The 56504-nt window shown below is 61.8% G+C and carries 53 protein-coding genes, 1 tRNA gene and 1 pseudogene (2 of these 55 only partly in view); 22 read left to right on the top strand and 33 right to left on the bottom strand.

Translation table 11 applies throughout. The features are described 5' to 3' along the window. From C6V82_RS07305 to C6V82_RS07285, 5 genes are all read right to left on the bottom strand, one after another. Nucleotides 1–1060: the 5' portion of an acyl-CoA dehydrogenase family protein gene (locus C6V82_RS07305; RefSeq protein WP_102588945.1), read on the bottom strand. Its footprint begins 137 nt before the window's first position; only the first 1060 of its 1197 coding nucleotides appear in the window; it begins with the start codon at nt 1058–1060; the stop codon falls past the left edge of the window. Beyond that, nucleotides 1057–2496: an enoyl-CoA hydratase/isomerase family protein gene (locus C6V82_RS07300; RefSeq protein WP_102588946.1), complete on the bottom strand. Its 1440-nt coding sequence runs from the start codon at nt 2494–2496 to the stop codon at nt 1057–1059. Before C6V82_RS07300 ends, C6V82_RS07305 begins: the two co-directional genes overlap by 4 nt. Nucleotides 2497–2530: 34 nt before the next feature. After that, complete coding sequence (locus tag C6V82_RS07295) at nt 2531–4543, bottom strand: TRAP transporter permease (protein ID WP_102588947.1); 2013 nt, start codon at nt 4541–4543, stop codon at nt 2531–2533. A 73-nt stretch (nt 4544–4616) separates the two neighbouring features. Next, nucleotides 4617–5777: a TAXI family TRAP transporter solute-binding subunit gene (locus C6V82_RS07290; RefSeq protein WP_102588948.1), complete on the bottom strand. Its 1161-nt coding sequence runs from the start codon at nt 5775–5777 to the stop codon at nt 4617–4619. Nucleotides 5778–6140: 363 nt separating this feature from the next. Then, nucleotides 6141–7856 (bottom strand): SulP family inorganic anion transporter, encoded by a 1716-nt coding sequence (locus C6V82_RS07285; RefSeq protein ID WP_102588949.1) that lies wholly within the window; start codon nt 7854–7856, stop codon nt 6141–6143. 175 nt (nt 7857–8031) lie between these two features. On the opposite strand from C6V82_RS07285, the gene C6V82_RS07280 reads away from it, so the two are divergent. Continuing rightward, a complete protein-coding gene (locus C6V82_RS07280; RefSeq protein WP_102588950.1) occupies nt 8032–9306 on the top strand; it encodes an O-acetylhomoserine aminocarboxypropyltransferase/cysteine synthase family protein in 1275 nt (424 codons plus the stop codon). Nucleotides 9307–9326: 20 nt separating this feature from the next. Here the strand turns inward: C6V82_RS07280 and C6V82_RS07275 are convergent, their stop codons facing one another. Together C6V82_RS07275 and rarD are read right to left on the bottom strand one after the other, a co-directional pair. Continuing rightward, a complete protein-coding gene (locus tag C6V82_RS07275; protein WP_102588951.1) occupies nt 9327–10481 on the bottom strand; it encodes an NAD(P)/FAD-dependent oxidoreductase in 1155 nt (384 codons plus the stop codon). A 77-nt stretch (nt 10482–10558) separates the two neighbouring features. Continuing rightward, a complete protein-coding gene (gene rarD / locus C6V82_RS07270) occupies nt 10559–11485 on the bottom strand; it encodes an EamA family transporter RarD (protein WP_102588952.1) in 927 nt (308 codons plus the stop codon). 192 nt (nt 11486–11677) lie between these two features. Here rarD and C6V82_RS07265 point away from each other — a divergent pair, with 192 nt between their 5' ends. Then, on the top strand, nt 11678–12493 hold the full coding sequence (locus tag C6V82_RS07265; RefSeq protein WP_102588953.1) for an amidohydrolase: 816 nt from the start codon (nt 11678–11680) through the stop codon (nt 12491–12493). Further along, nucleotides 12493–13194, top strand: a complete 702-nt coding sequence (locus tag C6V82_RS07260) for a pseudouridine synthase (protein WP_102588954.1) — start codon at nt 12493–12495, stop codon at nt 13192–13194. Before C6V82_RS07265 ends, C6V82_RS07260 begins: the two co-directional genes overlap by 1 nt. A 55-nt stretch (nt 13195–13249) precedes the next feature. Here the strand turns inward: C6V82_RS07260 and C6V82_RS07255 are convergent, their stop codons facing one another. The 7 genes from C6V82_RS07255 to gloB form a co-directional block, all read right to left on the bottom strand. Next, nucleotides 13250–15052, bottom strand: coding sequence for a sensor domain-containing diguanylate cyclase (locus C6V82_RS07255; RefSeq protein ID WP_102588955.1), 1803 nt, complete (start codon nt 15050–15052; stop codon nt 13250–13252). Nucleotides 15053–15270: 218 nt separating this feature from the next. Further along, nucleotides 15271–16872 (bottom strand): ABC transporter ATP-binding protein, encoded by a 1602-nt coding sequence (locus tag C6V82_RS07250; RefSeq protein ID WP_102588956.1) that lies wholly within the window; start codon nt 16870–16872, stop codon nt 15271–15273. Further along, complete coding sequence (locus C6V82_RS07245) at nt 16865–17950, bottom strand: ABC transporter permease (RefSeq protein WP_102588957.1); 1086 nt, start codon at nt 17948–17950, stop codon at nt 16865–16867. The genes C6V82_RS07250 and C6V82_RS07245 overlap by 8 nt, the downstream gene beginning before the upstream one ends. 4 nt (nt 17951–17954) lie before the next feature. Further along, the gene (locus C6V82_RS07240) at nt 17955–19028 is read right to left on the bottom strand and encodes a microcin C ABC transporter permease YejB (RefSeq protein WP_102588958.1); all 1074 of its coding nucleotides are present in this window, start codon (nt 19026–19028) and stop codon (nt 17955–17957) included. Nucleotides 19029–19057: 29 nt separating this feature from the next. Continuing rightward, nucleotides 19058–20905, bottom strand: coding sequence for an extracellular solute-binding protein (locus tag C6V82_RS07235; protein WP_102588959.1), 1848 nt, complete (start codon nt 20903–20905; stop codon nt 19058–19060). A 211-nt stretch (nt 20906–21116) separates the two neighbouring features. Then, nucleotides 21117–22337 carry a transglycosylase SLT domain-containing protein gene (locus C6V82_RS07230; protein WP_102588960.1) on the bottom strand — a complete coding sequence of 407 codons (1221 nt, stop codon included), beginning with the start codon at nt 22335–22337 and terminating at the stop codon, nt 21117–21119. A 76-nt stretch (nt 22338–22413) separates the two neighbouring features. Beyond that, nucleotides 22414–23181 carry a hydroxyacylglutathione hydrolase gene (gene gloB / locus C6V82_RS07225; RefSeq protein ID WP_102588961.1) on the bottom strand — a complete coding sequence of 256 codons (768 nt, stop codon included), beginning with the start codon at nt 23179–23181 and terminating at the stop codon, nt 22414–22416. Nucleotides 23182–23249: 68 nt separating this feature from the next. Between gloB and C6V82_RS07220 the strand changes: the two genes are divergently transcribed. From C6V82_RS07220 to nudC, 4 genes are all read left to right on the top strand, one after another. Then, complete coding sequence (locus C6V82_RS07220; RefSeq protein WP_102588962.1) at nt 23250–24026, top strand: class I SAM-dependent methyltransferase; 777 nt, start codon at nt 23250–23252, stop codon at nt 24024–24026. Further along, a complete protein-coding gene (rnhA, locus tag C6V82_RS07215) occupies nt 24019–24489 on the top strand; it encodes a ribonuclease HI (protein WP_102588963.1) in 471 nt (156 codons plus the stop codon). The genes C6V82_RS07220 and rnhA overlap by 8 nt, the downstream gene beginning before the upstream one ends. A gap of 62 nt (nt 24490–24551) precedes the next feature. Next, nucleotides 24552–25304 carry a DNA polymerase III subunit epsilon gene (dnaQ, locus tag C6V82_RS07210; protein ID WP_102588964.1) on the top strand — a complete coding sequence of 251 codons (753 nt, stop codon included), beginning with the start codon at nt 24552–24554 and terminating at the stop codon, nt 25302–25304. Next, nucleotides 25304–26077, top strand: a complete 774-nt coding sequence (nudC, locus tag C6V82_RS07205) for an NAD(+) diphosphatase (RefSeq protein WP_102588965.1) — start codon at nt 25304–25306, stop codon at nt 26075–26077. The genes dnaQ and nudC overlap by 1 nt, the downstream gene beginning before the upstream one ends. 9 nt (nt 26078–26086) lie before the next feature. Here nudC and C6V82_RS07200 read toward each other — a convergent pair whose 3' ends face one another. Further along, nucleotides 26087–26398: an SCP2 sterol-binding domain-containing protein gene (locus C6V82_RS07200; protein ID WP_102588966.1), complete on the bottom strand. Its 312-nt coding sequence runs from the start codon at nt 26396–26398 to the stop codon at nt 26087–26089. A gap of 207 nt (nt 26399–26605) precedes the next feature. On the opposite strand from C6V82_RS07200, the gene sohB reads away from it, so the two are divergent. Beyond that, a complete protein-coding gene (gene sohB / locus C6V82_RS07195) occupies nt 26606–27646 on the top strand; it encodes a protease SohB (protein ID WP_102588967.1) in 1041 nt (346 codons plus the stop codon). Here sohB and C6V82_RS07190 read toward each other — a convergent pair. Further along, a complete protein-coding gene (locus C6V82_RS07190; protein ID WP_102588968.1) occupies nt 27643–27960 on the bottom strand; it encodes an ArsR/SmtB family transcription factor in 318 nt (105 codons plus the stop codon). The two genes, sohB and C6V82_RS07190, sit on opposite strands and share 4 nt — an antisense overlap. 273 nt (nt 27961–28233) lie before the next feature. Between C6V82_RS07190 and C6V82_RS07185 the strand changes: the two are divergent. The 3 genes and pseudogenes from C6V82_RS07185 to C6V82_RS07175 all read left to right on the top strand — a co-directional run. Beyond that, nucleotides 28234–30153: pseudogene (locus C6V82_RS07185) on the top strand (propionyl-CoA synthetase); the annotation flags it as partial. 179 nt (nt 30154–30332) lie between these two features. After that, entirely contained in the window at nt 30333–31016 is a 684-nt protein-coding gene (locus C6V82_RS07180) for a 7-cyano-7-deazaguanine/7-aminomethyl-7-deazaguanine transporter (RefSeq protein ID WP_102588970.1), read from the top strand. Nucleotides 31017–31051: 35 nt separating this feature from the next. Next, nucleotides 31052–31831, top strand: coding sequence for an alpha/beta fold hydrolase (locus C6V82_RS07175; RefSeq protein ID WP_102588971.1), 780 nt, complete (start codon nt 31052–31054; stop codon nt 31829–31831). 25 nt (nt 31832–31856) lie between these two features. Here the strand turns inward: C6V82_RS07175 and C6V82_RS07170 are convergent, their stop codons facing one another. Continuing rightward, nucleotides 31857–33095, bottom strand: coding sequence for an ABC transporter substrate-binding protein (locus C6V82_RS07170; RefSeq protein ID WP_180978318.1), 1239 nt, complete (start codon nt 33093–33095; stop codon nt 31857–31859). A gap of 166 nt (nt 33096–33261) precedes the next feature. Here C6V82_RS07170 and C6V82_RS07165 point away from each other — a divergent pair, with 166 nt between their 5' ends. Then, a complete protein-coding gene (locus C6V82_RS07165) occupies nt 33262–34968 on the top strand; it encodes a potassium/proton antiporter (RefSeq protein ID WP_102588973.1) in 1707 nt (568 codons plus the stop codon). 78 nt (nt 34969–35046) lie between these two features. On the opposite strand, the gene C6V82_RS07160 is transcribed toward C6V82_RS07165, so the two are convergent. The 3 genes from C6V82_RS07160 to C6V82_RS07150 form a co-directional block, all read right to left on the bottom strand. Next, a complete protein-coding gene (locus C6V82_RS07160; RefSeq protein ID WP_102588974.1) occupies nt 35047–35298 on the bottom strand; it encodes a GlsB/YeaQ/YmgE family stress response membrane protein in 252 nt (83 codons plus the stop codon). 128 nt (nt 35299–35426) lie between these two features. Next, nucleotides 35427–35969, bottom strand: coding sequence for a YaeQ family protein (locus tag C6V82_RS07155; RefSeq protein ID WP_102588975.1), 543 nt, complete (start codon nt 35967–35969; stop codon nt 35427–35429). Nucleotides 35970–36095: 126 nt separating this feature from the next. Continuing rightward, nucleotides 36096–36185: transfer RNA gene (locus C6V82_RS07150), tRNA-Ser, on the bottom strand. A gap of 98 nt (nt 36186–36283) precedes the next feature. Here C6V82_RS07150 and C6V82_RS07145 point away from each other — a divergent pair. The 7 genes from C6V82_RS07145 to C6V82_RS07115 all read left to right on the top strand — a co-directional run bounded on the left by C6V82_RS07145 (nt 36284) and on the right by C6V82_RS07115 (nt 39749). After that, entirely contained in the window at nt 36284–36736 is a 453-nt protein-coding gene (locus C6V82_RS07145) for an NUDIX hydrolase (RefSeq protein WP_102588976.1), read from the top strand. 96 nt (nt 36737–36832) lie between these two features. Then, a complete protein-coding gene (locus tag C6V82_RS07140) occupies nt 36833–37501 on the top strand; it encodes a Bax inhibitor-1/YccA family protein (RefSeq protein ID WP_102588977.1) in 669 nt (222 codons plus the stop codon). A 67-nt stretch (nt 37502–37568) separates the two neighbouring features. Beyond that, nucleotides 37569–37961: a sulfurtransferase complex subunit TusD gene (gene tusD, locus C6V82_RS07135; RefSeq protein ID WP_102588978.1), complete on the top strand. Its 393-nt coding sequence runs from the start codon at nt 37569–37571 to the stop codon at nt 37959–37961. Between the two features lie 34 nt (nt 37962–37995). Then, the gene (tusC, locus tag C6V82_RS07130; RefSeq protein WP_102588979.1) at nt 37996–38373 is read left to right on the top strand and encodes a sulfurtransferase complex subunit TusC; all 378 of its coding nucleotides are present in this window, start codon (nt 37996–37998) and stop codon (nt 38371–38373) included. Between the two features lie 98 nt (nt 38374–38471). Continuing rightward, nucleotides 38472–38762: a sulfurtransferase complex subunit TusB gene (tusB, locus tag C6V82_RS07125; protein WP_102588980.1), complete on the top strand. Its 291-nt coding sequence runs from the start codon at nt 38472–38474 to the stop codon at nt 38760–38762. Next, on the top strand, nt 38762–39115 hold the full coding sequence (locus C6V82_RS07120; RefSeq protein ID WP_102588981.1) for a TusE/DsrC/DsvC family sulfur relay protein: 354 nt from the start codon (nt 38762–38764) through the stop codon (nt 39113–39115). The genes tusB and C6V82_RS07120 overlap by 1 nt, the downstream gene beginning before the upstream one ends. A 58-nt stretch (nt 39116–39173) precedes the next feature. Continuing rightward, on the top strand, nt 39174–39749 hold the full coding sequence (locus C6V82_RS07115) for an acyl carrier protein phosphodiesterase (RefSeq protein WP_102588982.1): 576 nt from the start codon (nt 39174–39176) through the stop codon (nt 39747–39749). A gap of 16 nt (nt 39750–39765) precedes the next feature. Here C6V82_RS07115 and C6V82_RS07110 read toward each other — a convergent pair whose 3' ends face one another. The 11 genes from C6V82_RS07110 to C6V82_RS07060 form a co-directional block, all read right to left on the bottom strand. Beyond that, nucleotides 39766–40974: a molybdopterin molybdotransferase MoeA gene (locus C6V82_RS07110; protein WP_102588983.1), complete on the bottom strand. Its 1209-nt coding sequence runs from the start codon at nt 40972–40974 to the stop codon at nt 39766–39768. Next, nucleotides 40967–41500 (bottom strand): molybdenum cofactor biosynthesis protein B, encoded by a 534-nt coding sequence (gene moaB / locus C6V82_RS07105; RefSeq protein WP_102588984.1) that lies wholly within the window; start codon nt 41498–41500, stop codon nt 40967–40969. The genes C6V82_RS07110 and moaB overlap by 8 nt, the downstream gene beginning before the upstream one ends. A gap of 1 nt (nt 41501) precedes the next feature. Further along, complete coding sequence (locus C6V82_RS07100) at nt 41502–41831, bottom strand: DUF1244 domain-containing protein (RefSeq protein WP_102588985.1); 330 nt, start codon at nt 41829–41831, stop codon at nt 41502–41504. Between the two features lie 131 nt (nt 41832–41962). Beyond that, nucleotides 41963–43024: a formate dehydrogenase subunit gamma gene (locus C6V82_RS07095; protein ID WP_229842990.1), complete on the bottom strand. Its 1062-nt coding sequence runs from the start codon at nt 43022–43024 to the stop codon at nt 41963–41965. 10 nt (nt 43025–43034) lie between these two features. Further along, complete coding sequence (gene fdh3B / locus C6V82_RS07090; protein ID WP_102589034.1) at nt 43035–43649, bottom strand: formate dehydrogenase FDH3 subunit beta; 615 nt, start codon at nt 43647–43649, stop codon at nt 43035–43037. A 26-nt stretch (nt 43650–43675) separates the two neighbouring features. After that, nucleotides 43676–46531, bottom strand: coding sequence for a formate dehydrogenase subunit alpha (locus C6V82_RS07085; protein WP_102588987.1), 2856 nt, complete (start codon nt 46529–46531; stop codon nt 43676–43678). 26 nt (nt 46532–46557) lie between these two features. Next, complete coding sequence (locus C6V82_RS07080) at nt 46558–46812, bottom strand: twin-arginine translocation signal domain-containing protein (RefSeq protein WP_229842992.1); 255 nt, start codon at nt 46810–46812, stop codon at nt 46558–46560. An 18-nt stretch (nt 46813–46830) separates the two neighbouring features. After that, complete coding sequence (locus C6V82_RS07075; protein WP_102588989.1) at nt 46831–47460, bottom strand: TorD/DmsD family molecular chaperone; 630 nt, start codon at nt 47458–47460, stop codon at nt 46831–46833. A gap of 4 nt (nt 47461–47464) precedes the next feature. Then, nucleotides 47465–49174 (bottom strand): 4Fe-4S binding protein, encoded by a 1710-nt coding sequence (locus C6V82_RS07070; RefSeq protein WP_102588990.1) that lies wholly within the window; start codon nt 49172–49174, stop codon nt 47465–47467. 94 nt (nt 49175–49268) lie between these two features. Beyond that, a complete protein-coding gene (locus C6V82_RS07065; RefSeq protein ID WP_102588991.1) occupies nt 49269–49892 on the bottom strand; it encodes a DUF3306 domain-containing protein in 624 nt (207 codons plus the stop codon). Next, the gene (locus tag C6V82_RS07060; RefSeq protein ID WP_102589035.1) at nt 49889–50320 is read right to left on the bottom strand and encodes a DUF3305 domain-containing protein; all 432 of its coding nucleotides are present in this window, start codon (nt 50318–50320) and stop codon (nt 49889–49891) included. Before C6V82_RS07060 ends, C6V82_RS07065 begins: the two co-directional genes overlap by 4 nt. A 153-nt stretch (nt 50321–50473) precedes the next feature. Here C6V82_RS07060 and C6V82_RS07055 point away from each other — a divergent pair, with 153 nt between their 5' ends. Together C6V82_RS07055 and C6V82_RS07050 are read left to right on the top strand one after the other, a co-directional pair. After that, a complete protein-coding gene (locus tag C6V82_RS07055) occupies nt 50474–51331 on the top strand; it encodes a formate dehydrogenase accessory sulfurtransferase FdhD (RefSeq protein ID WP_102588992.1) in 858 nt (285 codons plus the stop codon). A gap of 370 nt (nt 51332–51701) precedes the next feature. Continuing rightward, a complete protein-coding gene (locus tag C6V82_RS07050; protein ID WP_102588993.1) occupies nt 51702–53126 on the top strand; it encodes an APC family permease in 1425 nt (474 codons plus the stop codon). A gap of 84 nt (nt 53127–53210) precedes the next feature. Here C6V82_RS07050 and C6V82_RS07045 read toward each other — a convergent pair whose 3' ends face one another. After that, nucleotides 53211–53846 (bottom strand): helix-turn-helix domain-containing protein, encoded by a 636-nt coding sequence (locus C6V82_RS07045; RefSeq protein ID WP_102588994.1) that lies wholly within the window; start codon nt 53844–53846, stop codon nt 53211–53213. Between the two features lie 169 nt (nt 53847–54015). Continuing rightward, nucleotides 54016–54951, bottom strand: a complete 936-nt coding sequence (locus C6V82_RS07040; RefSeq protein WP_102588995.1) for a histone deacetylase family protein — start codon at nt 54949–54951, stop codon at nt 54016–54018. Nucleotides 54952–55073: 122 nt separating this feature from the next. Here C6V82_RS07040 and C6V82_RS07035 point away from each other — a divergent pair, with 122 nt between their 5' ends. Further along, nucleotides 55074–56504: the 5' portion of a bifunctional acetate--CoA ligase family protein/GNAT family N-acetyltransferase gene (locus C6V82_RS07035; RefSeq protein ID WP_102588996.1), read on the top strand. Its footprint extends 1317 nt past the window's final position; the window shows 1431 of its 2748 coding nt (coding positions 1–1431); its start codon is at nt 55074–55076; its stop codon lies off the right edge, out of view.

Genomic DNA, 56504 nt, shown 5'->3' with positions numbered 1-56504 from the left:
CGTCGCCGTGGAGGAAGTCGGGGAAGAAGGGCAATGCGGCCGGGCCCAGGGCGCGGCGGGTCAGCTCACTTAGCTCCTGGCGCAGTTCCGAGCCGCGCACCTTGAGCAGTGAACTCTCCGCACCTGGAACGCTGCCATCACGGGCCGCCGCGATGACCCGCAGGTTGGTGACCTCCAGTGCCATCAGCTCGAGTTCGGCTTTCACCACCCGCTGGCGGAAACTGGCCAGCTCGAGCAGTGGGCGACCACGATGCTGCACCCGAGTGGCCAGTGACTTTAGGTGGCTCAGGGCCTGCTTGGCATGGCCGAGTCCGGCAATGCCGGTGCGTTCGTGGGTCAGCAGAAACTTGGCGCACGTCCAGCCCTGACCCTCTTCTCCGATGCGGTTGGCCACCGGCACGCGGACCTCGTCGAGGAACACCTCGTTGACCTCGTGGGCGCCATCCAGGGTGATGATCGGCCGTACCGTGATGCCCGGGCTCGCCATGTCGATCAGCAGGAAACTGATGCCGGCCTGCTTCTTGGCGTCGGGGTCGGTACGCACCAGGCAGAACATCATGTTGGCGTGCTGGCCAAGGGTGGTCCAGGTCTTCTGGCCGGTGACGATATAGTGGTCACCATCACGCACGGCGCGGGTCTTGAGGCTGGCCAGGTCGGAGCCGGCACCGGGTTCGGAGTACCCCTGGCACCACCAGTCCTGGTTGGCGAGGATGCGTGGCAGGTAGTACCGCTGCTGCGCTTCGCTTCCGAATGTCATGATCACCGGCGCGACCATGTTGACGCCAAATGGCACCACGGTCGGGGCATGGGCGGCGGCGCACGCCTCGTCGAAGATATGGCGTTGTACCGGGCCCCAGCCAGGACCACCGTGGTCTTCGGGCCAGTTGGCGGCGAGCCAGCCGCGCTCACTGAGAATGTTCTGCCAGCGCACATGATCGTCGGCGGAGAGTCGCCGGCCAAGCCGCACACGCTCGCGGATGTCATCGGGGAGGCAGGTGGCGAGAAAGTCGTGAACTTCCTGGCGGAACGCTTGCTCCTCGGCGCTGTAAGTCAGGTTCATGGGGACGTCTCCGAGGTGGCGGATGCGGTGAGCGTGGCCTGGTGGTGGGGACCACCGAGGTGTCGTGGGTAACCGAGGGCCTCGACAGCCAGCAGGTCGATATCACTGCTGCGGTAGCAGTGTCCCTGCTTGGCGAGAGTCAGACTGGCGGCCTGCATGGCGGCGACGTGGTCATCGGGTGCGGTATTGGCCGCATGGTAGAGCGCGGCGAGCAGGCTTTGGTGGCGGCTCACCACCACGTCCTGGCGAAGAGCCTTGAGGGCATCGGCGGCGGCTTGTTGTTGATCGGCGCTGGCGCCAGTGGCGACCAGTTCCAGTAGCGTGCCCTGTGGTGGGATGACCAGCACCAGGTCCGCGTTCAGGTCCTTGAGTCGGTCATTGTGCTCGACCGGCAGCAGGGCAATACGCAGGCAAGTGTCCGGGCAATTGGCGGGCGAGTCGCCGGGGGCGACCAGGCAGGCCTGGGTCGTCTTGGCTGGTTGGTCGGTCAATTCGATACCAGCGCGATCCGCTTGGCCTTTGAATCGTTGGAAGAGCGGATGCTCTCCGATCAGGGCGATGTGGGTCAGCGCCGGGGGCTGACTCGCCTCGGGCACCTTGTGCGGGGCGCGGGCGGCGAAGAAAGCGTGGATCAGACCGGCCCGCTGGGGAGAGTCCATGCAGGCGAGGAACAGCTCGCGTTCGCGGCGTAGCCCCTCGTCGAAGCGGGTGTCGGTACTTGCCTCGATTGCCTCGATGCAGCGGAACGGCGAGAAGAGTTCGGGTACCTCAACCTCGAGACGAGCCCGGTGTCGGGCGATGGCCTCTGGATCGGCTGCGGGCGCGGGCAGCTCGCCTGTCCGGCGGGAGGTGCGTAGGCCCTTTAGAATTGCACGCGCGGCACCGAGGCCGGCCACGAGCGGGACATCGTTCTCGTCAAGGGCATCGATGATGCCAAGCGCCAATGCCTCCTCGGCAGGTACGAAACGACCGCTGGTGATCAGTTCCAGTGCGTTGTCCACTCCGACCAGGCGGGGTAACCGCTGGGTGCCGCCGGCGCCAGGCAGCAGGCCGAGCTTGACCTCTGGCAGGCCGACTCTGGTGCCCGGCAGCGCCACACGGTAGTGGCAGCCAAGTGCCACCTCGAGGCCGCCACCCAGAGCAGTACCGTGTAGCACCGCCACCAGCGGCTTGGCGCTGGCCTCGAGGCGTGCCACGACCTCCGGTAGTATCGGCTGCCGAGGCGGCTTGCCAAATTCACGAATATCCGCCCCGGCGATGAAGGTGCGGCCCTTGGCCATCAGCACCAGGGCGCGGGCGCCGTCATCATTCAGGCCCTCGTCGAGTGAGTCGAGCAGGCCGCTGCGCACGGCATGGCCGAGGGCATTGACAGGGGGATTGTCGATGCAGATCACGCCGATGTCGTCATGGCGCTGGTAATGAACACAGGCTGTCATGCATGGAACTCCTGGTCAGGTGAGGTGGGCCGCTTCACGAGTCTGGCTGTGGTGAGCTGTTTCGGCGATGGCGCTGCCCCCACTTGGCCACCAGCACGGCCGGCACCAAGGTGGCCAGCGAGATGCCAAGCAGTTCGAACTGGCTGAGCGGCACCATGCCGCCCCCGGGCAGGGCCAGGGTGAGCCCAGAGATCAGCACCAGCCCACGGACTGCCGTTTCCATGATCACACCATGGCCCAGCCGCCCAACCCCGATCAGGTAGCCCTGCATGGCCGAGGCGAACAGCACGATGCCAAACAGGGCCTGGACGAACACCAACACGATCTGCAGCGGATTGCCCTGCATGATCAGCGCCGGATTGAGCACGAACAGAAAGGGAATGAAGTAGATCACGCTGCCCAACCGCATGGCCTGAAGGCCGGTCTCCATCGGCCTTGCCCCGGCGACGGTGGCCGCAGCGAAGGCACCCAGCGCCACCGGTGGGGTGATGAAACTGAGCATTCCCCAGTAGAGGATGAACATGTGCACGGCCATGGGGTCGAGGCCGCCCCCCTGGATCAGGGCTGGCGCCAGGGCTACCGCCAGGAAGATGTAGGCAGCGGTCACTGTCATGCCGATGCCTAGCACGAAGCTGGTCAAGGCACCCATGATCAGCAGCAGCGGTACACTTCCCCCCGCCAGATGGATGAAGTCGTTGGCGATGGTGCCGGAGAGCCCGGTCATCGAAAGCGCCCCCACCAGCATGCCGACCCCGGCGAGGATGGCAATCAGTTCGGCGAACAGCTTGGCCGCCCCCGACAGCGCCTCACCGAGGTCTTTCCAGCCCCAGCGGTTGTACCTGGAGAGCTGGTTGAGCACCAGTAGCAGCGCCGTGGCATAGAAGGGCGCCACGGCCTCGCGTTGCATGACCAGCAGCATCCATACCAGCAGGGCGAAGACGAAGATGAAGTACCAGCCTTCCTTGAGGGTGGCCCATAGTGAAGGTAGTTCGACACTGGGAAGCCCCTTGATGTCATGGCGCGCGGCATAGGCGTCGATCTGGATGAACAGGCCCAGGAAATAGAGGATGGATGGGATCACCGCCGCTAGTGCCACGGCGGCATAGGGCACGTCCAGGAACATGGCCATGACGAAGGCCGTGGCACCCATCACCGGTGGCATCAGTACCCCGCCGGTGGAGGCGCAGGCCTCGACGCCGCCGGCGAAAGAACGGCTCATGCCGATACGGCGCATGGCGGGAATCGACAGCACGCCGGTGGTCAGCACGTTGCTGATCACACTGCCGCTCATCGAGCCCATCAGGCCGCTGGAAAAGATCGATACTTTGGCTGGCCCACCTCGCACGTGGCCGAGCAGGGCGAAGGCCAGGTTGATGAAGAACTTGCCGCCGCCGCTTTTTTGCAGCACCACCCCGAACACCAGGAAACCGATCACCAGGCCCGCGAAGGCCTGCAGCGGCACTCCCATGATGCTTTCGGTACTCATGGTGTGGTACATGGCCGTCTCCTCAAGCGATGAGGGGAAGGCCTGGATTGGCCCTGGCATGATGTCCGCGACCAGGGGGTAGAGCGAGAAGGCGGTGACGATCACGGCAATGGGCCAACCACCGGCGCGTCGCGCTGCCTCGATGATCAGCAGCCAGTAGGCGTAGCTGGCCCAGATGGCTGTGTCCGGGGCGGCGAACGCCCAACCGCGCTCGAGAATGGAATCGGCGTGGAAGACGAAATAGCCGCCAACGACCAAGGTCGCGGCACTGAGCAGGTAGTCGTACCAGGGTATTTCGCCGTGTTGCGCGGCGGCACGCAGTGGCCAGAGCAGGTAGACCAGGGGCAGCAGCAGCGCCACCACTGCGTAGTAAAACCGAGTCTCCAGGCCCGTCACGATAGTGAGCATGCCGAGATTGAACAGGTAGTCCAGGGTCAGCAGCATCAGGACGATCGTGACGGTACCTGGAATCCAGTTCAGCGAGGTTGGCAGCCGGCGAATCTGGCTGATCTTCTCCTTGACCTTCTGCGGCGAGCCGCCTTGTGTATTCGCTGTGGTCATGTCGGGATCCAGGGTATTGAAGCGGTACTCTCGGGAGGGCGAGCCGGGGCGGCCTGGGCCGCCCCGGTGAGGGTCATTCGAAGACAGGATCCAGATCGGCGTCACGCAGGGCATCGGCTCGTGCTGTCATCCAGGCCTCACGGAATTCATCCTCGTCGTCTGGCGCACCGTCAATGAAGGCGTTCCAGGTGTCGAGCAGCAAGGCTTGCCGCTCGATCAGGGATTCCTGGTGCGTCTGCATCTCATCGGTCCAGACACCGATCTCCTCGTAGTACTCCACCACGGCGTCGTGGAAGGGGATGACCCACTGCAGGTCCTGATACTCGAGCGCATAACCCACCGCCCCCGGAGCCGAATCCTTGTAGTCGTCGTAGTTGTCCTGCAGGGCCTTGATCAGACCGTAGGCAACCTTGTCATCGAGGTCCTGGTTGGCTACCACGATCGGGTACGGGTAACTGGCACTGGGTACGGGGTTATCGGCGCTGATACCGCCAGCCCCGGAGGTGACTTCATGGGGGCGGAAATAGGGGGCAATCGCCTGCATGCGCTCCCAACCCTCGGTATCGTTGGGGTCGAGCTTCGGCCAGCTGATCCCTCGCGGGCTGCTGGCGAGTTGCTGGGCGGGAGGGGTGACGGTGGTGGTGAATGACGCGTCGACGTTACCGGCGATGATGCCGTCGAAGGAGCGACCGTAGCCGGGGTAATCGACCCGTTCGACATCGTCCCAGGTCAGGCCACCAAAGGCCAGGTAGGCCTCGGTGCCCTTGTTCAGGGCGTCATCACCTCGGATGTAGGCCACGCGCTTGCCCTCGAGGTCCGCTGGCGTTTCGACCTCCAGGTCGCCGGCGACGGCGAGCGAGAGTCCGAAGGAGGCCGTCGAGGTGGTGATGACCCTCAGCGGTTGGGGGCCCCAGTCGGGATGGGCAAACATCAACACGCCCTCGGCGCCGTAGTAGCTGGCGATGCCGCAGGCGCAGAGGTCGACTCGCCCCTGCTTGAGCGGGGTCATGCGCGAGACATCATTGTCGCCGGGCAGAATGCGCACGGAGGTGTCGTAGTGGTTCTGGAGCATACCGCCGATGGCAACGGCCTGAGCATAACCACTCGAATTGGTGCCGTAGGCGGTCCACGCCATGGTGCGCGGAAGTTCCACTTCGTTGCTGGCCTGTGCGGCGGCGGTGAGCAATGAGAGCGGGAGTGTGGCAATGGCGAGGTGTCGGGCGAGCTGACGCATGGATGGCTCCTGAGTGACGATGCTAGTTGTTTTGCTATGCGGTACAATGTTCCGCATATATATCGATACTAGGGAAGCCAGCACGAGGGGTCAACGCATGATCGCCAGCGTGATATGGCTGGTTCGTCCGATGGGCGGAATGGTTGTCGCAATCTCATGAATTCCATGTCGATTTCATCATCTGGACGCCTGCCTGAAGACGCCATCGCGACGTGATGTGCGACTAATGTCTAGTTTCGCCACGGGTGTCAGGACGTGGTTAGAGTCATCGGTCAAGTGCGCTGCTCCGAGTGGGGAGCCACACGCAAGGGCGTTGCAGCGAGGAGGCGCTGCAAGCGAGGGTGGAGCTATCTCAGCTGACGGCTAGTCGGAACGCGGCTCCTTGAGGGCTTGCCAGGCGGCATAGTTGCTGAGGAATACACGGCCGGTCAGATCATCGAGGAACTCGCTTTTCTTCAACTGATCCATCACCGGGCCCTTCACTTCGGAGAGATGCAGGGTGACCTCGGCATCCTTGAGGCGCGTATTGATGGCATCGAGGCTTTCCAGCGCCGATGCATCGATGAGGTTGACCGCCGAGCAGATCAGCACTACATCCGACAGCTCCGGACGCCTGGCCACCAGTTCGTGTACGGTGTCCTCCAGGTAGCGGGCATTGGCGAAGTAGAGACTCTCGTCGATGCGCAGAAGCGCCACATGGCTGGCCGTCTCGGTGTCGTGGCGTTCGATGTTACGGAAGTGCTCGGTACCGGGAATCAGCCCCACCAGCGCACTGTGAGGGCGGCTGGTGCGGTACAGGAAAAGCCCGATGGAGAGCAGCATGCCGGAGATGATGCCCGCCTCCACGCCTTCCACCAGGGTCAGCAGGATGGTGATCGCCATGGCCGAGAAATCGCTGCGCGAGTAACGCCAGGTACGCCGGATCATGCCGATGTCGATGATGGTCAGGATCGCCACGGTGATGGTCGCGGCGAGCGTGGCGATCGGCAGGTGGTAAAGGGCCGAGGTCATGGCAAGGGTCACAAGGCCGATACCGAGGGCGGCGAACAGCCCGGCCATCGGTGTCTGTGCACCGGCGTCGTAGTTGATCACCGTGCGTGACAGGCCGCCGGTGACCGGCATGCCTGCAGAGAAAGCAGCGGCAAGATTGGCCCCGCCAAGCCCGACCAGTTCCTGGTTAGGGGAAATCCGCTGGCGCCGCTTGGCGGCCAGCATCTGCGCCATCGAGATCGATTCGACGAAGCCGACTACGCTGATCAGCAGGGCCGGGATCAGCAGTGCCTTCCATAACGACATATCGAATCCGGGTAGCGTCAGCGGGGGAAGACCTGCGGGTATCGAGCCAATCACCGCCACGCCGGATTCGGCAAGTTCGAAATGCCAGGAGGCGAGCGTCGTGGCCACCACCGCAAGCACCGGGCCGGCACGCGCCGCGAGGTCAGCGCTGCGTGCCGAAAGGCCCAGGCGCCTGAGCATGGGTTTTCCCCAGCGCCTGACGACGACTAGGAAGGCAAGGGTGCTGGCGCCGATAGCGAGTGTTGGCCAGTGGACGCCGCCGAGGCCGGTGGCCAGGCTCACCACTAGCTCCGTCACGGTATACCCGCTAGCCTCTATGCCCAGCAGGTGCCCGGCCTGGCTTGCGGCGATCAGAAGGCCCGACGCGGACAGGAAGCCGGCGATGACCGGGTGGCTCAGGAAGTTGGCGAAAAAGCCCATGCGCAAAAGGCCCATCACCACCAGCATGGCGCCGGACAACAGCGACAAGACCAGGGCCGCTTGCAGGTATTCGGGTGTCCCCGGTGTCGCGACGCCGGCAAGCGCGGCGCCGGTCATCAACGCGATGATCGCCACCGGCCCGACCGCCAGCGTACGGCTGGTACCGAACAGGGTATAGATCAGCAACGGCAGAATGCTGGCGTAGAGACCCACCACCGCCGGCAGGCCGGCAAGGATCGCATAGGCCAGGGATTGTGGAATCACCATCACGGTCACGATCACCCCCGCCAGCAGGTCGGCGGCGCACAGGCGGCGAGTGTAGTGGGGCAGCCAGGTGAGAATCGGCAGGTAGCGCTTGAGCATCCGTTTTCATCGCGTCGGGAAGAGAACATGTCCGCGTATCAGACTAAACGATATTGGTCGCGGGGTTGAGGTCCGGGTGTCACCTGGTGAACTATTCATTAGAACGATAGACCCGTTACAGAAGCGGAATATCTGCCAGATCCAGCCATTTTCACCAGGGACGCAAGGACACGCCATGAAACCCGAAACCATCGCACTGCATCACGGATACAGCCCCGACAACCAGCACGCCGTGGCCGTACCCATTCACCAGACCACCTCGTTTGCCTTCGACAACGCGCAGCACGCTGCCGATTTGTTCGATCTCAAGGTCGAGGGCAACATCTACTCGCGCATCATGAACCCGACCTGTGCGGTGCTCGAGCAGCGCGTCGCCGCCCTCGAAGGCGGTATCGCCGGGCTTGCCGTTGCCTCGGGCATGGCGGCGATCACCTATACCATTCAGACCATCGCCGAGGCGGGTGACAATATCGTCTCGATCAGCGAACTCTATGGCGGCACCTACAACCTGTTCGCGCACACCCTGCCGCGCCAGGGCATCGAGGTGAGATTCGCCGACAAGGATGACCTGTCCGGTATCGAGGCGTTGATCGATGCGCGCACCAAGGCGGTGTTCTGCGAAAGCGTCGGTAACCCGTCGGGCAGCGTGGTCGACATGCAACGGCTCGCCGAGGTGGCGCATCGCCATGGCGTGCCGGTGATCGTCGACAACACCGTGCCGACCCCTTTCTTGTGGCGGCCCATCGAGCATGGTGCCGATATCGTGGTGCACTCGGCGACCAAGTACATGGGCGGCCATGGGACGACCGTAGGGGGCGTGATCGTCGATTCGGGCAAGTTCCCCTGGGCCGAGCATGCCGAGCGCTTCCCGCTGCTCAATGAGCCCGATGTGTCCTACCACGGGGTTTGCTACACCCGTGATCTTGGCGAGGCGGCATTCATCGGGCGTGCCCGGGTGGTGCCGCTTCGCAACATGGGCGCGGCGCTCTCTGCCCAGGCGGCCTGGAACCTTCTGCAGGGGCTCGAGACACTGGCGCTGCGCATCGAACGCGTCTGCGACAACGCCCAGCGCGTGGCCGAATACCTCGACGCCCACCCTTCGGTTACCTGGGTCAAGTACGCCGGACTTGAAAGCCACAAGGATCACGCACTGGCCAAGCGCTACATGGGCGGGCACGCCTCGGGCATTCTCAGTTTCGGCATCCAGGGCGGCCTCGAGGCGGGGGCTCGTTTCTATGATGCCCTGGAGATGATCCTACGACTGGTCAACATCGGCGATGCCAAGACATGCTCGTCGATTCCTGCCGCCACCACGCACCGCCAGCTCAATGAACAGGAACTCGAGGCGGCTGGGGTCACGCCGGACATGGTACGCCTGTCGATCGGCATCGAGCATATCGATGATATTCTTGCTGACCTCGACCAGGCGCTTGCGGCTAGCCAGCGCTGAGCATCGCCATTTCGATAGCGTCAACGGTATTGGGCAAGGAAGCGCTGGTCGAGCCAGCGCTTCCACCACAAGGCACCACGTCCGGCCCACCACTGCTTGCCACGAATCGCCAGGCCAATCCCTTCGCCCAGATCGAGAATCGCCAATGCCCTGGGCTGCGGTTCAAAGGGGCGTAGCGCTCGCCCTTGGCTCCTGGCCAGAAGATTCTCCAGCAGTATCGGCGCCTGGCGCACCCCATACACCCCGAGGCGAGGCAGATGGTGGTTGACCATCGCCGCGCAATCGCCAGCGGCGAAGATGTCAGGGTCCGCGGGACTCTGCAGCATGTCGTTCACGGCGATGCCGCGGTCGGGAAATATCGGCAAGCCCAGGCGCTCGATCACACTGGGCGGGGCAAGCCCGCTGGCATGGATGACATGCTCGGCCTCGACAAGCGAGAGGCTGTCCTCGCCCTGGACAGACTCATCGCAACTTAGCATCGCGCCATTTGCCAGTAGGCCGGTCACATTGGCGTTGGTGATCACCTTGATTCCGCGTCTCGCCATCAGACGTTCGACCCAGCGACTGGCCGGTAGCGGGGCATCGGGAACCAGCCCGCTTGCGCGTGTCACAAGAGTGATCCGGCAATACCCCGCATGCCGCCGGCACAATGCGTAGAGGTTATTGGCGACCTCGATACCACTGGGCCCGCCCCCCACCACGACCAGACGCGGGCGGTCTCCCTGGCGTAGTTCGTCAGTCAGGCGGTGGCGAAGCGCCACCATGCAGGTCAGCGGTTTGACCGTCCAGACGCTTGGGCCGGGAACGCGTGCGGAAGGGACCTGGGTAGTCGATCCCAGGTTGAGCGACAGTTGCGTGAAACCGACCCGGCGACCATCGTCCAGAATAGCGCATCGCGCGGCGAGGTCGATCCCCGCGAGGCGACCGCGAATGGGGACGACGCCATGCCGACGGGCTAGCCGTACGGGGTCAATGCGCCCCCTGTCGGGTGATAGACGCCCGCTCAGGACACTTCCGGCAAGCGCCGAATACCAGAAACCACCTGGGTCGACGAGCAATACTTGCGTATCGCCGAATCGCTGGCGTTGGCTGACCAGGTGCAGGTGAGCATGTCCCGCGCCTATCAGCAGCAGGCGTCTTGCGGATGAAGACGAGGAAGGAGGGGTGATCGACATGGCATAATGTTAAAGGAATGCGGCGTTGGCGGCGATAGCTGGGGCATGTGCCTGCCACGCGCCTCGCCACCCGGCATTCAGGTGTCGCTGGTGACGGCTTCTCGCTTGCGTGAATGCGTCTGCCAGGCCGACCATGAGTAAAGTACCAGGCCCGTCCAGATCAACAGGAACGTGACGAGTTGCGCGCCGGACAGCGGTTCGTCGAACACCAGCAGGGCAATGAAGAACTGGATGCTGGGGTTCAAGTACATCAGAAAGCCCAGCGTGGCCAGACGCAATCGCCTGGCGGCACCGGCGAAGGCCAAAAGCGGCAGGGCCGTGATCACGCCGCTGGTCACCAGCAGCACACTGTTGCGTGGTAGCTCGAGAAAGTGCGATTGCCCCGCCTGGCCGACCCAGGCCAGGGAGGCCAGGGCCAGGGGCATCAGCAGCAGGGTTTCGACGAACAGCCCAGACAGCCCGTCCAGCGGCACCTGCTTGCGCAAAAGCCCATAGGTACCGAACGAGAAGGCGAGAGCCAGGCTGATCCATGGCAGCTCGCCCAGCATGACCAACTGTATCGCGATGGCAAGTACCGCCAGTGCCACTGCCGCGCCCTGCATCCGATGCATGGTTTCGCGCAACACCAGCATGCCCAGTGCCACGTTGACCAGCGGGGTCATGAAATAGCCAAGGCTTGCCTGCAGCACATGACGGGTTTCCACCGCGTAGATATAGATTCCCCAGTTGATGGCGATCAACACGGCGCAACCCAATACGCGCCCGAGTCGACGGGGGGCGCCCAGGGCTTCACGGACAGGCGTCCAGCGGCGCAGCAACGTCACCAGGCCCACCAGGAACAGGCACGACCACAAGATCCGGTGCATTAGGATCTCGAAGGCCGGGACCCCTTGGAACAACGCGAAGAACAAGGGAAAGCAGCCCCAGGCGATATAGGCGCCAAGGCCGAAGGCAATGCCCTTGCCGGTTTCCTTGTCACCGGGGGAGGTGGGGGAAGAGTTCATGCGCAGCTCTTGATGAAAACGACAATTTAGCAGGCTATACGTATTGCCGCACCCTCTACCGGCTGACGGCGTCGCGGCAAAGGGTTAGGCTGAACGCCTGGAGGCGTAGCCTGCATGGCAATCCATGCGCCCGAATCATGCGCCCGAATCATGCGCCCGAATCATGCGCCCAAGCAGGACGGAGTAAATGAAATGAGTGAGCTGAGAATCACCCTGGTGCAGTGCGATCTTCGCTGGGAAGACCCCGACGCCAATTGTCGGATGCTCGAGGATACCCTTGGCGAGCTTGATGGATCGACCACTGACCTGATCGTGCTGCCGGAAATGTTTTCGACCGGATTCACCATGAATTCGCGAGAGATGGCTGAGCCCATGGCAACCAGCGCCACGGTTGCCTGGCTGCGCGACCAGGCGTATCAACGTGGCTGCGTGGTGACCGGTAGCGTGGCCATCATGGAAGACGGCGAGTATTTCAACCGACTGATCTGGGCGCGCCCGGACGGTAGCCTTGCCTATTACGACAAGCGTCACCTGTTCCGCATGGCCGGCGAGCATGAGCGCTACGCCATGGGACATGAGCGGGTGATTGTCGAGCTCAAGGGGTTTCGCTTGTTGCTGAGCGTCTGCTACGACCTGCGTTTTCCGGTCTGGCTGCGACAACAACCGGCCCAGGGAGAGCACTTCGAATACGATGCCTTGCTGTGCGTGGCCAACTGGCCCGCGCCGCGGCGCCACCCTTGGCGGACCCTGCTCCAGGCGCGTGCCATCGAGAACCTGTGCCCGGTGATCGGCGTCAATCGTGTCGGTGAAGATGCCAACGGCATGGCCTATGCCGGCGACTCGATGCTGGTCGATTTCAAGGGTGAGCCGCTCATCGACGAGCCGCGTGATACGCCCTTCGTCGCCACGGGCAAGCTGTCGCTTGACGAGCTTCAGGCCTTCCGTGAGAAGTTTCCTGCCTGGCGTGACAGTGACCACTTCAGCCTTTCCGACGGGGTGGGGCCCTGATGCGGCTGGATCGATTTCTCGGAGAAACCACCGAACTGACACGCAGCCTGGCCAAGAAGGCGATGCATCGAGGCGAGGTACGCGTGGATGGCGAGGTGGTCAAGAACCCGGCGACCCAGGTCGATGATCGTCACCGGGTGACCTGGAACGATGTGCCGCTGGCACTGGTCGGGTTTCGCTATGTCATGCTCAACAAGCCCGCCGGCGTCGAGTGCACGGCGCGGCGCAGCCTTTACCCGCGAGCCATGGATCTGATCGACCTGCCGCATGTGGAACGCTTGCAGACAGTCGGGCGACTGGATGTCGACACCACGGGCATGGTGCTGTTGAGCGACGACGGCCAGTGGTCGCATCGCGTCACCTCACCCAAGCATCGCTGCGCCAAGGTCTATCGCGTCACGCTCGCCGAAGCCCTTCAGGGTGAGTCGCTGGATCGTGCCATTTCGGCCTTCGCCGAAGGTGTCCTGCTGGATGGTGAAGAGACACCGACCCGGCCTGCAGAGCTTGCCATGCGGTCTCCTCGCGTTGCCGAACTGGTGCTATGGGAAGGCAAGTATCACCAGGTGAAACGGATGTTTGCGGCGATCGGCAACCATGTCACCGGGCTTCACCGTGAAGCCATTGGGCCACTGCGGTTGGGTGCCCTGGCCGAGGGGGAGTGGCGTGAATTGAGCGCGGATGAAGTGGCCGCCTTCGATTGAGGCTGACGTCTTCTGGTGAGCGAGATCATTCGCGCCGCTGGCGCCGCACTGGTGGTCATTCGACGGGGTAGGTCTCGCTGCGGTCGCGGCCTTGATGCTTGGCGTGGTAAAGCGCCTTGTCAGCCAAGCCGATCAGTGCCAGTGGGTCCTCGGCGTGCTCGGGGTAGGCTGCGATCCCGCAGGACAGGGTGATGGAATCAAGCAACTCGCCGCGATGCCTGAAGCGCAGTCCGCGAACCTCGTCGATCAATGCAGCGGTGCGCTGTTCGGCCTGCTCTGGTGTCGCCCCAGGTAGAATTGCCACGAACTCCTCGCCTCCCATCCGGCATACCACATCGGAGTCACGGAAGTGGCGTCGCAGAAGCTCGCCGATCCCGGCAAGTACTGAATCACCCGCTTCGTGGCCGAAGCGGTCGTTGAAACGCTTGAAGTGGTCGATATCGATCATGGCAAGCGCCAGGGGCGTGCCCTGGCGTCGGGCCACCGCCGCTTCGTGTTGCAGCATTTCATCGAAATGCCGGCGGTTCTTGAGCCCGGTGAGTGTGTCCTCGTAGGAAAAGAATTCCAGCTTTTCCACCAGTTGGCGAAGATCGGAAGTGCGCTCGGTAACCTGGCGCTCAAGTGACTGGTTGAGCTGGTGAAGTTCACGCTGTGTCTGGTGGTAATGCCACAAGGAGATAGTGACGATGGCCAGTGAAAATCCCAGGGCACCAAAACTGACCGGCACCCGCTGCCAGGGCAGCACGCCATGTGCCACGGCCATATCGATCAATAGCAAGGTGGCGAAAACCGCGTAGCTTACGATGATCAGCCGCTGTTCGATGGACAACAGGGCGACGAAGCGGACCGCCACCACCAGCATCACCGGCAGAGTCACCAGCAACAGGGCATCGAAGATCGGGAAGGTGATGGCGAGATCGATCCAGCCAAGCCAGGTGGCGCCGATGGCCCCGACAAGGTAGGCCAGGTGCAATTGCCAAAGGCTCCTGAGCAGGCGGCCGTGGTGGGTCAACCAGTGCTCCAGCAGCAACCCCATGGCGATTGGGAGGGTAAAGTAACCGCTGGCCGCCAGGGTATCCCATAGCAGCGGCCGGTTGGCGAGCAACTGGCTTGCCTGTGTCTCGGCGATCAGCATGGTGCCGGCGGCAAGCGAAAAAAGTGCAATGGCAGCGAAGCTGCGTCGCTGTGTACCGACCAGGGCAAAGATGCCCGCCAACACCGCCAGCAGGATCGAGAAAAGCCCAGTGGCTAGCGCCTTGGCCGAGCTATCCAGCACATGCTCGAGCAAGGCGAGCCTGTCCATCAACTTGACCTCACCCCACAAGCCAATATCGATGTAGTTGGAGTAGACGCGAAAGTAGAGCGTCTGCCCGGCAAAATCCTCGGGCAACTGGATCAGGTGCCATGGCCAGCCGGCGAAGCGGCCTTCGCCGCGTTCATCGAAATCCCCGTACTGGTAGATCAGCCGCGGACCCAGGTAGACCTGGGCGATGAGATCGATGCTGTAGATATAGAGCACCGGGTCGCGCCACTCGCCCTCGGGAAGGGTGATTCGAAACCAGGCGTGGCGGCGCCCGTCGCGTCTGGGTGGATTGGAAGGAAAGCCTATTGCTTGCCAGTTGGCGGGGTCGGTATCCAGCGTCCAGGCAGGTATGCCCGATTCGTTGAATGGGGAATCCCCCCAGCGATACTCCCAGCCGGAAGCCAGGTCAAGAGAGGACGTTTCTGCCTGATCCGACCAATTGCCTGTGCCCACAGCACTACCATCGGCTGCCTGCAAAGGCGCCATCGGCAAGGATGTCACGAGCAGCAGCGCCAGCGACAAGAACTGGATCAACCGCCTGGCGAGTATGGTCATGGCATCCCATCGGCCCTCTTTCCCTTGGTCATGATAATTGAGGGATGTGTCATGCCTGTCAACGCACCACCGGGAATTCTGCTGTGCCAGGCGGGCAAGACGTTGGCGTTATAGCGTTGTGAAGATGTTGACCGCATAGAGATTTATACCGTTATCTTGTTGTGAAGCTTCGTTGCCGACATCCTGATGGAGCTGGTGGAATAACAAAAAAAATGTCTTCAAGCGGCGTAGGGAGACAGACCTGCTGCTGTTACCAGCGCGCGCGTGTACTCGGTCGCCGGCTCGCTCAGCACCTTCAAACACTCACCCTGCTCGATAAGCTCCCCTTCCTTGAGCACCATTATTCGGTGAGCAATGGCACGTACCACAGCCAGGTCGTGGCTGATGAACAGGTAACTCAAGCCACGCCTGGCCTGCAGATTGCGCAAGAGGTCGACGAGTTGCTTCTGGACGGTTCGATCCAGCGCCGATGTTGGTTCGTCCAGTATCAGAAGCTCCGGCTCGAGAATGATCGCACGGGCCACGGCGACGCGCTGGCGCTGTCCTCCTGAAAATTCGTGGGGATAGCGGGAGGCGCAATCTTCGGGTAAGCCAACCTCGCGCAGGGTCGCCTTGACTCGGCTGCGTACCTCGTTTTCGTCGAGTTCCGGGTAGTGGAAGCGCAGTCCCTCGCTTACGATCTCGACAACCGGCAGGCGCGGGGACAGCGACCCATAGGGATCCTGGAAGACCACTTGAATACGCCGACGCTTTCGTCGCAGGGCAGCGCCGCTCAAGGTATCGAGCCGTTCTCCGCCAAAGATGACCTCGCCCTTGCTTTCCACCAGGCGCAACAGGGCAAGAGCCAGGGTCGTCTTGCCGGAACCGGATTCACCGACGATTCCCAGCGTTTCTCCCGGAGCGAGGTAGAGATCCAGCGGCTTGAGTGCCTCGAAGGCGGGCGGACGCTTGGCGAACAGCCGTTTGGGTCGCTGGAAGCTGACGCTGAACTGCTGGGCACTCAACAGCGGTTTGACGCGTTGTATCGGCTGCGGACGGCCTTCCGGTTCGGCATCGAGCAGGGTGCGGGTATAGGGGCTTTGCGGTGAGCCGAACACCGCCTTTACGCTACCGGTTTCCTGCTCGCGACCTTGGTAGAGTACGCACACTCGGTCGGCGTGGCGACGTACCAGGTTGAGATCATGGGTGATGAACAGCATGCCCATGCCATGGCGGTCACGCAGTTCGGCAAGCAGGGCGAGAATCTCGCGTTGCACGGTGACATCCAGCGCGGTGGTGGGCTCGTCGGCAATCAGCAGCTCGGGTTCGTTGGCGATCGCCATGGCGATCATCACGCGTTGTCGCTGGCCGCCGGAGAGTTGGTGGGGCCAGGCATCGAGTAGCTCGTCCGGGCGTGGCAGCTTGACCTGCACCAGCAATTCCCGCACGCGCTCACGGGCCGCGCGACCGGACAGACCCTGATGCAGCCTGAGCGTCTCGCCAATCTGGCGCGCGACGGTATGCAACGGGTTGAGCGAGGTCATCGGCTCCTGGAAGATGAAGCCCACCCGACCGCCACGCAGCCCCTGCCAATCGCGAGGTTTCAAGTGCGCAAGGTCGCTCTCGCCAAGCGTGCGGCCGCCTTCCACCCGGGCGTTATCGGGCAGCAGGTTCATGGCGCCGAGCGCTGTCACCGACTTGCCGGAGCCCGATTCACCGACGAGCGCCAGGGTTTCGCCGCGGTGTACCGACAGGGAAAGCCCATCCACCACGGTGGTGCCACTGAAGGCGATGGTCAGCGCATCGAGACGCAGCAGGGGGGAAGTGTTGGCGTCAGGCATTGGCGTTGTTCCTCGGCAGCGGTGTGGCGGTCTGCTGGATATGGCGCGGGTCGAAGGCGTCACGCAGCCCCTCGCCGATGAACACCAGCAGCGACAGCATCAGCGACAGGCTGATAAAGGCAGTGATGCCAAGCCACGGCGCATGCAGGTTGTTCTTGCCCTGTGCCACCAGTTCACCCAGGGACGGTGAGCCGGGTGGCAGGCCGAATCCGAGGAAATCCAGCGCCGTGAGCGTGGTGATCGCGCCGGTGAACAGGAAGGGCACGAAGGTCAGGGTGGCGACCATGGCATTGGGCAGTACATGGCGCCACATGATCAGCCTTGGGGTAAGCCCCATGGCCTTTGCGGCGCGAACGTACTCGAGGTTGCGGGCACGCAGGAACTCGGCGCGCACCACATCGACGAGGCCGAGCCAGCTGAATACCAGCATGATACCGAGCAGCCACCAGAAGCCGGGCTGCACGAAACTCGCCAGGATGATCAGCAGGAACAGCACGGGCAGGCCAGACCATATTTCCGTCAGACGCTGCCCGATCAGGTCGGTCTTGCCGCCGAAGTAACCCTGAATGCCGCCAATCAATACGCCCATCGCCAGGGAGCCTGCGGTGAGTACCAGCGCAAAGGCCACTGACAGGCGAAAGCCGTAGATCACCCTTGCCAGCACGTCCCGGCCCTGGTCATCGGTACCAAGCCAGTGGCGGCCATCGGGTGGCGCGGGTGAGGGTTGCATCATCTGCATGTCGAGGGTCTGGTAGGAGAAAGGAATCAGTGGCCACAGCGCCCAGCCGTGTGCGTCGATCTGTTCCTTGACGAAGGGATCGTGATAATCGGCGGTGGTGGGGAGAAAGCCGCCGAACTCGGTTTCCGGATAATCCACCAGCAACGGGGCGTACCACTGCCCGTCGTAACGCATCACCAGCGGCTTGTCGTTGGCGATCAGCTCGGCGATCAGGCTGAGTGCAAACAGAAACAGGAAGATCCACAGCGATATCCATGCCCGACGATTGCCACGAAACACCGCCAGGCGGCGCTGTGCGATGGGTGACAGCCGGGATGACGATTGAGCGTTGTGCGCCATGCTCTCAGGACTCCCGTGACTCGAAATCGATGCGCGGGTCGACCCACACATAGGTCAGATCGGAAACCAGCTTGAGGATCAAGCCGATCAGCGTATACAGAAACAGAGTGCCGAAGATCACCGGGTAGTCACGCTGCATCACGGCCTCGAAGCCCAGCAGGCCAAGCCCTTCCAGCGAGAAAATGACCTCGATCAACAGTGATCCGGTGAAGAAGATCGTTACCAGCGCGCCTGGCAGGCCGGCGATGATGATCAACATGGCATTGCGGAACACATGACCGTAAAGCGCGCGTTGGTCACTGGCCCCCTTGGCTCTCGCCGTGAGTACGTACTGCTTGTGGATCTCGTCGAGAAAGCTGTTCTTGGTGAGCATGGTAAGCGTGGCAAAGCTTCCGATGGTCATGGCCACCACGGGCAGGGTGATGTGCCAGGCGTAGTCCTTGATCTTGCCCCAGGTGGAAAGGTCCTCGAAGTCGGGCGAGGTCAATCCACGCAACGGGAACAGATCCCAGTAGCTGCCTCCGGCGAACAGCACGATCAGCAGGATGGCAAACAGAAAGCCGGGTATCGCATAGCCGACGATCACTAGCCCCGAGGTCCATACATCGAAGCGCGAGCCATGCCGCAGTGCCTTGCGGATGCCCAATGGAATCGAGATCAGATAGACCAGCAGGGTGGTCCATAGCCCCAGCGACACCGATACGGGCAGCCTTTCGATCATCAGGTCGATGACGGGACGATCACGGAAGAAGCTGGTGCCGAAATCGAAGGTGGCGTAGTCGGCCAGCATGCCCACGAATCGCAAGTGGGCGGGTTGGTCGAAACCGAACTGTGCCTCCAGCTGTTCGATGTAACGTGGGTCGACGCCGCGTGAGCCACGCGATTCGTCTTGGACTACCACTTCGCCTCCACCGGTATCCAGGCGAGTGCTGGACATGCTGTCGATGCCCTGGAAGCGGGCCAACATCTGGTCGATGGGCCCACCCGGGGCTGCCTGCACGATGATGAAATTGAGCAGCATGATGCCAAGCAGGGTCGGAATCATCAGCAACAGGCGGCGCAGGATATAACGGCTCACGGGGCGTCGTCCTTTTCGTGGTGTTGGCGTCAGCGGCGACGCAGGCGCTGGTTGATCGCGGCTTCCCGGTCGGCATCGACCCACCAGGCATCCAGGTCCATGCCGTATTCCGGCGAGGGCTCGGGCCAGCCGAACTTGTCCCATACCGCGATGCGTGTCTCGCCCGAATGGTACTGGGGAATGACGATGAACTTGTGAAGCAACACGCGATCAAGCGCATGGGTCAGCGTGTTCAGCTCGTCCCGACTGTCGGCACGGATCAGGCGCTCCACCAGTGCATCGACCACGGGGTCGGCAAGCCCCATGAGGTTGCGGCTCTGGGGTCGTTCGGCGTATTCACTGGTCCAGAACTCGCGCTGTTCGTTGCCGGGATTGTTCGACTGGGGGAACTGGCCGATGACAATATCGAAGTCGAAGCTGCGCAGGCGGTTGAGGTACTGGTTGATATCGACGATGCGGATGGTGCCCTTGATGCCGAGTCGCGCCATGTTACGCAGCATCGGCTGGACCACCCGTTCCATGCCGGTGTCATAGAGCAGCACCTCGATCTCGAGCGGCTCACCGCTGTCGCCATTCACCAACTGGCCATCCTCGACCCGGTAACCCGCCTGCGTGAGCAGGTCGAGGGCCAGGCGAAAGCGCTCGCGTAGCTCGGTGGGGTGGTCGATGGGCACCGGCTCATCGAATACGTCGGCAGGGAGTTCATCGCGAAAGGGTTCGAGCACGTCAAGCTCGTCACCTTCAGGCGTGCCGGTGGCTGCCATGTCGGAATTCTGGAAAAAGCTTTCGGTTCGCCGGTAGGTATCATAGAACAGGTTGGCATTGAGCCATGGAAAATCGAACGCCAGCGACAGCGCCTCGCGAACCCGACGATCCTTGAAGATATCGCGCCGCAGGTTGTAGACGAAGGCCTGCATGCGAGCGGGCTGGCCATCCGGCACGCTGAGGCGCTCGATCAGGCCATCATGGTAGGCGGGGAAGTCGTAGCCGATGGCCCAGGTGGCCGCGCGCGCGTCGATGCGGTAATCGATGACACCGGCCTTGAAGGCCTCCCAGGCGATGTCTCTGTCGCGGTAGTAGTCGAAGATCAGCCGGTCGATATTGTAACGACCACGCTTGACCGGTAACTCGGCGCCCCAGTAGTCGGGGTCCCGCTCGTAGACGATGCGGCGCCCAGGGTCCACTTCGGCGATCCGATAGGGCCCGGAGCCAGGATGGGCGTCTAGCGTCGGTGCGCTGAAATCGCGTTCTTCCCAATAGTGCTTCGGTAGTACCGGAAGTTGACCGACGATCAGTGGCAGCTCGCGCGAGTGATTGTTGCTGAACTCGAAGCGAACGGTGTCATCGTCGAGGGCCTCGACGCTCGATACATCGGCATAGTAGGCGCCGTAGAAGGGGTTGCCCTGATCCATCAGCAGCTCGAAGCTGAACACCACGTCCTCGGCGGTCAGCGGCTCCCCATCCTGAAAATGTGCCTGTGGCCGCAGGTCGAACTCGATCCAGAAGCGGTCAGGGTCGAGGCGTATACCCTCCGCCAGCAGCCCATACAGCGAGAAGGGCTCGTCGAGATTGGACTCGAGCAGGGTATCGTAGATCTGCGAGATACCCGCGGCTGGCGTGCCACGAATGATGAAGGGATTGGTGGAATCGAAGCTTGAACCCACCGCCGCCTGGGTCAGGCTGCCACCCTTGGGGGCATCGGGATTGACGTAGGGGAAGTGCGAAAAGTCCTCGGGGAGCGCCGGTTCGTCGTAGAGTGCCAGCCCGTGCACCGTGGGGATGTCCGCGTGCACGTCGTTCGCATCGGTCCTGGCTCCGTCGACGGATGGAGCATCCTCGGCCGGCTGTTGTGCCCAAAGTGGGGCGCACGACCACATTGCAAGGCAGGCTATCGCAAGCAACATGCCAGGACGTGAACGGTGAGAAGGGTGCGACATCGATGACATCCTTGATCGGTTGCAATACCGGTGCTGCCGGGAATACCGCCAATAAGGTGTCAGGACGTCAAGGGATTGGCAACCTCCATCGATGTATCGAGGGAGGTTGCCGGGTGAGTCGCCGTGATCAGCGGCTCACCCAGGGGCGTAATCAACGTGCCGCCAGGCTGCGCTGTGGCAGGGTGAGTTCCTGTCCAGCATGGATGACAGTGCCTGACAGGCCGTTGGCCTCACGAATCTCGGCCACGCTGACTCCCTGGCGGGAGGCAATCCCCGATAAGCTATCGCCGCGGCGAACCACGTAGCTGTCGTTGGCCGTGTTGTTGGCGGCGGTGCGCGAAGGGCGCTCGGTGGCATTCGAGAGTCTGGCCATCAGCCTTTCCTCATGCTCTGCAGGTACCAGCAGTACGGTCGTCCGACTGGGATAGGCAGTGCCACTGGTCAGGGCCGGGTTGAGCTCGGCAAGTACGGTCGGGCTCGTGCCGGAGAGCCTTGCCACATCTGACAGCGATACCGGACGTTCCACAGGGATCTTGGCGAAGGCCGGAGCGTCCTCGATGTCGGGCAGGGCGACCTGGTATTCGTCAGGGCTATCGATGATGGCGGCGATTGCCTTCAGCTTGGGCAGATAGTTCATGGTTTCACTGGGCAGGTTCAAGCTCCAGTAATCACCGGACTCACCACGGGAAATCGCTGCGTTGCGTGCTCGGTTGACGGTGCCGGCACCGGCATTGTAGGCGGCAAGCGAGAGTTGGATATCGCCTTCGTACCATTGGTCGGCCTGGAGTTCGATGTAATCCAGCGCGGCACGGGTAGAGGCGACGACATCGAGTCGACCATCGAATCCCTGGTGTCGATGCAGCCCTAGTGCATCGCCAGTGCCCGGCATGAACTGCCACAGGCCGGCCGCACCGCGATGGCTGCGTGCCGTGGGGTCAAACGAGCTTTCGATGAATGGAATCAGTGCGATCTCGCCCGGCAGGTCTCGCGCTTCGATCTTCTCGGTGATCCAGGCAAGCCATGGGCGAGCGCGCTCGGTGATCTCGACGATGTTTTGTGGGCTTTCGCGGTAATGATCTATCCAGTGTTGAACACGCTCGTTATGCTCTTGGTCCTGCCACTGGAAACTGGCCCGCAGGCGGCTCCAGGCATCACGCGGCTCCAGTGCCAAAGCATCCCAGAAGTGCTGGCTGAAGCCAGGTTCAGGGGTGGCGGCGGGGGGGAGCGTGTTGCTCGTTGAGCCATAGGTCCGCGTGCTGTCGGTGGCAAGTCCCGCTGCATGGGTAGCGGTGCCAAGCACACCCAGCGAGCCTATCAGTGCGGCTGCGCTGGCAAATCCCAGTAGTCGTCGGCGAGTCGTGTAGTAGGTCATCCGGTATGTTGCCTCCTGGTCGCGAGCGGGCCCGGCATGAACCGGGCCCGCGCTGTTGCGTCCGTTGAGAATTCGATCAAAAATTATCCTTCCATGCGCGTAGCGTAGCGAAGGTCGACGCATCGCTTGCGGTGTCGCCATGTTCAGAGGCGGCACGCCTGACACCTGTATCGTTGCAGCGCAGGAAAGGGTTGATGCGCTTCTCTCGACCTAGGGAGCTTGGCAGCGTAGGGCGATCGAGCTCCCGGGCACGCTGGCACTCTTCCATGGCTTGGGTCACATCCGGATTGTGGGGGTCCGCAGCCAACGCGAAGCGCAGGTTGGCTAGCGTGTATTCATGAGCGGCGAACACCAGGGTGTCATCTGGTAGTGTCGCCAGGCGTTCCAGTGAACCATGCATCTGCTCCGGGCTGCCCTCGAACAGCCGGCCACAGCCCGCACTGAATATGGTGTCACCACAGAAAAGCAGCGGCGGGATGCCGGCCGTGAAGAAGGCGATGTGGTCCAGCGTGTGCCCAGGCACCTCATGCACCTCGAACTGACGTCCCATCACGCGAACTTCGTCGCCATCGGCGACTCGCTCCTGGATGCCTGCGATGTCAGGGTTGCACGGTCCGATAACGCGTGGTGAATAGCGCTCTATCAGCGTTGCAAGACCGCCAGTATGGTCATGGTGGTGATGAGTGATCAAAATCGTGCCCAGGGTGAGCTTCTCTCGCTCGAGCAGATCAATCACCGGTGCAGCATCGCCAGGGTCGACCACACAGACGTCGGGACTCGAATCCTGGCGCAACAGCCATATATAGTTATCGCCAAATGCGGGAATCGGTGTCACGCTCAGCATGGGCATAGCGTCCTGATTGGGCATGAACGGTTCACAAAATCCGCCTACCTTGGAGGAATACACGCATCATGTCAAATTCGCCGGAAGCGAACGCCCTGGCAAGGCTGGTGCGGGATGGACGGCGTTACTGGGCAACGCCCACCGGACAGGCCGTGCGCCAGGCGGAGCGCGCGTGCCTGGGTCCAGTTTGCGAGCGGGTGTTTGGCGCACACAGCCTGGAGCTTGGCATGGGCGCATGCCTTGCCGACATGTGCCCGGTACGTCATCCCATGCGTTGGGCGCCGACTCGAGAACTCGCCGAGCAATCCGCCACCCTGGTTTCCCCCCCGGACGCCTTGCCGCTACCCGACGACTGCCTCAGCCTGGTGGTGATCCATCATCTGCTGGAAGTCGTGCCGGACCCGCATCACATGCTCCAGGAGTCCGCTCGCGTCACCGCCCACGATGGTCGACTGATCATATTCGGCTGGATGCCGATTGGGGCGGGCGGCCTGGCCCGTGCCTGGCCCGGTCGCCGGCGCCGTGTTCCCTGGCGTGGCCACTGGCGTACGCCGGGGCGCCTCAAGGACTGGTTGGCATTTGTCGACTTCGAGATCGAGCGGGTAGACTACTGCAGCTTTCATCTGCCCGGCAGTGTGCCGCGCAATACCCTGCTAGAAACCCTGGGAAGGCGTTATAACTTGCCTCTGGGTGACAGTTACATGATCCAGGCGCGCCGCAAGCCGCAGCTGGCCCAGACCCAACCCCCGCGGCTTGCCTTTACCCGGCCATTCGGGGGTGCCGCACTGGGTGCCACACGCCTTAGGCAGTCGCCAGAACCGGAAAGGATGCTCGAGGTTGACTGAATCGCAAGCCGCCACTGACCTGCCAAGCGTGATCATCTACACCGACGGAGCATGCCGAGGCAATCCCGGCCCCGGAGGCTGGGGAGCGCTGCTCTCCAGTGGTAGACACGAAAAGGCCTTGAACGGCTTCGAAGACACCACCACCAATAACCGGATGGAGTTGATGGCCGCCATCATGGCGCTTCGTGAGCTGAAAAAGCCTTGTCGGATTGAGCTATGGACCGACTCGGAGTACCTGCGCCGCGGCATCACCGAGTGGATCCATGGGTGGATCAAGCGGGGCTGGAAGACGGCCGCCAAGCAGCCTGTCAAAAATGCCGAGTTGTGGCGAGAGTTGCTCGAGGAAACCCACCGCCACCAGATCGAGTGGCACTGGGTGAAGGGCCACAGCGGCCATCCCGGTAACGAGCGCGCGGATGAATTGGCCAACCAGGCCATCGACGCCCGACGCTCCTGTGTCTGAACCGCGGCGCCACTCCTGTTGGCACATCGTCATCAACCATCAGAATCAAGAGATATCATGCCATGCGCCAGATCATCCTCGACACTGAAACCACGGGTATCGACCCGCGTGACGGTCACCGGCTGATCGAGATCGGGGCGGTCGAGATGATCAACCGTCGCCTCACCGGCAACAGTTATCATCAGTACATCAACCCCGAGCGGGATATCGAAGCCGAGGCCATGGCAGTGCATGGCATCACCAACGAGCGTGTCGCCGCGGAGCCGGTCTTCGCCGAGATTGCCGATGACTTCTGGGCGTTCATCGAAGGGGCGGAGCTCGTCATCCACAACGCGCCGTTCGATGTCGGCTTCATCGATCATGAACTGGCCAGGCTGAACCGCCAGCGTGATAAGCCAGCCCTTGGGCCGGTCGCCGAGCATTGCCGGATTCTCGATACCCTGCAGATGGCCAGGGACAAGCACCCCGGTCAGCGCAACAACCTCGATGCCCTTTGCAAGCGCTACGAAATCGACAACGGCCACCGTGTGCTGCATGGCGCGTTACTGGACGCCGAGATACTGGGCGACGTGTATCTGGCGATGACCGGTGGGCAGACCGCGCTGACATTGGACGCCTCGGCTGGCGGGGACAGCCAGGCCCAGGATGGCAAGGGGCTGGCGATTCGCCGTGTCGAGCTTGCGCCCGGCCGTCTTGGGGTGGTGCGACCGACCGAGCAAGAGCTCGCGGCTCATCAAGCGAAACTGGCACGGATTCGCGAGGCGGCAGGCGAGTGCCAGTGGGACCACTTCGACAACAGCGTGGAGCCACACTGATGTTGAGCCGTGAGTTGCCGCTGAAGGCTACGTCCGGGCACATCATTCGTCTCGCTGAGGGGCGTATCGCCCCAGCGCCCGATGGTGGCATGCTTCAGCGCGAAGCTCCATGGACGGCGGATCTACAGCCACTGTGCTTTTGGCATGACGTGCCAGTTGCCCTGGCGCTCGAGCAGCACGCGGGTAATGAATGGCTTGATGGCAGGGCCTGGCTCGCGCGGCTGCCCGAGTCCGCCTTTCCGCTGCTGTCGACGGCCCTGCAGGTCGGCGCCTGGTTGCGTGACCATCGCTTCTGTGGTCGCTGTGGTGCGCAGTCATCGCGTCTCGACGCCGAATTCGCCATGCATTGCCACGCCTGCGGGCACCGCAACTACCCGCGTATTTCGCCGTGTATCATCACCCTGGTGACCCATGGCGAATCCCTGCTGCTGGCACGCAGTCCGCGTTTCCCCCCCGGCCGTTACTCGACGCTGGCGGGATTCATCGAGCCCGGTGAATCGGCCGAGGAGGCCGTGCGTAGAGAAATCTTCGAGGAGGTTGGGCTTACGGTGGGGCGGTTGCGTTATTACCGCAGTCAGGCCTGGCCATTTCCCCATTCACTGATGCTTGGCTACTTTGCCGAGGCGGCCAGCCGACGCATACGTATCGATGGGGTCGAGATCGCCGATGCCGCCTGGTACTCCCCCCACCGCTTGCCACAGCTGCCGCCGTTGTATTCGATTTCGCGCGCCTTGATCGAGACGCACCTGGCCGATGTCGGGGCCAGGCGATAACCGGCATCCTTAGCCGTGGGGGAATAGGCTTGAAAGCTTGGTCGCCAGCATCACGTTGCCGCTGGCTTTCAACTTGCCGGTCATGAAGGCGGTCATGCCGTTGATCTCACCATTCATCACGCCTTTCAGCGTGTCAGTGGACATGCTCAGGCTGACCGACGGGGCGTCATGTTCACCCTCCTTCACGTCCAGCGTGCCATCCTTGACCACCAGATAGTGACTGCCGGCATCACTGAAGTGAAACTGGAAAACCTCGTCCATGCCCTGTGCGGCCTGGGGGTCGAAATGTGAATGCAGCTTGTCCAAGGTGGAAAGACTCATGTTGGCTCCTGCGTGGTGGGCAATGGGGGGAAAGGTCCAGGTGTGCGAGTATCGCGGCACGCTAAACGAGTAGGACGGATCTGGATAGCGGTTGGCATGAGATTATTTAAAACGATTGTTCACATCAAGGCCTTATGGTCATCATCGGGTCTGATGATCTGATTCGTGTTGATCTGATTCGTGTTGATCTGATTCATGGAGAGCGGGATGAATGATTGGTTGATGGATTTCGCCATGTTCGTGGCGCAACTGTTGAGCCTTGCGGTGATCGTGGTGTTGGTCGTTGCCGTGGTGGCAAGGGTGCGGGGGAATGAGTCGGAGCGTCCGCGCCTGCGTCTCGAGGAGCTCAATGATGTCCGCAGGCAACGGCGTCGGCAGATGGAGCTTGCCACCAGCTCGCCGGGAGATCGCAAGCGGTGGATAAAACGCTTTCGCAAGGAGGACAAGGCCGAGCGCAAGCGCGGGCACCAGCATGGCGAGGCTTCCCGGCAGACCGTCTGGGTACTCGACTTTCACGGTGATATTCGGGCCAGTGGCACCGAGCGGCTGGCCGAGGAGGTCTCGGTGGTTCTCGATGCCGCCGCCGAAGGCGACGAGGTGGTGATTCGCCTGGAGTCGGCGGGGGGGTTGGTGCACGCCTATGGGCTTGCCGCCGCGGAACTGGATCGTCTGCGCGAAGCGAGCCTGACCACCACCGTATGCGTCGACAAGGTCGCCGCCAGTGGCGGTTACCTGATGGCTTGTGGTGCCGACCAGTTGCGTGCCGCGCCGTTGGCGGTGCTTGGATCGATCGGCGTGGTGGCGCAGCTACCCAATGTTCATCGTCTTCTCAAGCGCCATGACATCGATGTCGAGGTGCTGACGGCAGGACGCTACAAACGCACGCTGACAGTATTCGGCGAGAATACCGAGGAAGGTCGCGAGAAGTTTCTCGAGGACCTGGACAACGTCCATGAGCTATTCAAGCAGCATGTAGCCGAGCGTCGGCCAAACCTGGACATCGAGGCAATCGCTACAGGCGAGACCTGGTTTGGCAGCCAGGCAAAGGAGCGGGGACTGGTGGATGCCCTCGGCACCAGCGAAGCCTATTTGGCCGAACGCATGAGCCAGGCACGCGTGATCAGCCTGAAACTGGTATCGCGTCGCAAGCTTGGCGAGCGTCTTGGCCTCGCCGTTTCCACCGGGGTCGAGCGCGCGGTGGAACGCGGGCTCGAGGTGCTCGAGAACAGCCGCTGGCAAAAACGCTAGGCGTTCAAGTTGCCCAGCGCCTCGATGATGGTGCGGGCGCTGTTTCCGTGCAGGGAGTAGTAGATGGTTTGTGAGGCGCGTCGCGTGGAGACCAGGTTCTCGCGGCGCAGTATCGCCAAGTGTTGTGACAGGGCGGATTGACTAAGTGCCAACCGCCGGTTCAGTTCGGTCACCGATAGCTCGTTGTCGTCGAGCAGGCAGAGTATTCGCAACCGGTTGTCATTGGCCATGGCCTTTAGCAAGGAGGTGGCCTCATCGATGACCAGATCGTCACCTTCGAGGAGCCGAGACGAGATGCTGGTTGAACCGCTCATTATCTGCCCCCTGCCAATCACTGATCGCTGACCCTCCCCGTTTCATATAGGAGGGGTTTCACTGTTTTAACTATTGCTCAAGCATAGACCACTCAAGGAGTGCGGGATGGGAGCAAATGTCGTCTTCAGCATGAAGCATTAGCTTTTTAAACTGGAGTTGTAGACAACTGGTGCTGATTGACTTGGTCTTTTGTCGTAAATATCCAATGGTATGAGTGCGAAAAGCGAAATCTGCTCTAAAGTGTCAACAATCCCGCCGCACTAAACTCGCACAAGGTGATCATGAGCACGTACGCCAACGAATACCGTCGTTCCATCGATCAGCCGGAAGCGTTCTGGGCCGAGCAGGCCAGGCGCATCCCCTGGTTCACGCCACCCAACACGATTCTCCAGTATGACGACTCCGGCCATGCACGCTGGTATGTCGATGGCGAGCTCAACATCTGCCATGCCGCTTTGGATCACCATGTCGAACAGGGCCGCGGCGACCAGCCAGCTGTGTTGTGGGACTCACCGGTCACGGGCGGTAAGCGCACCCTGACCTTCGTTGAGATGCGTGATCAGGTGGCGCAATTTGCAGGGGCCCTGAAGGGGCTGGGGGTCGAGAAGGGCGATCGCGTGGTGATCTACATGCCCATGGTGCCCGAGGCGCTGATCGCCATGTACGCATGTGCGCGACTGGGGGCGGTGCATTCGGTGGTGTTCGGTGGTTTCGCCCCCCATGAACTGGCCGTGCGCATTGAGGATGCCGCTCCGAAAGTCGTGGTGGCGGCGTCCTGTGGGGTGGAAGTCGACCGAGTGATTCCCTACAAGCCCATCATCGACCAGGCCATGGTACAGAGTACCCACCGACCGGATGCCTGCGTGATCTTGCAGCGTCAGCAGCAGCCAGCGGAGCTTGGCCCCATCGACCATGACTGGGCCGCACTGGTCGAGCAGGCAGCGCCAGCAGACTGCGTGCCGGTCAAGGGGTGTGACCCTCTCTATGTGCTCTACACCTCGGGAACCACTGGTAAGCCCAAGGGCGTGGTGCGTGATACCGGCGGTTATGCCGTAGCACTGCACTACTCCATGGAAACCATCTACGACATGGCGCCGGGCGAGGTGTTCTTCTCGGCGTCTGATGTAGGCTGGGTAGTGGGGCACTCCTATATCGTCTATGCACCGTTGCTGCGCGGGTGCACGAGTGTCGTCTATGAAGGCAAACCAGTAAGGACACCGGATGCCGGGGCCTTCTGGCGGCTGATAAGTGAGTACCAGGTCAAGAGCTTCTTTACCGCCCCCACGGCATTTCGTGCCATCAAGAAGGAGGACCCGGCAGGCAAGCTGCTCGCCCAGTACGATATTTCATGCTTGAAGGCACTATTCTTGGCGGGTGAACGGCTCGACCCACCGACGTTCCACTGGCTTGACGACATGCTCGCGGTACCGGTAATTGACCACTGGTGGCAGACCGAGACCGGTTGGCCGATTGCCGCCAACCTGCAGGGGCTCGAGCTAATGCCCACCAAGGCTGGCAGCGCCACGGTCCCGGTGCCAGGCTTCGATGTGCAAATTCTGAATCGTGAGGGTCAGCAGGCTGGTCCCTTGCAGCAGGGCAGCGTGGTGATTGCGCAGCCGATGCCACCTGGCTGCCTGGTCGGGGTGTGGGGAGATCCGCAGCGCTTCAACAGTGCCTATATGGCAGCCTACCCTGGTTACTACCTCACGGGAGATGGCGGCTATTTCGACGAGGATGGCTACCTTTTCATCATGGGGCGTACCGATGATGTCATCAACATCGCCGGTCACAGGCTCTCGACCGGCGAGATGGAAGAAGTGGTGGGGTCGCATCCGGCGGTAGCCGAGTGCGCGGTGATTGGCATCCACGACGCGCTCAAGGGACAACTGCCTGTTGGGCTGGTGATCCCCAAGGATGGCTTCGACGGTGACGAACTCGCGCTGGAGGAGGAGTTGATCGCTCTGGTGCGCGAGCGTATCGGCCCGGTGGCCTGCTTCAAGCAGGTGTTGGTGGTAGACAAGCTACCCAAGACACGCTCCGGCAAGATTCTGCGCAAGCTGTTACGCACGATTGCCGATGGCAAGGAATACGGCATTCCTTCCACCATCGACGACCCGGCAAGCCTCCAGGACGTTCATGAGGTGATGGTGCACCGAGAGGTGGGGGCCGCGCACGCGTCTCGACAGGTGTGAGGTAAAGGGTGGTGCCGGGTCTTTCCTGGTCGCGGCACTCCCTTGTCGTGACGCCATCCTGTGTTGGCGCATGGTCAGTACAGCGTCAAATCCGTATACTGTTCGGCCAATTCACCCCGCCCGGGGTGGCATAAGTCAATGAGGGTTCCCTCACCCCTCCACGAAAAAAAGGTGTATCGATGTTTGTGCTTTCCGACATTCAGCGTCGTCGCTGCCTGGCTCTGCTGGTGGCGTTCCATATCCTGGTAATCGCCGCCAGCAACTACCTGGTCCAGTTGCCCTTCACTCTGTTCGGGTTTCATACCACCTGGGGGGCGTTCAGCTTTCCTTTCATCTTTCTTGCCACCGACCTGACTGTCAGGCTGTTCGGCAAGGAGCCGGCGAGAGCCATCGTGATGCGGGTCATGTTCCCGGCGCTGGTCATCTCCTACGTTGTGTCGGTGATCTTCCCTCGTGGCGCCTTCGCAGGCCTGGATGCCCTTGGCGAGTGGAACCTGTTCGTGGCTCGCATCGCCCTGGCGAGCTTCATGGCCTATGCGATCGGCCAGTTGCTCGATGTCAGTGTCTTCGACCGTCTTCGCCGACTGCGTGCCTGGTGGGTTGCACCGGCGTTGTCCACGGTGCTTGGCAACCTTGCCGACACGTTCGCGTTCTTCTCGATTGCCTTTTATCAGAGCCCTGACCCTTTCATGGCGGCCAACTGGCTGGAGATCGCCTGGGTCGACTACGTGATCAAGCTGGGGATCAGTCTGCTGTTCTTCCTGCCGCTATATGGTGTGCTGCTGATGTGGCTTAGCCGCCGGCTGGTGGCCGTCACCGGCAGCGAGGACGTGTCGCCTGAGCTGGCCAAGGCGCGCTACTGAATTCATCCGCACTGGAGAGTGTAATGAGGAGTGCCATGAGCATTGAATTGCACCATGTCGATACCGGAGGCGATGGCGTGCCACTGGTCGTCATTCACGGGCTTTTCGGTAGTGCCGATAACTGGCGCTCCCACGTCAAGTCATGGCAGCAGCGGTATCGCGTGATCGCCGTGGACCTTCGCAATCATGGCAGTTCTCCCCATGTCGAGGGCATGGGGTATGCGGATATGGCCGAGGATGTCATCCGCCTGCTCGACAGCCTCGATATCCCCCGCGCTCACCTGCTTGGGCACTCCATGGGTGGCAAGGTCGTCATCAGTCTGGCCAATCTGGCACCGGAGCGTGTCGCATCGCTTATCGTTGCTGACATCGCGCCAGTGGCCTACGGGCATGGCCACGATGCGGTGTTTGCTGCGCTGCATAGGGTCAAGGAGGGGCGGCCCGCCAATCGCCGCGAGGCCGATGCATTGCTCGCCGAGCATGTCGACGAAAAACCGACTCGGCTTTTTCTGGCCACCAATCTGGTGCGAGGCGAGCAAGGTAACCTCGAATTACGCGTTGGGCTGGACGAAATTCAGGCGGATTACGATTCGATCATGGGGCTGCCAGCGGGCGATGGGCCATTCCAGGGACCGACGCTGGTGTTGCGTGGCGAGCATTCCCATTACGTGTCCGATGAACGGATGCCGGACGTTCGACAGGCGCTGCCCGAGGCCGAACTGGTGACACTTCAGGCGGGTCACTGGCTGCATGCCGAACAGCCCGAGGCCTTCCGCCAGGCGGTGGACGATTTCCTGGCTCGCCAGGCGGTATAGCCGCGCGAATGACCGTGACGTGTCTTCATGGCATTCGCGGGTCGATGGCTAGCCGTTCCACGGGTGTGAGCGTGGTGATACGCCCCGCGTCAAGGAGGTAGGCCTCGAACTCGGCATAACGCCCATGGTCCACGGCGGCGGGTCTTGTGCTCAAGCGCAGCAAGGTGGGCATCCAGGTCGCTCGATTGGTTGGTGTATCAAGTGCCGGCTCGACTTCGACAAGACGTTCCCAGGCGGCATCCGGATGCTCGATTATCCAGGCGGTCAGTTCCTCGAGGGTATCGACCAGGCGCCTTATCGCCTCATGGTTGCTTTTGAGCCGGTCGCGATTGGTGACCAGGATCAGCCCCTCATGGCTGGGAACGCCAAAATCCTCGGCCTTGAGCAACTGAGTGGCAACGCCCTGATCGTTGACCTGGCGAGGTAGTTGCAATCGCATGCCGCCGATTACCCCATCCACCTTGTCCTCGACCAGGGCGCTTGCGAGACCGAAGTGGACATCTCGCAGGGTGATGTCCTCGAGTGATATTCCATGGGGCTCTAGCATTTCGGCGAGCAGGATATCGCGGCTGTCTTCATCAGCGTAACCAATACGTTTGCCTGCCATCTGCGCAATGGATAGCAGGCCATTCTCGTTGCTCAACAGCAGTCCCGAAAGCGGTGTGCCCACCAGGGTAGCCACCCGAACCAACGGCTGCCCGCGATCGACAAGAAGGTGCAGCAGTGGCTGACGGGTCAAGGCAAGGTCGACGCGTCCGGCGGATAGCAGCGTGAGGGGCACATTGGGGTCGGCGGGTGTGGTCAGCGTCAGTTCCAGACCGTACCTTTCCAGTGCCTCGCTGCCGCGAGCCAGCAGCAGCGCGGCATGTTGCGGGCCTGGATACCAGTCGAGCATGACCTCGAGCCGTGTCGCTGGCGGTGGTGGCAGGGGGGCGGGTGGCGTGACGCTAACCGACGGTACGTCGGGCGCGGGTTCGGAGGCGTCCACAGCACCAGATGGATCCTCTTGTTCGCTAGGCCTTGTTGAGGTAAGCGGGTCTTCCACGGTCTGAGACAGTTCGAACACTTCGAGTAACTGTGAGTCCATAAAGGGCACCATCACCTCGGTGCCGAGAGGCGCATATTGCTTGGTCGGCTCGACCATTGGCGGCGCCTCGAGTGGCTCGTTGTCGGCCCACGCAAGCGAGGGCGCAAGCAACGCGACAAACGCCAGCCAATAAATCACGGCTCCCTGGTAGGGCAGGCGACTGGCAACAATGGACATGGGGCACTCCGGCGGCAAGCTCATCTATCGCCGATGCGGACAATCCGGCGACCAGGCAGTTTACCTGCCTTGACTCGAAGCTGGCCAGTCGGCGTCTTGACAAGGCGCCGTCGCGGGAACGGGAGCGCCATGCGATAATCCACGTCTGGCCCGCCGAGAGGATGACATGGACGCGATCAATACACTCTTCCTGCTGAGCGGCTTCCTGATTGCACTGAGTGTGCTGGCCAGCAGGCTGTCGACGCTGGTTGGCGTGCCTTTGCTGCTGATCTTCCTGGGGCTGGGAATGCTGGCCGGTGAAGAGGGCTTGCTGGGGATCCAGTTCGATGATTATTCACTGGCCTTTCTCATCGGGCACCTGGCGTTGGCCATGATTCTGCTTGATGGCGGGCTGCGCACGCGCTTGAAGACCTTCCGCGTCGGCTTCAAGCCGGCCCTGACGCTTGCCACTCTTGGTGTGTTCATCACCAGCGGGCTGGTTGGTTTGATCGCCATGTGGATCTTCGACCTGTCGCTTGTACAGGGGCTGCTGGTGGGGGCAATCGTTGGCTCCACGGATGCGGCGGCGGTGTTCTCGATGCTCAGCGGACGTGGCGTCAACCTCAACGAGCGGGTGGGCGCGACGCTTGAGATCGAGTCCGGCACCAACGATCCGATGGCCATCTTCTTGACCCTGGTACTGGTCGAGATGCTGGTCGGCGAGCTGGGAGGTGTCTTTGAAACCGGGCTGTTCTTGATCATGCAGTTCGGGCTTGGCCTGGTGATTGGCCTGGGTGGGGGGTGGTTGAGTGCACGCTTGTTGCGTTGGGTCGATCTGGCCCCGGGCCTCTATTCGCTGCTTGCTCTGGCGTTGGGGTTCTTTGTGTTTGGTCTGACCAGCGCACTCGGCGGTAGTGGTTTTCTTGCTATCTACCTGGCAGGGCTGATGATCGGCAACCAGCCTGGGCGCCATCTCAATTTCATTCTTCCGGTCCACGATGGCCTGGCGTGGTTGAGTCAGATTGGTCTGTTCCTGGTGCTGGGACTACTGGTGACACCCAGCGAAATGATAGATTTCGCCTTGCCCGCACTGCTGGTGGCCCTGGCGCTTATCTTCGTTGCACGCCCCTTGGCCGTGTTGATTTCCATCAAGCCGTTCTTCAAGTTCCGTTGGCGTGAAACCGGCTTCATTGCCTGGGTGGGCTTGCGCGGTGCGGTACCCATCGTGTTGGCGATTTTCCCGGTGATAGGTGGCGTCGAGAACGCCTCGCTCTATTTCAACGTCGCCTTCGCCGTAGTGTTGATGTCGTTATTGATCCAGGGCGGGACGCTGCCGTGGATGGCGCGCTGGATGCGGGTGGAGGTACCGGCAAGCGTGACCCCCAACCGCCGCGGGCCGCTCGGCATCCTGCCGGAGAACGATTACGAGATGTTCGTCTATGTGGTCGAGAACGACGAACTGGAAGATGTTGCCATTCGCTTGTTGCGGTTTCCCTCCGGCGCACTCATCTCCGCGCTGTTTCGCGACCATGCGATGTTGCATCCCAAGGGCAGTACCAGGCTGCAACTGGGTGACGTGATCTGTGTGATTGGCCGTACCGATGACCTGCCGGCGCTCAACAAGCTGTTCAATGGCGACGCCAGGCTCAAGCAGGAGAGGGCCTTCTTCGGCACCTTTACCTTCGATGGAGAGGCCCAGATGCAGGACATCGCCGATGTCTATGGCCTGACGCTGAGCCCCGGCGAGCGCGAAATGACCCTCGCGGACTTCGTGTCGCTGCGCGTCGGGGGCCATCCCGTGGTGGGTGACGACGTGGATTGGCACGGCATACACTGGGTGGTCAGCGAGATGGAGGGCAACCGGGTCACCAAGGTGGGCTTGAGGCTATACTGATCGAGCTTGGGATGAAGCATCAAAAAGCCGGCAGTCCGCCGGCTCTTTGTTCACCTGGTATAGCACTATTGCGTGGCGTCAATTGCGCACGAATCGATTATAGATGAACAGCACTACCAGCGCGCCAACGACAGCCACCACCATACTGCCGATGTTGAAACCATCAACACCGCCCATGCCGAAGAAGGTGCTGATCCATCCGCCTACCACAGCGCCGATGATCCCAAGCACGGTGGTGATGATGAAGCCACCGCCATCCTTGCCCGGCATGATGAGCTTGGCCAGAATACCGGCGATGAGGCCAAAGACGATCCACGAAATGATACCCATTCGAGACTCCTGGTGAGGGTGAGGTTGCCTGGCCGGTGTGGCCGGGCGTTTCCGCTGGACGGTTGTGCCGTCCAAGTCGCCGCATAGTAACAGCGCCTCGTGTTGTATCCTTAGGCTGTCACAATATTTCAAACTGCCTTGAGTACCTCCAGGCTGACATCCACCGAACGGTGATCATCGGCAAGCCACAATGTCCCATCCATGAGAGTGGCGTTGAGTGTCATGTTGCGCGCCGAGAGCTTAGCCAGCGCTTGTACGGAAGCGACCGGGACATTCACTACACTTAGGTTATCGATACGGTTCAGCTTGTCTCCCCACTGTTGCCACCATATCGCCGCACCATGCCCACTGTAGGTGTAGATGATCACATGGCGAGCCTTGCCGCAGGCTCGCCGGATGGCCTTTTCATCGGGCTGGCCAAGCTGGATCCACAGTTCGATGTCGCCGGTAAGATCCTTGTGCCAGAGGTCTGGTTCATCGTCGCTGCTTACCCCGCGGCCAAAGGTCAGGGCGTCATCGGCATGGTATGCGAAGGCCAGTATCCTGAGCATCATCCGCTCATCGGTTTCCGATGGATGGCGTGCCACGGTCAAGGAGTGCTCCGCGTAGTAGTGGCGATCCATGTCGGCGACCTGGAGCTGGACCTTGTGAACGGTTGCCTTTTGCGCCATGGGAATGCCACCTGGAGAGGAGAAGACGTGAGAGTCGTGAGACGTGGCCGACAGAATCGGGACCGGCAGAAAAGCCCTGGCTAGAAACGAAAAAAGCGCCTTTAGGCGCTTGATTCTGAATTCAAGTGGCGGAGGGACAGGGATTCGAACCCTGGAAAGGCTTTCACCTTTGCCGGTTTTCAAGACCGGTGCATTCAACCGCTCTGCCATCCCTCCGGCTTACGGGTCGGCATATTACCAGCTTTCCTCGCCGGGTCAAGAGTAGCAGGGGATCAATGTGCAGGGGATCAATGTGTTAGCAGTCAGTAGTGAACATGCCTGAAGATGTCGATGCGTCGATGATTCACCCGATGCCCGCGGTGGCGGCGGCGCTGGTTCACCAGGGCAAGGTGCTGATGGTGCGCCGTGCCAGGCCACCCAATGCCGGTCGACTGGCGTTCCCGGGTGGCAAGGTCGAGCCAGGCGAAACCGTTGCCGAGGCGGTAGAGCGTGAACTGACTGAGGAAACCGGAATCCGCGGCAGGGCAGGTGAGGTATTCGAGGTGCTGGACATGATCGAGCGTGATGAACGTGGTCGGTTGCTGTCTCACTTCGTGCTGGTGATACTTGAGCTGCACTGGCGCTCGGGGCGTGGCGTGGCTGCAAGCGATGCGCAGGAAGTGCTGTGGCTCGATCACGCCGCTCTCATGGCGGCGGGCGATGAAGTATGCGAGGGTGCCAAGCGTATCGCAATATCCCGGCTTTGGGCCCACACTAGGGAGGAATGAGCGTTGAGAGTCGACTCGACAATGTCTTGCGTCGGGAACTTCGAGTCGGCATGCTAGGTCCAGACGTACATAATTCACACAGGGAGCTTTCGATCAATGGCTTACCAAGACACTCAGTTGACCCGTCAGCAAGAACAGGCGGTGAGCACCAATAAGGTGCTGCGCAACACCTACGGTCTGTTGGCCATGACATTGCTGTTTTCCGCCGTGACCGCGGGTGGCGCCATGGCGATGGGCATCGAGAGGATGAATATCCTGGTATTCTTCATCGGTGCCTACGGCCTGATGTTTCTGGTGCACAAGACCGCCAACTCGGCGATGGGGCTTTTAGCCACCTTCGCCTTCACTGGTTTCATGGGGTTCACCCTGGGGCCGATTCTCAGCGCCTACCTGGCACTTCCCAACGGGGCCGCGCTGATCATGAACGCGCTGGCAATGACCGGCCTGACCTTCGTCGGCCTGTCAGCGGTGGCGTTGATCTCCAAGAAGGATTTCAGCTTCCTCGGCAACTTCCTCATGGCCGGGGCCATCGTGCTGATTCTGGCCATGGTGGCCGGGCTGGTCTTCCAGATTCCCGCACTGATGCTGGTGGTATCCGCAGGCTTCGTGCTGTTCGCTTCGGCGGCGATTCTCTACCAGACCAGCGAGATCGTGCACCGGGCCGGTGAGACCAACTACATCCTCGCCACCATTACCCTTTACGTCTCTATCTATAACCTCTTCATCAGCCTGCTGTCGCTGCTGGGTATCATGAGTAGCGACTGACACTCGCCGTTGGCAGTAGCTGGCCCCGCCTCGGCGGGGCCAACTTGTTTTGGGAGGTTGCACCATCATGCGTTATGCCATTCTGTTGCTGGGTGGGCCTTATAGTGCCCAGGCTGCGCACTCCGCCTTGCGCTTTGCCAGGGCAGTGCTTGCCAGGGGGCATCGGCTGGAGGGGGTGTTCTTCTATCATGATGGGGTGCAAAATGCGGCGCGACTGATGGCGCCACCCCAGGATGAACCCCATCTGGTGGATGGATGGGTGGGGCTCAACGCCGAGCAGGGCGTTCCGCTGATGGTATGCATTGCCGCCGCACTGAGGCGCGGCCTGATGGATGAGCGCGAAGCCACACGTCATGGCAAGCAGGGCCACAGTGTCGAGGCGCCCTTCGAGTTGACCGGACTTGGCCAGCTTGTCGACCTTGGTCTGGGCTGTGATCGCTTGGTCACCTTTGGCCCCTGAGATCCAGGTGATACGGCTGCATGGAGATGACTCGATGACCGATGTACCCCCTTACCATGGCGACCTGCTGGTCATCCTGCGCCATGGCCCGCATGGATCCAGCTTGCTTCGTGAAGGGCTTGATGCGGCCCTTGTCGCCGCCGCATTCGGTCGAGACGTGTCCCTGTTGTTCATGGGTGAAGGGATATCTGCACTGGTCAGGGATCAGCAAGTGGGCCCACTCGGCCAGAAGGGCACCGCAGCGACGCTTCAGATGCTCGAGATGTATGATATCGACAGACTGCTGGTGGATGGCGAGGGCCTGGCAGGTCTGGGTCTTGCCCCGAGGGACCTGATGTTGCCGGTCGAGGTACTCGATTCCTCGGCAATGGCCGTGCAACCGAAGGTTCACCGGCTGGTGTTGACCTTCTGAACCACTGACTGTCTTGAACCCGGCGCACGTTCGCTTTCCACTCGTTACATGCCTGGCGCCATGTCTCCATGAATGGCCTGGCGCCTGGAGGATATTCCATGTTGCTGCATATCCTGAACCGCTCGCCGCTGTCGAGCCTGGTCTATCGCCAGGCCATAGCCACCATGGGTACCGAGGATCGGTTGCTCTTGATCGAGGATGGCGTTCAAGGAGCATTACCGACCCTCGTACGTCACTTCGAGGCTCTGGAAGGGCGCCTGTTTGCCTTGCGCGAGGATCTGGTTGCCCGAGGGCTTGCGGGGAAATGCGATGCCAGCGTGCAGGTGGTGGATGTCGATGGTTTCGTCGAGCTTACCGAGGAAGCCGAACGCACGGTGAGCTGGTACTGATGGCGAGCACGACGATTGATCACTATCTGCGGGTCGGGGGAAATGAGGTGGCGCTTGATCCTGAGGGCTATCTCGTCGAGCTTTCCGACTGGTCGCCTGCTGTAGCCGAATGCCTGGCCGAACAGGAGGGGATCGCCTTGACGCCCGAACATTGGGAGGTGATCGGGGTACTCAGGGCGTTCTATGCCCGCTACGAGCAGGCCCCGGCGATGCGCCCACTGGTCAAGGCAGTGGGCAGGGAACTTGGCCCGGAGAAAGGGCGCTCGATTCACTTGATGCGCCTGTTTCCCGGCAGCCCAGCCAAGGTATCGGCGCGGCTCGCCGGGCTGCCCAAGCCAGCCAACTGCCTGTGATGGACAACGACCCTCCATGACCGATGACTCATGACCGACTACTCATGACTGACTATCCATGAATTTCCTGGCCCATGCCTGGCTCGCCCGAGGGGGCAGCGACGAGTTCCTGTATGGAAACCTGATCGCCGATGGCGTCAAGGGCAGCGACCTCTCCGCATGGCCAGAGGAGGTGGCGCTGGGGATACGTCACCACCGTCGCGTTGATGCCTTCGTCGACGGTCATCCGGTCATCATCGACCTGCGCCAGCGCGCGCCTCGCCTGAAGCGACGTTATACACCCATCGCCCTGGATCTGGTCTGGGATCACTTTCTGGCCCGAGAGCTTGATCTTGGCCGCCAGCACTCACCTCTCGTCGCGCGTTGTTACACTCTGCTCGATTCACGCCCGGCGCCTAATCGGTTGGCGGCGATGATGCCGGTGCTCGTCGAGCAGGACTGGCTGCACCGCTATGCCGATTTCGCGTTTACCTGCCGGGCCATCCAGGGGATCGGTCGAAGGCTCACCGGGCCCAATCACCTGGCGGGTCTGGTGCCCTGGCTTGAAGCCGAGTATCCGCGACTCGAGGACGGATTTCGCCACCTGTGGCCTGAGGTCAACGAGGCACTGGAAGTGCCCCAACGCTTGCCATGATTCGCTGAGTCCCCTATCAGTCGCAGTGCAACCACAGGCACGTGATGGCATCGCCCACTTCGATGCGTGAATCGACGGGGATTACCGCCAGCGCATCGGCGTCGATACACGATGACAGCACTCCGGAATTCTGATCATGAAACGCGTGGGCGAAGATGCCTTCTGGGCTGAATTCCAGAGCGACACGCATGTAGTGCTGGCGTGGGCCGGTGCGTGTGGCGAAACCGGCTCGCGCGGTGAGCATTGGCAAGGTTGCAAGGGCCGGACAACCTAGCAGCGCGCCCATCAATGGCCGCAGGAACAGCCAGGCGCCGACGAAGCTCGATACCGGATTGCCGGGAAGCCCAACGAAGCGGGCCTGCCCCCCATTTGCCGATGGCAAGCGGCCCAGGGCCAGGGGCTTGCCCGGGCGGATCGCCAGCCGCCACATGTCGAGCTCGCCAAGCGCCTCCAGCGCTGCCTTGACATGGTCTTCCTCGCCTACGCTGACGCCCCCGGTGGACACCACCAGGTCGGCCTCCTGCGCGGCGCGTGCCAAGGTCGCGCGAGTTCCCTCAGCGGAATCGGGTACGCGTTCGATCATCACCAGTTCGGCTCCGAAGCGTTCGAGCAGTCGGCGCAGCATGGGGCGGTTGGAGTTGTAGATCTGACCGGGAGCCAGCGACTCACCCGGGTCGACGATCTCGTCACCGGTGGAGAGCAGGGCGACTCGCGGACGGCGGCGTAGGCGAACCTCCGTGATGCCCTGGCCCGCCAGGTGGCCAAGGGCGGCCGCCTCGAGACGCTGGCCTGCCGGCAATAATCCGTCTCCCGCCAGGACATCACGGCCGCGGCGCCTGATGTTATCGCCTTCGGGGATATCAGCAGGCATCAGTGCCTGGTCGCCTCGCTGGGTGACGCGCTCCTGCATCACCACGCAATCGGCGCCCGCTGGCACTTCGCCACCGGTGAAGATACGTGCGCAGCTGCCGGGCGACAGCGGGCTTGCGGGATTGCCTGCGGCGATGCGCTGGCTGACCGGCAACCATTGGCCGGCATCGGTATGGCGCAGGGCATAGCCATCCATCGCGCTGTTGTCGAAAGGCGGCACATCGAGGCGGGCGTGAACCGGTTCGGCCAACACCCGTCCAGCGGCTGAGGCGCAGGCCAGAGTGTGCGCAGGTAGTGCCTGTACACCGTCGAGCAGTGCGGTGAGTGCAACCTCGACGGGTTGCAGATCATCCATGCTGGCCTCTCTCGGGAATCACCAGATTCGCGAAATTACACGGCTTGTGCCGGCTGTCGAGTTGCTCGGCCAGGATGCCATTCCACCCAGTACGGCAAGCACCCGTCGAACCTGGCAGGCAAAACACCACGGTGGCATTGGCCAGTCCGCCCAGACAGCGACTCTGCACGGTCGAGCTGCCCACCTCCTGATGGCTGAGCTGACGAAACAGCTCGCCAAAACCTTCGATGCGCTTGTCGAGAAGCACCGAGACGGCCTCGGGCGTAGAATCTCGGCCAGTGAAGCCAGTGCCACCGGTGGTCAGGACCACCTGAATCTCGGGGTCGGCGATCCATGCCGCCACCACGGCGCGAATGCGGTACACATCGTCCGGCACGATCCGCTTGTCGGCGAGTCGATGCCCAGCCCCCGTCAGCATTTCTGCCAGGCTCTGGCCGCTGCGGTCGGTGGCTTCGGTGCGGGTATCCGAGACAGTCAGCACGGCCACCTTGAGGGGGATCATCTCATCGATCTTCGTATCAGCCATCTCAGTTGTTTCCCTCTTGCGCGGCCTTCTTGCGCGCCTGGTGCGCCTCCAGGGCCGCCATCTGTTCGGGGGTCGCTTCTTGCTGGTAGTGTTGCTTCCATTCGGAGTAGGGCATGCCGTAGACATACTCCCGGGCGGCATCGTAATCGAGCTCGGCGCCACGTTCCTCGGCGGCGCTTACCAACCACTTGGAGAGACAGTTGCGGCAGAAATCGGCAAGGATCATCAGGTCGATGTTCTGCACGTCCTTGCGATTGTCGAGGTGCTTGAGCAGTCGACGAAAGGCGGCGGCTTCGAGTTCGGTACGGGTTGTGTCGTCGAGATGCTGCATGACGTATCTCCGGGGGGTTGGATCGGAATGGGTTAGCGTGGGTTTGGCTTGCCACTAGAATACTTGTCACCAGAATAACAAAAGACACCGCCCGTGAGCGGTGTCATGAAGGTGTGGCAGAAGCGCGTGGCTCAGGCTTCTCCGGGTCGACCGGACGCCGGGTCGCCACTCGAGGAAGTGTCGCGCTCGATCTGTTGCTCGTCGACCGCCTGATCCTTGACCTCGTCGTACCACAGGTTGTGGTGCTCCTTGGCCCAGCTCTCGTCGACGTATCCTGTGGTCATGCCTTCCAGTGACCCTTCGGTGCCCAGCGTGCCGATATAGATATGGCCCACGGCAACAGCGGTAAGCCCCAGGGCACCGATTGCGTGGATGACATTGGCCCACATCATGGTGTCACGGGCCTGACCGTAGTTCGGGAAGTCGAGCACGAAACCGCTGATCACCACGACAAGGCCCACGCTCGCCAGCAGCCAGTACCAGACCTTCTCGCCGGCATTGGCGAAACCGGCATCTGGATGGCCCTTGCCCACCAGGCCACCTCCCTTCTTGAACCACTCGAGGTCGTGACGCTTGGGAAGGTTATGCTTCAGGAAACGCGCCAGGATGATGATCAGCAGGATCCCGAACAGAGGCCCCAGGTAGTTGTGCGCCACCTTGGAGGCCGAGATCATCGCGCCCCACACCGCATCCCCGAACAGCGAGCGGAATATCAGCTTGCCGTAGAGAATGTTGAGCCCTGAAATGGCCAGAATGATGAACAGACTGGCCACGGTCCAGTGCAGCGACCGATCCACCAGCGACCAGCGCAACAGCTTGCGTCCTGTCGGTCGTTCGTCGAGGGTCTTGCGCCCGAAGATCAGGTAGAAGATCACGATCATCGCCAGCATGCCGCCGATGGCGATCAGCCCGAAGGGCGTGACCCAATGATTGCGGATTTCACGCCAGGTCTGTCCCGCGGCGTTCACCAGGTTGTAGCGCGAGTCATTGCGGCTGTCGCGGAAGTTGGGGCCGGTTTCGCCGCTGCGCACCTGGCGCCAGGTATCCGGCGAGACGCCACCCACTGCGGTGGCGGCCTCGCGGTCCGGATCGGCCTGGGCGAGTGCGGGCTGTGTCAGCCCGAGCCCCGCCAGCAGCAGCAGGGCCAGCAGCATCATTCGCCACAGCGATGCCCCCGAGTTGGTCATGGACATGCTGGCCTCCTTACCCCTGTTGGGTGGCGTCGTAGGCGAGGTTGTCGGCATCCGCGAGCGGGTTGCCAGACCAGGCACCATCGGCATGGCCGCGCCTCACCACCCGCTCGCGGAAGATGTCGGCAACGGTCTGCGCGTCCCCCGCCAGCAGTGCCTTGGTGGAGCACATTTCGGCACACAGTGGCAGCTTGCCCTCGGCGATTCGGTTGGCACCGTACTTCTCGTATTCTTCCTCCTTCGATTCGGCGGGACCGCCGGCACAGAAGGTGCACTTGTCCATCTTGCCGCGTTCGCCGAAGGCATTCTGCTTGGGGAACTGAGGTGCGCCGAACGGGCAGGCGTAGAGGCAATAGCCGCAGCCGATGCACAGGTCCTTGTCGTGCAGCACGATTCCGTCGTCGGTCTTGTAGAAGCAGTCGGTGGGGCAGACCGCCATGCAAGGCGCATCATCGCAATGCATGCAGGCCACCGAGATCGACACTTCGCCGGGTTCGCCATCATCGAGGGTGACGACACGCCGCCGCTGCACCCCCCATTCGACTTCATTGGCGTTCTTGCAGGCGGTGACGCAGCCGTTGCACTCGATGCAGCGTTCCGCGTCGCACATGAATTTCATTTGAGCCATGGGAATCTCCTGGAGCACGGGCGCAATCAGCTGGCCTTCTCGATACGACACAGGGTGCATTTGGTTTCCTGCATCTGCGTCACGGTGTCGTAGCCATAGGTGGTCGCGGTGTTGGCCGCTTCGCCAAGCACGTAGGGGGCCGTTCCTTCGGGGTAGCGGTCATGCAGGCTCTCGCCCTGGAACATGCCGCCGAAGTGGAAGGGCATGAACACCACCTCGCGGGAGACCCGTGGGGTCACCAGCGCCTGGACGTGAACCCGACCGCCTTCCGCGCCTTCGACCCACACCATGTCACCATCGGCGACGCCGAGGTCATGGGCCAGAGCCGGATTGATCTCGACGAACATCTGCTGCTGAAGTTCGGCAAGCCATGACATGGAGCGCGTCTCCTCGCCGCCGCCTTCGTACTCGACCAGGCGGCCCGAGGTCAGGATGATCGGATAGCGCTCCGAGGTGTCCTCGTCCTGGATCGTCTTGTAGAGCGTGGGCAGCCGGTAGTGCGATGCCACGTCGTCCCAGGTCGGGTAGTCCTCGACAAGGTCACGTCGGCTGGTGTAGAGCGGCTCGCGATGCTTGGGGATCGGGTCGGGAAAGGTCCAGACGTTGCAGCGTGCCTTGGCATTGCCGAAGGGCGCGCACTCATGCTGGATGGCCACGCGCTGGATGCCGCCCGAGAGGTCGGTCTTCCAGTTCTTGCCTTCCGCCTCGGCGCGCTCCTCCTCGGTGAGATCCTCCCACCACCCCAGATCCTTGAGCATGCTATCGGTGAATTCGGGATAGCCGTCGTTGAGCTCGGAGCCTGCGCTGAACACGCCATCGGCGAGAATGTTCTCGCCGTTGCGTTCGATGCCGAAACGCGCACGGAAGGTCAGCCCCCCCTCGGACACTGGCTTGCTGGTGTCGTAAAGGATCGGGGTGCCGGGGTGGCCCATCTCGGCGGTCCCCCAGCATGGCCAGGGCAGGCCATAGTAGTCGCCATCGGATGGGCCGCCCTCGGCCTGCAGGGTGCGAAAGCTGAAGGTGTGCCAGTTCTGCTGATGCTCCTTGAGGCGTTCGGGGCTCTGGCCCGTGTAACCCACGGTCCACATGCCGCGGTTGAATTCGCGGGTGATGTCCTCGATGAGCGGTTCGGTACCGTTGACCTCGATGTGCTTGAACAGCTCCTCGGCGAAGCCCAGCTTGCGTGAGAGCAGGTACATGATTTCGTGGTCGGGTTTGGCCTCGAACAGCGGATCGATGACCTTGTCGCGCCACTGGATCGAACGGTTGGTGGCCGTGACGCTGCCGGTCGTCTCGAACTGGGTGGCCGCCGGCAACAGGTAGACCCCGTCGGTGCGACCGTGCATGACGCCGGCCACCGTCGGGTAGGGGTCGACGATCACCATCATCTCGAGCTGCTGCATGGCCTTTTGCATTTCCGGGCCGCGGGTCTGTGAGTTCACCGCATGGCCCCAGTAGAACATGGCCTTGAGCTGGGTTCGCTGGGAGATCGCGTCCTCCTGCTCCAGCACGCCATCGACCCAGCGGGACACCGTGATGCCGCTACTGTACATCGGTTGGCCGTCGGCATATTCGGTCTGGTCGAAGCGGCTCTTGAGCCAGTCGAGATCGAGATCCCAGACCCGCGCCCAGTGCGCCCATGCCCCCTCGGCCAGGCCATAGTAGCCTGGCAGCGAGTGCGACATCAGGCCGAGGTCGGTGGCGCCCTGAACGTTGTCGTGACCACGGAAGATGTTGGCGCCACCCCCCGACTTGCCGATATTGCCAAGCGCAAGCTCGAGGATGCAGTAGGCACGGGTGTTGTTGTTGCCGGTGGTGTGCTGGGTGCCACCCATGCACCAGACGATGCAGCCAGGCCGGTTTTCGGCCAGCCGACGTGCGGTATCGAGCATCTGCGCTTCAGGTACGCCAGTGATACGCTCGACCTCCGCCGGTGAGAAATTGGCGACTTCCGCGCGCACCTCATCCATGGCATAGACGCGCTGGTCGATGTACTGGCTATCTTCCCAACCGTTCTCGAAGATGTGCCACAGAAGGCCCCAGATGAAGGCGACATCCGAACCGGGGCGGATGCGCACATAACTATCCGCCTTGGCGGCGGTACGCGTGAAGCGCGGGTCGACAACGATGATCTGTGCCTGGCTGCGCTCCTTGGCAAGCAGGATATGCTGCATGGCCACCGGGTGCGCTTCGGTGGGGTTGGAGCCGATGAACATGATCGCCTTGCTGTTCTGCATGTCATTGAGCGAATTGGTCATCGCGCCGTAACCCCAGGTATTGGCTACCCCGGCCACGGTGGTGGAGTGACAGATGCGCGCCTGATGATCGGTATTATTGGTGCCGGCAAGCGCGGCAAACTTGCGCATCAGGTAGGCCTGTTCATTGTTGAACTTGGCCGAACCGAGCCAGTAGATGCTGTCCGGGCCGTGCTGCTCGGTCAGCGACAGCACCTTGTCACCGATCTCTTCGATGGCATCATCCCAGCTCATTCGCTGCCATTCGCCACCAACGAGCTTCATCGGATATTTGAGTCGACGGCTCGAGTGACCGTGCTGGCGAAGCGATGCCCCCTTGGCGCAGTGCGCACCGCGGCTGATCGGATGGTCGAAGGCCGGCTCCTGCTTGGTCCAGATGCCTTCCTGGACTTCGGCATAGGTACCGCAGCCCACCGAACAGTGGGAACAGATGGTGCGTTTCACCTCGACGGGCGAGTCGAGTACCGGTGTCTTGTCGGCGGCCTCGGTGCGGCGCATCATGGGCGCGCCCATGAAACCGGCCGCCGCCAGGCCACCGCTGGCGGCCCCGCTGCGCTTGAGGAACTGGCGGCGGGAAATGCCCAGACCGGGTGCCTTGGCTGCCTCGCTCTTTCTTGTTAGACGCATGGCAAAGTTCTCCTGGCTTCTAGCCGTCAGTCACGCAAGGTGGCATAGAACGAACGGATGTGGTCGGTTTCGTGGTAACTGCGCGAGGTATCGGCGACCGGCTTCGACTCGTTCTCGGCGTGCACGAAAGTGACGTGGCCGATTGCCGCCGCGGTGCCCGCAGCCGCCGTGCCCACACCAAGTGTCTTGAGAAAGTGACGGCGCTGGGGGTTGCGTGCCTGTTCCATCGGGGACTCCTCGATCACGGTGTTGCCATGGGGTGGCGTTATTGTCGTGGTCATGATCTTCATCCTGCTGTGTCAGGGCTCCACGAGCCTGACCGGTTCATGCGCCGCCTGATTGGCTGAGAGCGCCTCTTCCTTGTCGATGAAGGCCCGGCCTAGTCGACCAAGCCGCGAATAGAAGGGGGTATCGACACTCGCCAGGTCATCCAGGAAGCGCGTCGCCCAGGGGGCGATATGCGTCATGAAGAACCGGGCGTCATCCGCTGAGCGAGCCTCGATGAGCAGCGCCATCACCTCGCAGAGAGCCGCCAGGTGGTCTTCCGGATCACGGGTGGCATCGCTGCGCTCGATCCCGAGCGCCGTGAGGTCTCGGCGCAGGTTCACCAGCGCCATGTCCATCAGCTCGCCGTTGAGATACCAGGAAGCATAAGGCACCACCTCGCCCTGGATGACCCCGACAAGGTGGCGGAAGTGAGCGCGTTTGAGTGTCTCGACATCAGTGTCATTTGCGGCCCCTGCCAGCGCCTGCCAGTGGGGAGCCAGGGAGCTCGAGGGATCGTCTATCTCGAGCGAGGCAAGCCAGTCGAGCAGATCCCGGTCAGGTGCCGCTCGCAGCAGACCCGCCAGCAATCGATAGATATCGACCCTCAAGGCACGGGTGTCGTCGAGTTCGCACGCATACAGATGTGTGGCGGTATCGTTCATCGGTTCACACCTTCAGTTGCGCTTCAGGGTCTCGGGCCATTTCACGCCACACATCCTTGACCCGGCAGTCCTCGCACATTTCCAGGCGCGACATCGCCTCACCACTGAAGTAGGGGTGGTCGGCAAGCTTGGTCTTGATCGAGGCAATGGTGCTTTGCGTGGCGAAAGGCTTGCCGCAGCGGATGCAGTCGAAGGCCGCCTCCGCATGACGAACCTCCCTGTGGTGTCTTGAGGGGGCAGCCAGAAATCCGGGGTGCAGGGTGATGGCGTCTTCCGGGCATGCCTCGGCGCACAGGCCGCACTGCACACAATCCGCCTCAAGAAAGCTCAACTGGGGGCTGTCCTCTCCCGCCTTGAGGGCAGGCGTGGGGCAGTTGCCGACACACGCCATGCACAGGGTGCAGCGTTGAGTGTCCACCGCGATATCGCCATGGGCGGCACTGGCGGGCAGGGCATGGCGCTGGCCATCCTGTCGTCCCTGTTCGGCAAGGTGATCGAGCACCTGGTTCAGGCGTTGGCGTTTACTGGTGCCTTCAAGCGAACCTCCAATCGAGGCGAGCGGCAACTGCGTCGGCAGCGCATCACGCGCATCAGTATCGCCGACCTCGAGCCACTGCACCCGGCGTGTGTCGTGACCTAGCGCGGCGAGCAGGGCATGAGCCTGGGACAGTTCGGCGTCGATGAAAGCCTGCAGTATCTCGGGCATGTCGTGGTGGCGCTGTATCCGTACTTCGGCCGCCCCTCCCGCCAGTGCCGTCAGCCACTGGTCGTGACCCGCGGAACCCAATTCCTCCAACGGTATGTCGATGACATGGCCAGCCGGGGCACTGTCACCGTCGAGATATTCCGAGGTGGCGAAGCGAATCACCGGCAGTGTGCCAGCGGCCTGACGATAGGCATCGAGCCAGGCAAGCAGGGTATCCTGCTGGCGTTGTGTCTCTGGCAGGCGGAACGAGATCGCCCCTGTCGGACAGGCGCTCGAGCAACTGCCTACACCATGGCAGCGGTAGGGGTCGATCTCGATTCGGGATTGGACCCTGCCCTGGTGACTCTGGATCGCATCGGCGGGGCATACCGCGAGGCAACGAGTGCACCCGGTGTTACCACTGGAGGAGTGGGCGCACAACTCATGATTGATCTGGAAATAGCGTGGCTTGTCGAACTCACCTACCAAGCCCGCAAAGTCCTCGAGCCGGGTGGCGAGGTCGGGGGCGCTTGCCAATACGGCCAGGTATCCGGGGGGTGGCAATTCCAGGGCGAGCGAGGGCGTGTTGCCAAGGTCGAGTATCTGGTCGAAGTGATCACGGTTGGCAAGTGCTCGAGCCAGGTTGACGCTGCCACCGGGCTGGTCGAGTTGGACCCTGAAAGCGCCGAGATAGCCGGCAATGCTCAGCCGCGAGACCGACTCATGATCCAGTGCATGGCAGGCAAGATGCTGTGTCTCGGCCAACACGGCGTCTGCTACCACGGCGTCTTCGGCGTCGACTGGTTTGGTGAACAGCAGCGTCTGAGAGGGCAGGCCGAGCTTCAGAAGCTGTTGGGCTGCATGGCGTACATCGACTTCATTGCCAATCAACAACGCATGACCCTGGCTTGTGTATTCCACATGCGAGGGGGTCAGGTTGAGCGGCCAGGATACCTGGCGGCGCATGGACTCGCGTGCCTGACGATTGACGGACTCATCCACCGACATCGTATCGATTGGTTGATTCATGCCACCTCACGGTCGAGTTTTACTTTGTTATTATGTGGTTATAATCAAGTATTCAGTGTATGGATATATCGCGATTTCACCGTTCACCCTTGGTCTAACGCTTCCCCAGAGGGCCTGGCTCTTCCAGACCGGTTTCCTCCATGGCGGTTTCTTCGCGGTTGGCTTGTTCGGTGCAAGCATCGTCATTCATGGCCTCACGGTTCCGAGCCATCCGCTCTTCTTCAGAAACCGTCTTTTCAGAAGCCGACTCCACCGGAGTATCGGCGTCGTCGCTTGCTCCTTCACTTTCTTGCTCGCTAGCAACTTCGGGGTCATCCAGCGTCTTCGTCCACTGCCTGAGGCGTTGGGCGAGTTCGCCGGCCAACGGCTTGAGCGTCTGGCGATAATCGTCGTCGTAGTCGTCCAGGCCATCACGGATGCCGTAATGCCCTGCAGAGAACATGCGCCGCAGGGCACGGCGCCGCAGGGCGTCGCTGACACCCGGCGCCATGAAGGCTTTGAAGTCGCTTCCCGCAGGCAACGTCTCAGGCGCCGGAAGCGTCTCGTCCAGACTGCCGGGCGGGGGAGGGTCGGTGAGTTCCTCATGCACCGACAAATCCGCCTCGTGCATATGCTCTGCCTGCACGACGTTGTCGTCCAATACGTCGGGTTGGTGAGCGTGGGAAGGCGTGTCACGCTCCTCGAGCTTGCGCTTCGACCAGCGGCTTACACGGCTCATGAGGAAATCTCCCTGGCGCGACCCGCCCCCTTGCGCTTCTTCTTGCGGCCCTCGTCCGGGGCTTCACCATGGCGTGCCAGGTAGGCTTCGAGCCAGACCTGAATGGCCAGTGGCATTTCGACCTCGAGAACCTGCTGCTCACCATCCAGCCATGACGCCGCCACGTCCTGGCTTGCCGAGATGGCGGAAGGCATTGGTGGCTGGCCGCTCTCGCCGCAACGCACGAACAGCTGAGGCATTCCGGCACTGAGATTGAAGCGGTAGGCCGCTCGTTCGGTCAGGTAGAGTTGCAGGTCAAGTGTGATAGGCCCTGCATCGCCGGGCATCAAATGGATGATTCGCCACTGGGTGGACGTGAAGCCCTTGGCGTGTCGTGTTTCGCTCTCGACATCGAAGCTGAGCGTATGAAGACTGTTGGTGTGCGACATGGGTGCACTGCTCGCCTTGGTGGGCATTCCGATAACGACGATCTTAGTCACGACGATCTCAGTCACGACAAACTTAGTAACGACGATCTCAGTAAAGACAGTTGCTGGAGGGAATGCCATGATCAGCAATCAACGCTTTTCCAGGAGCCGTGGATGTCGGATGTCCAATTGAGCCATGCCCGCCTGCCTGCGACCTTGACCATCGAGGTGCTCGATGAATTCGGTGACATTCACCCGCAGGCCATCGCCGCGGAACGGGCACTCACTGTCTACCTCAACAAGCGTGAGATCGTGACCTTGATGACCCTCGGTGCAGACCCCGAGGCGCTGGTCGTGGGCTATCTGCGCAACCAGGGATTGCTTGGCAGCAGGCGAGACCTTGTCGCCGTTCACGTCGACTGGGACGTGGAAGCCGCCGCGGTGGTCACCCGGCGCTTGCCGGAAGATCTCGAGGAGCGGCTGGGGCAGCGCACTGTCACCACCGGCTGTGGCCAGGGCACAGTGTTCGGGCGCCTGCTGGATTCGATTCCCAAGCAGACACTGCCCGACACCCCGCTGCAGCAGTCGGTGCTTTACTCACTGCTCGAGAATCTCGGTGCCCACAACGAGACATACAAGAGTGCCGGTGCCGTGCATGGTTGTGCGCTGTGTCATCAGGCGGAGGTGCTGGATTTCGTCGAGGACGTCGGGCGGCATAATGCCGTGGATACCTTGGCGGGGCGCCAGTGGCTGGGTCTTGCCGGCGACGAAGAGCGCCTTGCCGACATCTTCTACACCACAGGGCGGCTGACTTCCGAGATGGTGCTGAAGGTGGCGCAGATGGGGATCAGTGTGTTGGTGTCGCGCTCAGGGGTGACCCAGAAGGGTGTGGAACTCGCCGAGCGCTTTGGCGTGATGCTGATCGCGCGGGCAAAGGGACGTCATTTCCAGGCGATTCGCTCAGGCCAACGGTTGATACTCGATGCAGTGCCGGCCAAGCGCCCTGGCGACCGACTGCGCGCTCGAACCTAGAGCGCGAAGGCAAGTGACAACGCTGGGACACTTGTTTGATTTTATAGACACGTTCATGACGCTTCGTCTTAAGGTCGCAAGACGCCTTACAGGGTAACGTAGCGATGATTTGATCGGGGCCGAGCGTCTTTCGACATCCGAATACCTGCCGCAGACAGTGAGGTGACCATGCAGCTGATTGCCTCTTGCCAATGGGTTTAATGTCAATTATGTTGATCATTAGTGACTCGATTCACGTCACTTGACCGCGTATTTTCGTTACAAGCTCTCGAAACAACCATTCTCAATAATCATTCGCAACAACCTCTTGAAATAACCACTCGCAACAACCTCTCGTCACAACCAATAACCAAACGAGGCATTGAACGCCATGTCCAAGGATGATTCGTCAACACCACAGCTGAGCCGCGTGCTGGCCCGCAAGGACGTTCTTGCGCTGGCCTTTGGGGCAATGATCGGCTGGGGGTGGATCGTACTCACCGGCAGCTGGATAGAGTCGGCGGGTAGTCTCGGAGCCATCACCGCGTTCGTCGTGGGAGGCATCGCCATTGTGCTGGTCGGGTTGACCTACGCCGAGTTGGCGTCAGCAATGCCACAGGTGGGCGGAGAGCATGTCTACAGCTACCGGGCGCTTGGGCATTTTGCGTCCTTCTTGTGCACCTGGGCGATCGCACTGGGCTATGTCAGCGTGGTGGCCTTCGAAGCCGTGGCGCTGCCTACCGTGGTCGAGCATTTGTTCCCGAACTATTCGGTCGGGCATCTCTGGACCATCGCCGGCTGGGAGGTCAAGGCCACCTGGGTCGCGGTCGGTGTCGCCGGCTCGCTGGTGATGATGTGGATCAACCACATTGGCGTGCGAACCGCAGCCCTGGTGCAGAAGGTCGTCACCGTGTTGATCCTGGTGGTCGGGGTGATGTTCATCACCGGTTCACTGTTCGAGGGTGAGCGCGCCACGATGGAGCCGCTGTTCAATACCTCGGAAGGCGTGCTGGGCGGCATCATGATGGTGCTGATCATGGTGCCCTTCATGTTCGTGGGGTTCGATGTCATTCCCCAGGCCGCCGAAGAGATCAATCTGCCGTTTCGCGAAATCGGCAGGGTACTGATGTTCTCGGTGATCATGGCGGTATTCTGGTATGCGCTGATCATCCTTGGCACCTCACTGATGCTGAATCCGGAGGCACTGGCGGCAAGCTCGCTTTCGGTACCCGATGCCATGCAGGCGGTGTTTGGGGCGCCCTGGGCGGGTAACCTGATGGTGCTTGCCGGAATCGCCGGGATCATCACCAGCTGGAATGCCTTCTATGTCGGCGGTTCACGGGCGATCTATGCGTTGGCCCATTCAGGGATGCTGCCGGCATTCCTGGGCAAGCTGCACCCGCGCTACCGTACCCCGACCAATGCCATCCTGCTGATGGGGATTCTCTCCTGCATCGCACCATTCTTCGGTCGCCCGGCGCTGGTATGGCTGGTGGTCGCGGGCGGGCTCGGGATCGTGATCGCCTACCTCTTCGTTGCCATGTCGTTTCTGGTGCTGCGCTCGCGTGAACCGGACATGCCGCGTCCGTTCAAGGTGCGCCAAGGCAAGCTGGTCGGGGTAGTGGCGGTGGTGCTGTCGCTGGCGCTGATCGGCATGTATATGCCAGGCAGCCCGGCGGCACTGGCGCCGGTGGAGTGGTTGATGTTCGCGGGATGGATGCTGATCGGCCTGGTCTTCTATGGCTGGTCACGCGCTCACTACGGCGTCGCCTACAGTGATCGACAAATGAATCGCGAATTGGCCGGAGGGGATTGACCCACAAGGCCCCGACTGTTGAGCTGAACCTCAATGGTCGGGGCCTTGTCGATCGCGGGGCAGCTTGGTATCAACTGCTTGTTATCAACCAGGGACGCTGTCGGCACGCGTGCAGACCGACAACACCACGGCGTCTTCGGCACTGAGCGATACCAGGGCATGCCCCATGTCGCTGTCGAAGTAGATACTGTCGCCGGCGGCGAGCTGCAAGGGTTCGTAGAACTCGGTGTACAGCAGTATGTCTCCATCCAGCACCATCAGGAATTCCTCGCCATCGTGGCGCACCCACTCACTGAATTCGTCGAAGCCACGGGCCCTGACGATGGTCTTGAAGGGAATCATGCGCTTCTGGGCGAGTTCGCAGCTGAGCAGCTCATGCTCGTAGGTGGGCGTGGGGTGCTGCTGGCCATGTCCACGTCGGGTCAGGTCGCGCCGCCCCATGGTGCGGGTCTGCTGCCGGGGCGGGGAGAGCAGTTGGGGAAGGTCGATGCCTAGCCCACCGATCAGTTTCTGTACGGCCGTGAACGTAGGCGAGATCAGATCATTCTCGATCTTGGACAGCGTGGATCGGGCAAGGCCGGTGCGCTGGCTGACGTCCTCCAGCGTCCACTGGTTGGCCAGGCGAATTTCCTTGAGCCGCTCGCCGAGGCGCAAGGGCTCGACGAATGGCTTGCGGCCCGAGGCGATGCGCAGGGCGGCATCCTGATCATTACCGGTCATTGACGGATTCACTATCGGAAACAGAGTTTCCTCAAGCCTACCACAAAGCGTGTCACTCGCAGCACGAGGACGACGCTGTCAGGCCTCACAGCGTCATCCACACAGTGTGTTCATTGGTGCTGTTCAGAGAGTGGCGCGGACATGCTAAGTTTCCGGGAGTGGGGAAACCTCAATGGGCGAAGGGCTGGCCAAGTAGTGCCTTGACATGGGCTTCGACGCTTCTACCCAGAGACTCCAGGTGATAGCCCCCCTCGAGTACCGAGACCAGCCGGTTATCGGCATACAGCGCGGCGATCTCCATGGCCAGTCGCGTGACCCAGTGGTAGTCCTCGTCTTCCAGACAAAGATCAGCCATCACATCCTCACGGTGGGCATCGAAGCCCGCCGATAGCATCACCAGGTCGGGCTTGAAGGCGTGAAGGGCGGGCAGCCAGTCGTCTTCGATGGCGCGGCGGAAAGCAGCGCCGTCGGTACCTTCCGCGAGCGGCGTGTTGACCACGTTTTGCCATTCACTGCGCAGATAGCGCCATGGATAGAAAGGATACTGAAAACTGGTGCAGATCAGGATATCGGGGTCGCCCTTGAAGATGTCGATGGTCCCATTGCACTGGTGTACATCGAAATCCAGGATAGCCACCCGCCTGGCGCCATACTTGTGCCTGGCATGCGCTGCACCCACGGCCACATTGTTGTAGAAACAGAAGCCCATGGCGTCGGTGGCTTCGGCATGATGGCCTGGCGGGCGAACCGCGCAGAACACATTGTCGGCCTGTCCCCGATACACCTGGTCGACGCCGCGGATCACCGCGCCTGCCGCCACGCTTGCGGCACACAGCGTGTCGGGGTTCATCAGGGTGTCACTGTCGAGGGTGACGATGCCGTGCTCTGGCAGGCACTTGTCCAATGCGTCGAGGTGTTGCCGGGGGTGAACCCGAGCGAGCTCTTCGCTGGTGGCCGCGCGTGATTCCGACTGCATGGTTTGCTGCAGAACGCCGGCCAGGGAAAGGCGTGCGCGGATTGCTTCCAGCCTGAGTGGGCTTTCCGGGTGCTCGGGGCCCATGTGATGGAGCTGGCAATCGGGGTGGGTGATGTAACCGGTGATCATCGGTGTCTCCAGGCTGTCTGGCTTCATCCTACGGGTCGACGTGCCTTGCAAGACACTGCCAATAGGTCGTACATCTCGGCAATCAGCTATTCTTAAAGCCATTTATCCCATCGGAGAGTCTCTTGAGCACCCGATTTCTGCGTCACTTCTTCGAACCCGGCACCATTGCCGTGATTGGTGCCTCGGAAAAGCCCCATTCCCTGGGAGGCCTGGTGATCCGCAATCTCCAGGAGGGTGGGTTCCCGGGCGAGATATGGGCGGTCAATCCCAAGGGATACGATAGCGTATTTGGCCAGCCTGCCTTCTCACGCGTGTCGAAGTTGCCCGGTGTGCCAGACTTGGCGGTGATCTGTTCCCCGGTGGACACGGTGCCTGGGCGGATTGCCCGGCTTGGACGTTTCGGCGTGCGCGCGGCACTGGTGCTGTCCGGCGGGTCGCACCTCGACGATGCCCGCGATGGCAAGGCGTCGATTCGTCACCGCATGCTCACCGCGGCGCGGGAATCCGGCATTCGGGTGTTGGGTCCCGAGTGCATGGGCCTGATCGTGCCGGGGCGGAAGCTCAACGCCTCCTATGCTAATCGACCGATCAAGGCAGGGCGGGTGGCGTATCTCGGCCAGTCGGGCATGCTCGGCACGGCAATGATCGATTGGGCGGCGGGGCGTGGGGTCGGCTTTTCGCACCTGATCACGCTTGGTGACAGCGTCGATGTGATGCTTCCCGACTTGCTCGACTACATCAGTCAGTTCTCACCGACCCAGGCGGTGCTGCTGCACCTGGAAAAGATTCTCGACGCGCAGCATTTCATGACCGCGCTGCGTGATGCCTCGCGAAATCGCCTGGTACTTGCCATCAAGAGTGGCCGCACGCCGCAATCCGACCTGACAGGGCTTGCCCCGACGCCGGGGGTTGCCAATCGTGATCAGATATTCGACGCCGCCTTCTCGCGCGCCGGCGTCGTGCGAGTCAACGATTCCGATGAACTGTTCGACGCGCTGGAAACCCTGTCACGCATGAAACCGTTGCGCGGCGACCGGCTGGCCATCGTGGCCAATGGCCTTGGGCCCGCGATGCTCGCCATCGACAAGTTGATCAGTGCCGGTGGCCGCTTGGCCGACTTCAGCGAGACCACCAGGTCCGCCTTGTGTCGCGATGATTTCGACATGAGCAAACCTGGCGAGAATCCGGTGGACCTGGGGGGCAACGCGACCCCCGAGAAGATGGTGGATGCGCTGGAAATCGTTGCCGGGGATCCAGGCGTGGACGCTGTGCTGGTGGTTCATGCCCCTACCCGCATGGCGCCCTCGAAGACCACGGCTCAGGCACTCATCGCCAATCGCAAGCGCTTCCGGCGCAACCTGCTGACCAGTTGGATGGGCCTGGAGGAAGCGCTTGGGGCGCGCCACGAGAGCAACCTCGCCGGCATTCCGACCTATATCTCACCGGAAAAGGCCGTGAAGGCGTTCATGCACATGGTCAACTACCAACGCGTTCAGGCCCTGTTGCAGGAAACGCCCCCCAGTTTGCCGTTCACCACGACCCCCGAGATCCGC

The sequence above is a fragment of the Halomonas urumqiensis genome (genome assembly GCF_003028575.1).
GTDB classification, from domain to species: Bacteria; Pseudomonadota; Gammaproteobacteria; order Pseudomonadales; family Halomonadaceae; genus Halomonas; species Halomonas urumqiensis.
This window is presented reverse-complemented; position numbering and strand designations above follow the sequence as displayed.

What these genes read in the sequence shown, in the direction of transcription:
- C6V82_RS07300 (WP_102588946.1), bottom strand. Translation starts at nt 2,496, where the DNA reads ATGACAGCCTGTGTTCATTACCAGCGCCATGACGACATCGGCGTGATC.
- C6V82_RS07295 (WP_102588947.1), bottom strand. Translation starts at nt 4,543, where the DNA reads ATGACCACAGCGAATACACAAGGCGGCTCGCCGCAGAAGGTCAAGGAG.
- C6V82_RS07290 (WP_102588948.1), bottom strand. Translation starts at nt 5,777, where the DNA reads ATGCGTCAGCTCGCCCGACACCTCGCCATTGCCACACTCCCGCTCTCA.
- C6V82_RS07285 (WP_102588949.1), bottom strand. Translation starts at nt 7,856, where the DNA reads ATGCTCAAGCGCTACCTGCCGATTCTCACCTGGCTGCCCCACTACACT.
- C6V82_RS07280 (WP_102588950.1), top strand. Translation starts at nt 8,032, where the DNA reads ATGAAACCCGAAACCATCGCACTGCATCACGGATACAGCCCCGACAAC.
- C6V82_RS07275 (WP_102588951.1), bottom strand. Translation starts at nt 10,481, where the DNA reads ATGTCGATCACCCCTCCTTCCTCGTCTTCATCCGCAAGACGCCTGCTG.
- rarD (WP_102588952.1), bottom strand. Translation starts at nt 11,485, where the DNA reads ATGAACTCTTCCCCCACCTCCCCCGGTGACAAGGAAACCGGCAAGGGC.
- C6V82_RS07265 (WP_102588953.1), top strand. Translation starts at nt 11,678, where the DNA reads ATGAGTGAGCTGAGAATCACCCTGGTGCAGTGCGATCTTCGCTGGGAA.
- C6V82_RS07260 (WP_102588954.1), top strand. Translation starts at nt 12,493, where the DNA reads ATGCGGCTGGATCGATTTCTCGGAGAAACCACCGAACTGACACGCAGC.
- C6V82_RS07255 (WP_102588955.1), bottom strand. Translation starts at nt 15,052, where the DNA reads ATGACCATACTCGCCAGGCGGTTGATCCAGTTCTTGTCGCTGGCGCTG.
- C6V82_RS07250 (WP_102588956.1), bottom strand. Translation starts at nt 16,872, where the DNA reads ATGCCTGACGCCAACACTTCCCCCCTGCTGCGTCTCGATGCGCTGACC.
- C6V82_RS07245 (WP_102588957.1), bottom strand. Translation starts at nt 17,950, where the DNA reads ATGGCGCACAACGCTCAATCGTCATCCCGGCTGTCACCCATCGCACAG.
- C6V82_RS07235 (WP_102588959.1), bottom strand. Translation starts at nt 20,905, where the DNA reads ATGTGGTCGTGCGCCCCACTTTGGGCACAACAGCCGGCCGAGGATGCT.
- C6V82_RS07230 (WP_102588960.1), bottom strand. Translation starts at nt 22,337, where the DNA reads ATGACCTACTACACGACTCGCCGACGACTACTGGGATTTGCCAGCGCA.
- gloB (WP_102588961.1), bottom strand. Translation starts at nt 23,181, where the DNA reads ATGCTGAGCGTGACACCGATTCCCGCATTTGGCGATAACTATATATGG.
- C6V82_RS07220 (WP_102588962.1), top strand. Translation starts at nt 23,250, where the DNA reads ATGTCAAATTCGCCGGAAGCGAACGCCCTGGCAAGGCTGGTGCGGGAT.
- dnaQ (WP_102588964.1), top strand. Translation starts at nt 24,552, where the DNA reads ATGCGCCAGATCATCCTCGACACTGAAACCACGGGTATCGACCCGCGT.
- nudC (WP_102588965.1), top strand. Translation starts at nt 25,304, where the DNA reads ATGTTGAGCCGTGAGTTGCCGCTGAAGGCTACGTCCGGGCACATCATT.
- C6V82_RS07200 (WP_102588966.1), bottom strand. Translation starts at nt 26,398, where the DNA reads ATGAGTCTTTCCACCTTGGACAAGCTGCATTCACATTTCGACCCCCAG.
- sohB (WP_102588967.1), top strand. Translation starts at nt 26,606, where the DNA reads ATGAATGATTGGTTGATGGATTTCGCCATGTTCGTGGCGCAACTGTTG.
- C6V82_RS07190 (WP_102588968.1), bottom strand. Translation starts at nt 27,960, where the DNA reads ATGAGCGGTTCAACCAGCATCTCGTCTCGGCTCCTCGAAGGTGACGAT.
- C6V82_RS07180 (WP_102588970.1), top strand. Translation starts at nt 30,333, where the DNA reads ATGTTTGTGCTTTCCGACATTCAGCGTCGTCGCTGCCTGGCTCTGCTG.
- C6V82_RS07175 (WP_102588971.1), top strand. Translation starts at nt 31,052, where the DNA reads ATGAGCATTGAATTGCACCATGTCGATACCGGAGGCGATGGCGTGCCA.
- C6V82_RS07170 (WP_180978318.1), bottom strand. Translation starts at nt 33,095, where the DNA reads ATGTCCATTGTTGCCAGTCGCCTGCCCTACCAGGGAGCCGTGATTTAT.
- C6V82_RS07165 (WP_102588973.1), top strand. Translation starts at nt 33,262, where the DNA reads ATGGACGCGATCAATACACTCTTCCTGCTGAGCGGCTTCCTGATTGCA.
- C6V82_RS07160 (WP_102588974.1), bottom strand. Translation starts at nt 35,298, where the DNA reads ATGGGTATCATTTCGTGGATCGTCTTTGGCCTCATCGCCGGTATTCTG.
- C6V82_RS07155 (WP_102588975.1), bottom strand. Translation starts at nt 35,969, where the DNA reads ATGGCGCAAAAGGCAACCGTTCACAAGGTCCAGCTCCAGGTCGCCGAC.
- C6V82_RS07145 (WP_102588976.1), top strand. Translation starts at nt 36,284, where the DNA reads ATGCCTGAAGATGTCGATGCGTCGATGATTCACCCGATGCCCGCGGTG.
- C6V82_RS07140 (WP_102588977.1), top strand. Translation starts at nt 36,833, where the DNA reads ATGGCTTACCAAGACACTCAGTTGACCCGTCAGCAAGAACAGGCGGTG.
- tusD (WP_102588978.1), top strand. Translation starts at nt 37,569, where the DNA reads ATGCGTTATGCCATTCTGTTGCTGGGTGGGCCTTATAGTGCCCAGGCT.
- tusC (WP_102588979.1), top strand. Translation starts at nt 37,996, where the DNA reads ATGACCGATGTACCCCCTTACCATGGCGACCTGCTGGTCATCCTGCGC.
- tusB (WP_102588980.1), top strand. Translation starts at nt 38,472, where the DNA reads ATGTTGCTGCATATCCTGAACCGCTCGCCGCTGTCGAGCCTGGTCTAT.
- C6V82_RS07120 (WP_102588981.1), top strand. Translation starts at nt 38,762, where the DNA reads ATGGCGAGCACGACGATTGATCACTATCTGCGGGTCGGGGGAAATGAG.
- C6V82_RS07115 (WP_102588982.1), top strand. Translation starts at nt 39,174, where the DNA reads ATGAATTTCCTGGCCCATGCCTGGCTCGCCCGAGGGGGCAGCGACGAG.
- C6V82_RS07110 (WP_102588983.1), bottom strand. Translation starts at nt 40,974, where the DNA reads ATGGATGATCTGCAACCCGTCGAGGTTGCACTCACCGCACTGCTCGAC.
- moaB (WP_102588984.1), bottom strand. Translation starts at nt 41,500, where the DNA reads ATGGCTGATACGAAGATCGATGAGATGATCCCCCTCAAGGTGGCCGTG.
- C6V82_RS07100 (WP_102588985.1), bottom strand. Translation starts at nt 41,831, where the DNA reads ATGCAGCATCTCGACGACACAACCCGTACCGAACTCGAAGCCGCCGCC.
- C6V82_RS07095 (WP_229842990.1), bottom strand. Translation starts at nt 43,024, where the DNA reads ATGTCCATGACCAACTCGGGGGCATCGCTGTGGCGAATGATGCTGCTG.
- fdh3B (WP_102589034.1), bottom strand. Translation starts at nt 43,649, where the DNA reads ATGGCTCAAATGAAATTCATGTGCGACGCGGAACGCTGCATCGAGTGC.
- C6V82_RS07085 (WP_102588987.1), bottom strand. Translation starts at nt 46,531, where the DNA reads ATGCGTCTAACAAGAAAGAGCGAGGCAGCCAAGGCACCCGGTCTGGGC.
- C6V82_RS07080 (WP_229842992.1), bottom strand. Translation starts at nt 46,812, where the DNA reads ATGACCACGACAATAACGCCACCCCATGGCAACACCGTGATCGAGGAG.
- C6V82_RS07075 (WP_102588989.1), bottom strand. Translation starts at nt 47,460, where the DNA reads ATGAACGATACCGCCACACATCTGTATGCGTGCGAACTCGACGACACC.
- C6V82_RS07070 (WP_102588990.1), bottom strand. Translation starts at nt 49,174, where the DNA reads ATGAATCAACCAATCGATACGATGTCGGTGGATGAGTCCGTCAATCGT.
- C6V82_RS07065 (WP_102588991.1), bottom strand. Translation starts at nt 49,892, where the DNA reads ATGAGCCGTGTAAGCCGCTGGTCGAAGCGCAAGCTCGAGGAGCGTGAC.
- C6V82_RS07060 (WP_102589035.1), bottom strand. Translation starts at nt 50,320, where the DNA reads ATGTCGCACACCAACAGTCTTCATACGCTCAGCTTCGATGTCGAGAGC.
- C6V82_RS07055 (WP_102588992.1), top strand. Translation starts at nt 50,474, where the DNA reads ATGTCGGATGTCCAATTGAGCCATGCCCGCCTGCCTGCGACCTTGACC.
- C6V82_RS07050 (WP_102588993.1), top strand. Translation starts at nt 51,702, where the DNA reads ATGTCCAAGGATGATTCGTCAACACCACAGCTGAGCCGCGTGCTGGCC.
- C6V82_RS07045 (WP_102588994.1), bottom strand. Translation starts at nt 53,846, where the DNA reads ATGACCGGTAATGATCAGGATGCCGCCCTGCGCATCGCCTCGGGCCGC.
- C6V82_RS07040 (WP_102588995.1), bottom strand. Translation starts at nt 54,951, where the DNA reads ATGATCACCGGTTACATCACCCACCCCGATTGCCAGCTCCATCACATG.